Annotated in this window: 42 protein-coding genes (1 of these 42 only partly in view); 22 read left to right on the top strand and 20 right to left on the bottom strand. The window is 72.7% G+C overall.

The window, feature by feature from the left end; all coding sequences use genetic code 11:
* The 3 genes from ASG88_RS23980 to ASG88_RS21325 form a co-directional block, all read right to left on the bottom strand.
* Positions 1-835: carboxypeptidase-like regulatory domain-containing protein (locus ASG88_RS23980; RefSeq protein ID WP_235534950.1), on the bottom strand; the 835-nt coding region annotated here is incomplete at its 3' end.
* A 263-nt stretch (positions 836-1,098) separates the two neighbouring features.
* Positions 1,099-2,328, bottom strand: coding sequence for a fatty acid desaturase family protein (locus ASG88_RS21330; RefSeq protein WP_056889466.1), 1,230 nt, complete (start codon positions 2,326-2,328; stop codon positions 1,099-1,101).
* A gap of 73 nt (positions 2,329-2,401) precedes the next feature.
* Positions 2,402-3,535 carry a ferredoxin reductase gene (locus tag ASG88_RS21325; protein WP_056889465.1) on the bottom strand — a complete coding sequence of 378 codons (1,134 nt, stop codon included), beginning with the start codon at positions 3,533-3,535 and terminating at the stop codon, positions 2,402-2,404.
* A 102-nt stretch (positions 3,536-3,637) separates the two neighbouring features.
* Here ASG88_RS21325 and ASG88_RS21320 point away from each other — a divergent pair, with 102 nt between their 5' ends.
* Entirely contained in the window at positions 3,638-4,843 is a 1,206-nt protein-coding gene (locus tag ASG88_RS21320; RefSeq protein WP_082600855.1) for a helix-turn-helix domain-containing protein, read from the top strand.
* 75 nt (positions 4,844-4,918) lie between these two features.
* On the opposite strand, the gene ASG88_RS21315 is transcribed toward ASG88_RS21320, so the two are convergent.
* Positions 4,919-6,430, bottom strand: a complete 1,512-nt coding sequence (locus ASG88_RS21315) for an amidohydrolase (RefSeq protein WP_056889464.1) — start codon at positions 6,428-6,430, stop codon at positions 4,919-4,921.
* 31 nt (positions 6,431-6,461) lie between these two features.
* On the bottom strand, positions 6,462-8,132 hold the full coding sequence (gene paaN, locus ASG88_RS21310; protein WP_056889463.1) for a phenylacetic acid degradation protein PaaN: 1,671 nt from the start codon (positions 8,130-8,132) through the stop codon (positions 6,462-6,464).
* Positions 8,133-8,330: 198 nt separating this feature from the next.
* Here paaN and ASG88_RS21305 point away from each other — a divergent pair, with 198 nt between their 5' ends.
* Both ASG88_RS21305 and ASG88_RS21300 read left to right on the top strand, forming a co-directional pair.
* Positions 8,331-8,963, top strand: coding sequence for a hypothetical protein (locus ASG88_RS21305; RefSeq protein ID WP_157559876.1), 633 nt, complete (start codon positions 8,331-8,333; stop codon positions 8,961-8,963).
* Positions 8,960-10,507: a glycosyltransferase family 61 protein gene (locus ASG88_RS21300; protein ID WP_056889461.1), complete on the top strand. Its 1,548-nt coding sequence runs from the start codon at positions 8,960-8,962 to the stop codon at positions 10,505-10,507. The genes ASG88_RS21305 and ASG88_RS21300 overlap by 4 nt, the downstream gene beginning before the upstream one ends.
* Before the next feature lies 1 nt (position 10,508).
* On the opposite strand, the gene ASG88_RS21295 is transcribed toward ASG88_RS21300, so the two are convergent.
* On the bottom strand, positions 10,509-11,984 hold the full coding sequence (locus ASG88_RS21295) for a serine/threonine-protein kinase (RefSeq protein WP_082600854.1): 1,476 nt from the start codon (positions 11,982-11,984) through the stop codon (positions 10,509-10,511).
* 20 nt (positions 11,985-12,004) lie between these two features.
* Between ASG88_RS21295 and ASG88_RS21290 the strand changes: the two genes are divergently transcribed.
* From ASG88_RS21290 to ASG88_RS21280, 3 genes are all read left to right on the top strand, one after another.
* Positions 12,005-12,556: an RNA polymerase sigma factor gene (locus ASG88_RS21290; protein ID WP_200956539.1), complete on the top strand. Its 552-nt coding sequence runs from the start codon at positions 12,005-12,007 to the stop codon at positions 12,554-12,556.
* On the top strand, positions 12,553-14,043 hold the full coding sequence (locus tag ASG88_RS21285; protein ID WP_056889458.1) for a M1 family metallopeptidase: 1,491 nt from the start codon (positions 12,553-12,555) through the stop codon (positions 14,041-14,043). Before ASG88_RS21290 ends, ASG88_RS21285 begins: the two co-directional genes overlap by 4 nt.
* Before the next feature lie 168 nt (positions 14,044-14,211).
* The gene (locus tag ASG88_RS21280) at positions 14,212-15,162 is read left to right on the top strand and encodes an NAD-dependent epimerase/dehydratase family protein (RefSeq protein ID WP_056889457.1); all 951 of its coding nucleotides are present in this window, start codon (positions 14,212-14,214) and stop codon (positions 15,160-15,162) included.
* Between the two features lie 143 nt (positions 15,163-15,305).
* Here the strand turns inward: ASG88_RS21280 and ASG88_RS21275 are convergent, their stop codons facing one another.
* Genes ASG88_RS21275 through pdhA form a run of 3 tightly spaced genes read right to left on the bottom strand, consistent with a single transcriptional unit; the run spans position 15,306 to position 18,987 of the window.
* On the bottom strand, positions 15,306-16,844 hold the full coding sequence (locus ASG88_RS21275) for a dihydrolipoamide acetyltransferase family protein (protein ID WP_056889456.1): 1,539 nt from the start codon (positions 16,842-16,844) through the stop codon (positions 15,306-15,308).
* Positions 16,844-17,830: an alpha-ketoacid dehydrogenase subunit beta gene (locus ASG88_RS21270; protein WP_056889455.1), complete on the bottom strand. Its 987-nt coding sequence runs from the start codon at positions 17,828-17,830 to the stop codon at positions 16,844-16,846. The genes ASG88_RS21275 and ASG88_RS21270 overlap by 1 nt, the downstream gene beginning before the upstream one ends.
* On the bottom strand, positions 17,830-18,987 hold the full coding sequence (gene pdhA, locus ASG88_RS21265) for a pyruvate dehydrogenase (acetyl-transferring) E1 component subunit alpha (RefSeq protein WP_056889454.1): 1,158 nt from the start codon (positions 18,985-18,987) through the stop codon (positions 17,830-17,832). The genes ASG88_RS21270 and pdhA overlap by 1 nt, the downstream gene beginning before the upstream one ends.
* 167 nt (positions 18,988-19,154) lie before the next feature.
* Between pdhA and ASG88_RS21260 the strand changes: the two genes are divergently transcribed.
* Entirely contained in the window at positions 19,155-20,225 is a 1,071-nt protein-coding gene (locus ASG88_RS21260) for a family 43 glycosylhydrolase (RefSeq protein WP_056889453.1), read from the top strand.
* A gap of 72 nt (positions 20,226-20,297) precedes the next feature.
* On the top strand, positions 20,298-21,551 hold the full coding sequence (locus ASG88_RS21255) for a family 43 glycosylhydrolase (protein WP_056889452.1): 1,254 nt from the start codon (positions 20,298-20,300) through the stop codon (positions 21,549-21,551).
* A gap of 36 nt (positions 21,552-21,587) precedes the next feature.
* On the opposite strand, the gene ASG88_RS21250 is transcribed toward ASG88_RS21255, so the two are convergent.
* The gene (locus tag ASG88_RS21250; RefSeq protein WP_056889451.1) at positions 21,588-22,562 is read right to left on the bottom strand and encodes a glutathione S-transferase C-terminal domain-containing protein; all 975 of its coding nucleotides are present in this window, start codon (positions 22,560-22,562) and stop codon (positions 21,588-21,590) included.
* Between the two features lie 200 nt (positions 22,563-22,762).
* Between ASG88_RS21250 and ASG88_RS21245 the strand changes: the two genes are divergently transcribed.
* Positions 22,763-23,353 carry an ArsR/SmtB family transcription factor gene (locus tag ASG88_RS21245; protein ID WP_056889450.1) on the top strand — a complete coding sequence of 197 codons (591 nt, stop codon included), beginning with the start codon at positions 22,763-22,765 and terminating at the stop codon, positions 23,351-23,353.
* Positions 23,350-24,675 (top strand): MFS transporter, encoded by a 1,326-nt coding sequence (locus ASG88_RS21240; protein ID WP_200956538.1) that lies wholly within the window; start codon positions 23,350-23,352, stop codon positions 24,673-24,675. Before ASG88_RS21245 ends, ASG88_RS21240 begins: the two co-directional genes overlap by 4 nt.
* Here ASG88_RS21240 and hisC read toward each other — a convergent pair.
* From hisC to ASG88_RS21225, 4 genes are all read right to left on the bottom strand, one after another.
* The gene (gene hisC, locus ASG88_RS21235) at positions 24,611-25,684 is read right to left on the bottom strand and encodes a histidinol-phosphate transaminase (RefSeq protein WP_056889449.1); all 1,074 of its coding nucleotides are present in this window, start codon (positions 25,682-25,684) and stop codon (positions 24,611-24,613) included. The genes ASG88_RS21240 and hisC overlap by 65 nt on opposite strands.
* Positions 25,685-25,753: 69 nt before the next feature.
* Entirely contained in the window at positions 25,754-25,888 is a 135-nt protein-coding gene (locus ASG88_RS24130) for a hypothetical protein (protein ID WP_267895273.1), read from the bottom strand.
* Entirely contained in the window at positions 25,885-26,451 is a 567-nt protein-coding gene (locus ASG88_RS21230) for a VanZ family protein (RefSeq protein WP_056889448.1), read from the bottom strand. Before ASG88_RS21230 ends, ASG88_RS24130 begins: the two co-directional genes overlap by 4 nt.
* Positions 26,452-26,460: 9 nt before the next feature.
* The gene (locus tag ASG88_RS21225) at positions 26,461-27,069 is read right to left on the bottom strand and encodes a TetR/AcrR family transcriptional regulator (RefSeq protein WP_162259882.1); all 609 of its coding nucleotides are present in this window, start codon (positions 27,067-27,069) and stop codon (positions 26,461-26,463) included.
* Positions 27,070-27,144: 75 nt separating this feature from the next.
* Between ASG88_RS21225 and ASG88_RS21220 the strand changes: the two genes are divergently transcribed.
* The 7 genes from ASG88_RS21220 (at position 27,145) to ASG88_RS21190 (ending at position 33,250) form a co-directional block, all read left to right on the top strand.
* Positions 27,145-28,617 carry a carotenoid oxygenase family protein gene (locus ASG88_RS21220; protein WP_056889446.1) on the top strand — a complete coding sequence of 491 codons (1,473 nt, stop codon included), beginning with the start codon at positions 27,145-27,147 and terminating at the stop codon, positions 28,615-28,617.
* A 65-nt stretch (positions 28,618-28,682) separates the two neighbouring features.
* The gene (locus ASG88_RS21215) at positions 28,683-29,054 is read left to right on the top strand and encodes a phage holin family protein (protein ID WP_056889445.1); all 372 of its coding nucleotides are present in this window, start codon (positions 28,683-28,685) and stop codon (positions 29,052-29,054) included.
* Complete coding sequence (locus tag ASG88_RS21210; protein WP_056889444.1) at positions 29,054-29,557, top strand: low molecular weight protein-tyrosine-phosphatase; 504 nt, start codon at positions 29,054-29,056, stop codon at positions 29,555-29,557. Before ASG88_RS21215 ends, ASG88_RS21210 begins: the two co-directional genes overlap by 1 nt.
* The gene (locus ASG88_RS21205; RefSeq protein ID WP_056889443.1) at positions 29,557-30,417 is read left to right on the top strand and encodes a fructosamine kinase family protein; all 861 of its coding nucleotides are present in this window, start codon (positions 29,557-29,559) and stop codon (positions 30,415-30,417) included. Before ASG88_RS21210 ends, ASG88_RS21205 begins: the two co-directional genes overlap by 1 nt.
* A 100-nt stretch (positions 30,418-30,517) precedes the next feature.
* The gene (locus tag ASG88_RS21200; protein WP_157559875.1) at positions 30,518-31,159 is read left to right on the top strand and encodes a hypothetical protein; all 642 of its coding nucleotides are present in this window, start codon (positions 30,518-30,520) and stop codon (positions 31,157-31,159) included.
* A 4-nt stretch (positions 31,160-31,163) separates the two neighbouring features.
* Positions 31,164-31,862, top strand: a complete 699-nt coding sequence (locus ASG88_RS21195; RefSeq protein WP_056889441.1) for a response regulator transcription factor — start codon at positions 31,164-31,166, stop codon at positions 31,860-31,862.
* Positions 31,859-33,250: a sensor histidine kinase gene (locus tag ASG88_RS21190; RefSeq protein WP_056889440.1), complete on the top strand. Its 1,392-nt coding sequence runs from the start codon at positions 31,859-31,861 to the stop codon at positions 33,248-33,250. The genes ASG88_RS21195 and ASG88_RS21190 overlap by 4 nt, the downstream gene beginning before the upstream one ends.
* Positions 33,251-33,345: 95 nt before the next feature.
* On the opposite strand, the gene ASG88_RS21185 is transcribed toward ASG88_RS21190, so the two are convergent.
* The 6 genes from ASG88_RS21185 to ASG88_RS21160 all read right to left on the bottom strand — a co-directional run bounded on the left by ASG88_RS21185 (position 33,346) and on the right by ASG88_RS21160 (position 42,237).
* A complete protein-coding gene (locus tag ASG88_RS21185) occupies positions 33,346-34,620 on the bottom strand; it encodes an anthranilate synthase component I family protein (protein WP_056889439.1) in 1,275 nt (424 codons plus the stop codon).
* Complete coding sequence (locus tag ASG88_RS21180) at positions 34,617-35,192, bottom strand: anthranilate synthase component II (protein ID WP_056889438.1); 576 nt, start codon at positions 35,190-35,192, stop codon at positions 34,617-34,619. The genes ASG88_RS21185 and ASG88_RS21180 overlap by 4 nt, the downstream gene beginning before the upstream one ends.
* A 125-nt stretch (positions 35,193-35,317) precedes the next feature.
* Positions 35,318-37,117 (bottom strand): sulfatase-like hydrolase/transferase, encoded by a 1,800-nt coding sequence (locus tag ASG88_RS21175; protein WP_056889437.1) that lies wholly within the window; start codon positions 37,115-37,117, stop codon positions 35,318-35,320.
* Between the two features lie 126 nt (positions 37,118-37,243).
* Positions 37,244-39,145: an anthranilate synthase family protein gene (locus tag ASG88_RS21170; protein ID WP_056889436.1), complete on the bottom strand. Its 1,902-nt coding sequence runs from the start codon at positions 39,143-39,145 to the stop codon at positions 37,244-37,246.
* Positions 39,146-39,189: 44 nt separating this feature from the next.
* A complete protein-coding gene (locus ASG88_RS21165; protein WP_056889435.1) occupies positions 39,190-41,382 on the bottom strand; it encodes a HelD family protein in 2,193 nt (730 codons plus the stop codon).
* A gap of 108 nt (positions 41,383-41,490) precedes the next feature.
* Entirely contained in the window at positions 41,491-42,237 is a 747-nt protein-coding gene (locus ASG88_RS21160) for an enoyl-CoA hydratase-related protein (protein ID WP_321163840.1), read from the bottom strand.
* 53 nt (positions 42,238-42,290) lie between these two features.
* On the opposite strand from ASG88_RS21160, the gene ASG88_RS21155 reads away from it, so the two are divergent.
* The 5 genes from ASG88_RS21155 to ASG88_RS21135 form a co-directional block, all read left to right on the top strand.
* Positions 42,291-43,874: a molybdopterin-dependent oxidoreductase gene (locus ASG88_RS21155; protein WP_235534949.1), complete on the top strand. Its 1,584-nt coding sequence runs from the start codon at positions 42,291-42,293 to the stop codon at positions 43,872-43,874.
* Between the two features lie 233 nt (positions 43,875-44,107).
* Positions 44,108-44,776 carry a fasciclin domain-containing protein gene (locus ASG88_RS21150; protein WP_056889433.1) on the top strand — a complete coding sequence of 223 codons (669 nt, stop codon included), beginning with the start codon at positions 44,108-44,110 and terminating at the stop codon, positions 44,774-44,776.
* Positions 44,777-44,813: 37 nt separating this feature from the next.
* Complete coding sequence (gene sigK, locus ASG88_RS21145) at positions 44,814-45,437, top strand: ECF RNA polymerase sigma factor SigK (protein WP_056889432.1); 624 nt, start codon at positions 44,814-44,816, stop codon at positions 45,435-45,437.
* On the top strand, positions 45,434-46,138 hold the full coding sequence (locus ASG88_RS21140) for an anti-sigma factor domain-containing protein (protein ID WP_056889431.1): 705 nt from the start codon (positions 45,434-45,436) through the stop codon (positions 46,136-46,138). Before sigK ends, ASG88_RS21140 begins: the two co-directional genes overlap by 4 nt.
* On the top strand, positions 46,135-46,751 hold the beginning of the coding sequence (locus ASG88_RS21135) for an FAD-dependent oxidoreductase (protein ID WP_056889430.1). The gene runs 1,411 nt beyond the window's last position; only the first 617 of its 2,028 coding nucleotides appear in the window; it begins with the start codon at positions 46,135-46,137; its stop codon lies off the right edge, out of view. Before ASG88_RS21140 ends, ASG88_RS21135 begins: the two co-directional genes overlap by 4 nt.

Genomic DNA, 46,751 nt, shown 5'->3' with positions numbered 1-46,751 from the left:
TCGGGTCCGTCGGGTCCGTCGGGTCCGTCGGGTCCGTCGGGTCCGTCGGGTCCGTCGGGTCCGTCGGGTCCGTCGGGTCGCTCGGGTCGCTCGGGTCGCTCGGGTCCGTCGGGTCCGTCGGGTCCGTCGGGTTGGGCGTGAGGAGCTGGGCGTCGAGTCCAGTGCTCGCCCCCGAGTTGGCCAGCTGGATGCTCGCCGCATCGGTCAGGGCCGCGCGGTTGTTCCAGTACTCCGTCACGCCGGACGCAGGATCGACGAAACCCAACGTGTAACCCCCACCCGGAAGACCGCCGAGATCGTAGTAGCCCTCATCGTCCGCGGTCACTGACTGGAACACGATCCAGGCACCGTCCTGCTTCACGTAGGCAGTCACCACTGCAGCAATGCCGAGACCGTCCGTTCCGGTCACCTTGCCCGTCATGTGAGCGGCGCCGCCGAGGGCTGCCGGCTCCAGCACGAGGTTGCCCTTGCTGACGTCGATCGGCTCGGCCTCGGCCGCCCGAGTCTTGTCGTTGTAGAACTCCGTGGAATAGGTGCCGCTCGGGTCGTAGTAGCGAACCCGGTACGTGCCGCTCGACAACTTCCCGACGCTGTAGCTGCCGTCCGCCCCGGTGGAGTCGGAGTCGGCAGTGCTCCACAGGTCGAGGTTCTCGTTCCACTTGAGCGTCGCCACGTGAATGCCCGCCAACGGCGACCCGTCAGGAGTGGTCACGATCCCCTTGATCCTGGCCGGCTGCCCGATCGCGTCGGCCGGACTCGCGAACGCGACGAGGGACGAGAGCCCCACGGTGGCGGCGAGTGTCGCCCCTGCGACCTGACGGATGCGCTGGTTCATGCTGTCCCCTTTGGTGTCCGGTGCCTCGGTGCGGCGCCCTTCTCCTCGAAACTAGGTATGTCGCTGCACGGCGGGGCCCGTGAGGATGTCTGCTTGACGTGGCGTGGGAGAGCAGTGGGGATCCGGGCTAGTCCGCCCGTATGCGCTGTTGCCGAGTGCGACGCACAGCATCTGTGGGTGCGCGGACACCGGAAATGCGCAGTGGGAGCTGAGTCACCAGGTGACTCAGCTCCCACTGGAGATTTCGACGTCCAGCGAGCCGATCAGGCCGCCTTGGCCATGCGACGGGCCTGCTGCTCGAGACGGGCCTGGGCGGCGCGACGGATCTTGGGGCCACCGGTCGCCATCTTGTAGAGCAGCTTGAACTGCTCGGGCGCGTTCTTGGCGTTGGTGGTGGCCAGCCAGCCGTTGGGCAGCGACAGCCGCACGACCTTGTGCCAGGCCGAGTAGACCTGCGGCACGAACGGGCGCGTGTGGTAGTTGAGGTCGTACTTGTCGAAGAGGGCCTGCACCTTCGGCGCGATCTCGGCGTACCGGTTGGACGGCAGGTCCGGGAACAGGTGGTGCTCGATCTGGTGTGACAGGTTGCCGCTCATCAGGTGCAGCGCCTTGGAGCCGGAGATGTTGGCCGAGCCGAGCATCTGACGGACGTACCAGTCGCCCTTGGACTCACCCTCGATGGAGCGCTTCTCGAAGGTCTCGACGCCCTCGGGGAAGTGGCCGCACAGGATGATCGAGTTGGACCACAGGTTGCGCACGATGTTGGCGGTGAAGTTGGCCGCGAGCGTGGGCAGGAACGAGCCGGTCGGGATCGACAGCACCGGGTGGGCGACGTAGTCCTTGGTGACCTGACGGCGGATCTTGCCGAGGACCTGCTTGGCCCGGCGGCGGAACTCCGGGTCCTTGGTCTGCTTCTTCTTGATCACGGCGCCGAGGTCGAGGTCGTAGGCCGCGATGCCGTACTCGAAGAACACGGCGTTGATGAAGCACCAGATCGGCTGGCCGAGGTGGAACGGCGTCCAGCGCTGGCCCTCGTCGACGCGCATGATGCCGTAGCCGAGGTCGTTGTCCTTGCCGATGACGTTGGTGTAGGTGTGGTGCAGCTCGTTGTGGCTGTGCTTCCACTGCTCCGACGGCGAGGCCATGTCCCACTCCCAGGTGCTGGAGTGGATCTTGGGGTCGCGCATCCAGTCCCACTGGCCGTGGAGGATGTTGTGGCCGATCTCCATGTTGTCGAGGATCTTGGCGACGCTGAGGCCGGCGGTGCCGACGACCCAGGCGGGCGGGAACGCGCTGAAGAGCAGCACCGCGCGCGAGCCGAGCTCGAGCTTGCGCTGGCGGTCGATGAGCTTGCGGATGTACGCCGCGTCGTCGGCGCCGCGGTCGTCGAGGATGCTCTGGCGGATCGCGTCGAGCTCGACGCCGATGGCCTCGATGTCGGCCTCGGTGAGGTGGGCGATCGGGCTCTGGGCCTGCTTCTGGATCGTGGTCATGTCAGTCCTTCCGGTTCCTCGGTGGTTGAGGTGCGAGTGCAGCGAGCCTCGAAACCACGAGTGGGGCGAGGGGTCAGTGGTCGATGTGGCAGGGGCCGGCGGCGGCGTTGATGCAGGTCTGGACCTTGATGGCCCCGGACTCACCGGGGATCGCGGTGGTGATGGCGCCGTTGCGCAGATCGCGCACCGAGCCCTCCTTCAGCGGCAGCACGCAGCCCATGCAGATGCCCATCCGGCACCCGCTGGGCATCAGGACACCCGCCTCCTCGGCGGCGTCGAGGATCGGCGTGGCGCCGTCGAGCTCGAGCGTGGTGCCGGAGGAGAAGGCGACGGTGCCACCCTCCCCGGCCTCGACCCGGGTGGTGCGGAACTGCTCGGTGGTGAGCTCGAGGCCGGCGGCCTCGTGGTGCGCGGCGAGGGCGTCGAGCAGCCCAGCCGGTCCGCACGCCAGGGTGCGGCGCTCGTGCAGGTCGGGGACCAGCTCGGCGAGGTCGGCGACGTCCAGGACGCCGTGCTCGTCGTCGTACCGCGCGACCAGGCGGATCGCGCCGGCGTCGGCCAGGGCGTGCAGGTCGCGGCTGAAGATCGAGTGCGGCTCGCTGGGCGCGACGTGGACGACGACGATGTCGAGGTCGTTGCTGCGCGGCAGGCGCAGGACGCCGGAGTCGGTGCTCGGGAAGAGGTTGCGCAGCATCCCGATGACCGGGGTGATGCCGGAGCCGGCGGTGACGAACAGAAGCCGGTCGTGGTCGCTGCGGAGCACGAACTCGCCGTCGGCCTGCTCGAGGTGGACGATCGTGCCCGGTCGGGCCTCGTGGACGAGGTGGTTGCTGACCAGGCCGTCGGGCACGGCCTTGACGGTGATCGAGATCCGGCCGTCGGCGCGGGGGCCGTGGGTCAGCGAGTAGGCACGCCACTGGCGGACCCCGTCGACGTCGATGCCGATGCGGAGGTACTGGCCGGGCACGTGGCCGGCCCAGTCGGCGCCGGGGCGGATCACGATGGTGGCCGCGTCGGCGGTCTCCGGGTGGATCTCCTCGATGCGCCCGCGCAGGTCGGCGCCGGAGCGCAGCGGGGCGAAGAGGTCGAGGTAGTCGGCGGGGAGCAACGGCGTGGTCGCGGCCTCGGCGAGACGGACCGCGCGGTCGCGCAGGTCGCGGACCAGCGGTCGGTCGCGACCCGAGGCGGGGGACAGGAACGTCGTCATGGGACAACACTCCCTGTTCCGGCCCGCGAAGTCCTGCCCGGTGCACGTGAATCAGATCCGGGTTATTGTTCGAAACGAACAAACAATCGCCGAGGAGGGCCCATGGCCGACCGAGTTGTGCGACGCGCCACACAGATTCGCTCCGATCGTGCCACGCCGGTACCCACCGTCGTACGCCTCGACGAGGACGTCGTGCGCCTCATGCGCGACGAGCTGGCCGAGGTCGCGGACCGGGCGGTGGGGGCCATCACCGAGGAGGTGCCAAGCTACGCCGGGCAGTTCAGCGGCGCCATGGGCGACCGGATCCGCCAGGCCGTGCAGCTCGCGCTCGGCGGCTTCCTCACCCTCGCCACCCGCGAGGACGCCGGCACCCCGATGGCCCCGGCGCTCGAGGGCGCCTACCAGCTCGGCCGTGGCGAGGCCCGCAGCGGGCGGAGCATGGAGGCCCTGCTCGCGGCGTACCGGATCGGCGCGCGCGTCTCGTGGCGCGACCTGTCGCGGACCGCGGTGGACGCGGGGGTCGAGGCCGAGCAGCTGTCGCGCTTCGCCGAGCTGGTCTTCGCCTACATCGACGAGCTCTCCGCCTCCAGCGCCGCCGGTCACACCGACGAGCTGGAGAGCACCGGCCGGGTCCGGCAGCGCAACCTCGACCGGCTGGCCCGCGCCCTGGTCACCGGAGCCGCGGCCGATGCGGTGGTCGCGGCGGCCGAGCGGGCCGACTGGGAGCCGCCGACCGCGCTGAGCGCCGTGCTGCTCCCGGAGTCGCAGGTCTCGCACGCGGTGACCGCCCTCGACCCGCGCACCCTGCACCCCACCGAGGAGGTGCCCGGCGTCCCCGACGGGCTGGCCCTGCTGCTCGCCCCGTCGAAGGGCACCGACTCGGCCCGCGCCGGGCTGGTGCGGGCGCTGCGCGGCACGACCGCGGTGATCGGCCCGACGGTGCCGTGGCTGGAGGCCGCCCGGTCGCACGACCGCGCGGTCCGCGCCGCCACCCTCGGGATCGAGGGGGTCGTCGACACCGACGCCCACCTCGGCGCGCTGCTGCTCGCCGCCGACCCGGAGACCCGCGCCGACCTGCGCGCCCGCGTCCTCGCCCCGCTCGCCGACCAGCGGCCCTCGACCGCAGACAAGCTCGCCGAGACCCTGCGCGCCTGGGTGCTGCACCAGGGCCGCCGCGACGCGGTCGCCGAGGAGCTGTTCATCCACGCGCAGACCGTGCGCTACCGCGTCGGGCAGCTGCGCGACCTGTACGGCGACCGGCTGGAGGACCCGCAGTTCGTGCTCGAGGTGACGCTGGCGCTCGCGTGAGCTCGGGTAGTCCGTGACGAACGGACCCCGGGATCTCGATCTCAGGGGTCCGTTCGTCACGGACTACCCCAGAAATCAGCGCTGGTGGGCCACCCGGCCGTCGACCCAGGTGGCGACGACGTGGTCGGCGAAGCCGAGCAGCCGGGCCGCGTGGGCGGCGTCGCCGGCACCGTCGAGCGGGTCGGCCGCGAGCAGCAGGAGGTCGGCGCGGTGGCCGGGGGCCACGGTGCCGAGGCCGTCGGTCGAGGCGGCCAGCGCCTCCCGCGGGGTGAGCGACTGCTCGGGGTGCCACGGCTCGCGCTCGTCGCCCGAGCGGTGCACGGCGGCCGCGACGGCCAGCCACGGGTCGAGCACCGAGACCGGCGCGTCCGATCCGAGCACCACGTCGACGCCGTCGTCGAGCATCCAGCGCAGCGGGAAGCACCGCTCGGACCGACCGGGCCACAGCCGCTCGGTGACGTCGCGGTCGTCGATGAGGTGGGCGGGCTGCACGCTGGCGCGCACGCCGAGCCCGGCCATGCGGCGTACGTCGTCGCGCGTCGTGAGCTGGACGTGCTCGATGCCGCCCCTGGCCCCGGTCTCCTCGAAGGCGTCGAGCGCCTCGGTCACCGCCCGGTCGCCGATCGCGTGCACGGCGACGTGGATGTCGTGCTCGGCGGCCCGGCGCAGCAGCGTGCGCAGCTCCTCGGGCGTCTGGTTGGGCTGGCCCTCGGGGAACCCGTGGACGGCCTTCTCCGCGTAGGGGTCGCAGCACCAGGCGGTACGGGTGTTGAGCGAGCCGTCGCTGATGATCTTGAGCGGCCCCATCGTCAGCCGGCGGTCACCGTCGAGCGGGTCGCCCGAGCGCAGCCCGCGGGAGATGACGTCCTCGAGGCCGTCGGCGTAGCACGCGTGCCGCACCCGGATCAGGTCCGCGCCGCCCGCCCAGCGCTCGGCCCAGTCGGCGACCCCGCCGCTGAACTCGAAGTCCACGACACCGACGACGCCGAGCGCGGCGGCGTTCTCCATGGTCCGGCGGTAGGCCTCCGGGCCGGTGCCGTCGGTGCCCAGCACGGTCGAGAGCCGGCCGTAGGCCATGAACCACTCGGCCTCGCTCACCACGCTCTGCCGGGTGGGCAGCGCCAGCATCTGCAGGGCGACGGTGTTGAGCCAGCCGTGGTGACCGTCGCCGGCGATCAGCACGATCGGCTGCTCGGTCTCGATGGCGTCGAGGTGGGAGGTGATCGGGACCTCGTCCCACGCGGTCGGCCGGTGGCCCCAGCCGATGACGGGCAGGTCGGGCCACTCCTCCAGCCGCTCGCGGACCAGCGTGACGGCCTGCTCGGCGGAGCGGGCGGGCGCGAGGTCGAGGCGGGCGCTGGAGAGCGTCCACTGGGCCAGGTGCACGTGCTGGTCCCACAGGCCGGGCATCAGCCAGCCGCCCTCGGCGTCGACCACGCCGTCGTACGCCGCGGGCCCGCTCGCCGCGGTCTCGTCGCCGAGGCCCGCCCCGACCCGGGTCACGAACCCGTCCTCGACGAGGACGTCGACCAGCTCCTGCGGAGCAGGCTCGGTGAGGGGCACCAGGCGGGCGTTGCGGATCAGCATGAGCCCACCGTAGGACGGGCGAGCCGGCGACTCAGACGTGGCGTCGGGACTGGACCACCCGGAAGCGCGAGGCGACGTACGCGCCGTCGGTGTAGGACGCGTTGGCGGCGGGGTTGGCGCCGGTGCCGTGGAAGTCGCTGAAGGCCGCCGACTGGTTGACGAAGACCCCGCCGAGGAGGTTCTCGCTGAGCGCGACCCCGGCGTCGAGGGCCGCGTCGCGCATCTGCTCGACGACCTCGTCGGAGGTGGAGTAGACGGCGGCGGTCATCGCTCCGTGGCGCTGCACGGTGTCGCGGAAGAGGTCGATGGACTCGTCGGTGCCCGCGGTCTCGATGAGGTAGGCCACCGGCCCGAAGCACTCCGACTCGTAGACGTCGGAGTCGGCCGCGGTCAGCCCCACGAGGGTGGGCGTGCGCACGGTGGCGTCGGCGTACGACGGGTGCGTGACGTCGCGCCCGGCGACCAGCACGCCCGCGCGGGAGCGGGCGGCCTCGACGCGCTCGACGACGGCCGGGGACACCATCCCGCCGAGCAGCTCGACGGCCTTGGCGTCCTCGCCGAGGAGCCCGTCGAGGGCCTTCTCGATGCCCTGGGCCACCTCGGCCGGGGACACGGTGCCGTCCGGGGTGCCGATGCCGGCGGCCGGGAGGTAGAGGTTCTGCGGGGCGGTGCACATCTGGCCGGAGTAGAGGGCCAGCGAAAAGGCGAGGTTGCGGCACATCGCCGGCAGGTCGCTCGTCGAGTCGATCACGACGGTGTTGACGCCGGCCTTCTCGGTGAAGACCGTCGCCTGGCGGGCGTGGGCCTCGAGCCAGTCGCCGAAGGCGTTGCCGCCGGTGAAGTCGACCAGCCGGACCTCGGGGCGGGTGGCCAGCGTCGCGGCCAGCTTGTCGTCGGGCGCCTCGGTCGCCAGCGTGACCAGGTTGCGGTCGAAGCCGGCGTCGGCCAGCACCTCCTGGCAGGCCTGGACCGTGATCGCGAGCGGCAGCACGGCGCCCGGGTGCGGCTTGACCACGACCGGGTTGCCGGTGACCAGGCTGGCGAAGAGGCCGGGCCACGAGTTCCACGTCGGGAAGGTGTTGCAGCCGATCACCAGCGCCACGCCGCGCGGGACGACGGTGAAGGTCTTCTCCATGGTGAGCGGGTACTTGCCGGGCTTCTCCCACACGGCCGTCGCCGGCGTGCGGGTCATCTCGGTGTGCGCGTAGGCGATCGCCTCCAGGGCCCGGTCCAGCGCGTGCGCGCCCCCGGCCTGGAAGGCCATCACGAAAGCCTGCCCGCTGGTGTGCTGGACCGCGTTGGCCAGCTCGAAGATGCGCCCGTGCAGGCGGTCGAGGATCTCCAGGCAGACGGCGGTGCGCCCGTCGGGGCCGGCGTCGCGCCAGGCCTTCATGCCCGCCTGAGCGGCCGCCATCAGGGCGTCCACGTCGCTCGCCCGCGGGTAGGTGATGCCGAGGTCGATGCCGTACGGCGACCGCTCGGTCGCCACGGTGCCGTCACTGCCCGGCGTCTCGAGCGGGAACGGCCGGTCCAGCAGCGCCTCGAACGCCGCCTTGCCCTCGGCGGCCGCGGACTCGCCGTACACGCGGGGCGACGGGGACTCGTCGAAGGCCGAGTAGTAGGTGCGGGCGGCGCTGGCGGCGACCGCGGCGTCGAGGCGGGCGCGGTGACGGTCGAGGCTGACGAGCGGGCTGGAGGTCATGGGGACACTGTCTCGCGATGTGACGCCTCCGCGCAATCTCGACCGGCGCGTGTCATACGACCTGCGGCGGCTCTGGGGTAGTACCGGACCTTCGGGTGGGAGTCGTCGGCGCGTCGCCACCCGAACGTCCGGTACTACCCCGCGAGGGAGGGACGACGCCTGCCGAGGCCGGGCCACCCCACCGCTTATGGTCTCCCCATGGGTTGGCGGGGGTCAGCGGCAGCGGTGGCGCTGCTCGTGGTGGGGATCGTGGGCGGGTACGCCGCGTCGTACGCGCTCGAGCCCGACCCCGCGACCGAGAGTGCGCCCGCCCCCGTGATGGCCCAGTCCCCCAGCGTGCCGGTCGACCCCCTTCCGCCCGGCGACGCGCAGCCGTCGGTGCCCCGGCTGGAGACCGACCTGCCGATGCGCGAGGGACGGATGGGGAGCCAGCGGTTCCGGCTCGTCCACCCCGTCCCGCGCGGCTGGGCGCGGATCTACAACGCCCCCAACGAGGCGAAGTGGAAGAAGGCCGGCAACCCGGACAACACCTACCTGCTGCGCATCGAGCAGGTGCAGTCGGCCAACGACAGCATCGAGGAGACCCTCACCGACCGCATCCAGGACCTGCAGGAGGAGGAGGAGCGCTTCAGGGTCGAGAAGCGCACCGCCAACACCCTGGAGTTCACCTACGCGTCCGACGGCTTCCTCCGCCACGGCTTCCTGACCTGGCTGGACCTGCGCGGCACCGGCTTCGCCGAGGTCGAGATCGCGGTCACCGGCCGTGAGGTCGACGCCCGTGGCGCCCGACAGCTGATCGCCCGGGTCGCCGCCGGGATGCGGCAGGCGTGACACCGCTGCTCGCACGCTGGGAGGAGCGCCGCACCCGGCGCCGTCTCGACCGCTTCGTGCGGGATGCCGTCCGGCCCTGCGTCGTCCTCCGCGGCGGCGACACGGTGCCGGCGGGCCGGCCGCCGGCGACCCTCGTCGACGACACCGCGCCACCGCCCGCGCGGGCGATGCGGCGGGCCGCCCGGCTGATCTGGCACGTCACCCCGGGCGGGCAGTACGTCGTGGTGGCTGCCGACGAGCCTGCAGCCATCCGGATCGAGGCCCAGTGGCGCGCCCTGGAGGCGGGTGAGCGCCCGACCGTGCGGATCCGCCCACGGCTGCGGCGGGAGCTGCGGCGGACCATCGGCGGCGTACGACGCGACGGCCGCCTCGTGGTCGTCGACAAGGTGGGCGCCAGCCTGCTCAAGGTCGGCGAGACAAGCGCACCGACCGTGACCCGCCGCGCCGACGTCGCCCTGCAGGTGCTGGCCCGTCACGAGGAGTCCGTCTTCACCCCGGCCCGCACCGTGACCTCGCGCGGCACCGGCGGCGGCGAGGCCCTGACCTCCTGGCGGGTGCCGCCGTCGGAGGTGCGGCGGTGGACCGGCGACGTCACCCTCCACGAGGGGATGGTCGTCGCCGCCGGCGCGACCCTGCTGCCCGAGACGTTCAAGTGGTTCGAGCACGAGCCGCTCGCCAACGAGCGCCTGCGGGACATCACGCCGCGGTTCGCCCGGCTGCGCAACGAGCCGACTGCACCGGTCCGGCGCCTCGAGGGCAGCCACTACTTCTTCGAGTACAAGAACTCCGGGCACTACGGACACCTGATGACCGAGGGCCTGGCCAAGCTCTGGGGCTGGGAGGAGGCGAGGCGCCACGACCCCGACGTCCGCCTGGTGGTGCGGCGGCACCGCCGCGACCGCGGTCGTCCCACCGTCCGGCCGGACGTCGCGGTGCTGGCGGCGTACGGCATCTCCCTCGACGACGTGGTCTGGCTCGAGGAGCCGGTCGTGGTCGACACCCTCTTCACGGCGACCCCCCAGCTCCACAACAAGGAGCCCTACTCGATCGACCCGCGCATCACCGAGGTCTGGGACCGCGTGCTGCACGGCCTGCTCCGCAACGCGCCCGAGCCGTCGGGTCGCGAGCGCATCTTCGTGACCCGACGCGCCGGTCACCGGTTGTGCCACAACTGGGCCGAGGTGGAGGCGGAGTTCACCGACGCCGGCTTCGGCGTGGTGGACCCGTCCCGACACGCGCTGCCGGAGCAGGCCCGCCTCTTCCACGACGCCCGGGCCGTCGGCGGCTTCGGCGGCACCGGGATGTTCAACCTGGTCTTCGCCGACCAGGCACCGCCGGTCGTCGTGCTCAACCACGCGGCGTACGACGCGCGCAACGAGGAGCTGATCACGGCCGCCCGCGGCAGCGACCTGCACTACCTGTGGAGCGCCCCGGACCGGGACCACCCGGCCGGCGGCTTCGACTACCGGGCGTTCCAGTCACCCTGGCGCTTCGACGTCGAGCAGCACGGGCAGGCGCTGCGCGCCCTCCTGCGCGACCTCTGACCTAGCCCATGCCGTAGAGCTCGACCGAGTCGAGCACCCGGTAGGCGGTGGGGCGGTCCGCGGCGCGCACCTGCACCCACAGCAGCTGGTTGGCGGTCGCGTGCACGACCCGCTCCACGGTGACCCCGTCGTCGCGGCCGGCGAGCGTGCACCCGGTGAACGTGGCGGTGAGGGCGTCGTCGCCGTCGCGATCGTGCTCGATCGGCGGGTCCGTCGGATCGTCGCACTCGGGGTGCTGCGGCATCCGGGTCGGCAGGTCGTTGCCCCGCATCAGGCCCGCGAAGACGCCGTGGCCCGGGTCCTCGTCCTCGTTCCACCCCTCCCCGGTGCCGGCCGAGAGCGCCGCCAGCTCGCCCGACGAGTCGGGCGGCACCCACGCGCGGGTGTTGACGGCGGCCGTCCACCGCTCCGGCACCGTGACCCCGATCCTGGCCTGCGAGTCCATGATCTGGCGCTCGGTCGCGTTGACCCGCTCGAGGGCGTAGCCGCCGAGCAGGCCGACCACCAGGGCGGCCGCCCCGACGAGGGCCCACCGCCGGCGCGTGGAGGGGCGCTTGTCCTCCGCCGGTTCCTCGGCGGACGCGAGCGGGTCCCGGGCGAGCTGGGTGAGGCTGGGGTCGGGCGGGATCCACGCGGTCGGCGCCTCGTCGGCACCGGCGAAGGATTCGTCGAGGGCGGCCGTCAGCGCGGCGACGAAGGCCGGGACGTCGGGGAAGCGGTCGGCGCGGTCCGCCGCCAGGCCCCGGCGCACGACCTCCTCGACCGCCTCGGGCAGGCCGTCCCCCATCGGTGCCGGGGGCGGCGGGTCGGCGGCAGCGGTCAGGGAGGCGTGCTCGTACGGAGCGCGGCCGGCGAGCAGGAGGTAGGCCAGGGCGGCCAGCGAGAACTGGTCGGCCCGGGCGTCGAGTGCCTCGCCCTGCGCCTGCTCGGGGGCGACGAACTGCGGCGTGCCGCCGATCATGGTCAGCCGCGACGACATGTCCATCGCCTTGCCCAGCCCGAGGTCGCCGAGCATCGTGCTGACCCGGCTGTGGCCGTCGGGCTCGACGGTGCGGAACAGGACGTTGGCCGGCTTGACGTCGCGGTGCAGCACCCCGCGCTGGTGCAGCGCGTGCAGGCCGGCGCCGACCTGGCCGATCACGTGGACCGCCTGGGCGCGGGTGAGCGGGGACAGCGCGAGCCGGTCCGCGAGGGTGCCCTGGTCGGCGTACGACATGACGAGGAAGGGGCGCCCGTCGGGCAGCTCGCCCGCGTCGTACACGCTCACGACGTGCGGCGACTCGACCCGGCGCAGGAACCGCCCCTCCTCGAGGAAGCGCTGGCGGACGTGGAGGTCCTCGGTCCAGTTGTCGGCCAGCACCTTGATGGCGACCGGGGAGTCGAGCTGCTCGTCGTGGGCCAGCCACACGGTGGCGAACGCACCTGCCCCGATGCGTCGCCGCACCGGGTAACGACCGAGGGACGAGGGAGCGGACACACCTGCATTATGTTGCAGGTGTGACGCCTGACGACATCGATGACCTCGCGCGGCGCGCCCGCGACGGGGATCGCGACGCCCTCGAGGCGCTGCTGGGGGAGGTCCGCCCGCGGGCGCTCAACGTGTGCCGGGGGGTGCTGCCCTACTCCGGCGACGCCGAGGACGCCTGCCAGGAGGCGCTGCTCAACATCGCCACCAAGATCGGGTCGTGGCACGGCAACGGCCGCTTCACCACCTGGATGCACGTCGTCGCGCTCAACAGCGCCCGCTCGACCTACCGCCGGCTCAAGAACCAGGCCGTGCCCACCGACTTCGACGGCGCCCACCACCACGAGCGTCCCGACCCGCGCACCACGTCGGTCATCGCCGGCACCCGCCTCGACCTGCTCGAGGCGATGGAGACCATCGAGCGCGACCACCCGCAGTACGTCGAGCCGCTGATGCTGCGCGACGTCTACGGGCTGCCCTACGACGAGATCGCCCGGCTCGTGGGCGCCCCGCTCGGCACCGTCAAGGCGCAGATCCACCACGGCCGCAAGCTGGCCCGGCCGCTGCTGCGGGGCGAGGCGTGAGACACCTGCGGCAGGGTACGACGGCGCTCGCCGTCGCCGCCCTCCTCGCGCTGGGTGGATGCACCGGCTCGACCGAGTCGTCCGAGCCCTCCTCGTCCCCCTCTGCCGCCTCGGACGCCCCGACCGCGGAGGCGGTCGAGCCCGACCTGGCGCTCGCCGAGAGCTCCCCCGTCGAGGACTCCGTCTACCCCGGCGTCGGCCACCCCGACGTCGACGCGCTGCTCTACGACCTCGACCTCGCCTGGGCCCCTGACCAGCGCACGCTGACCGGCACGGCGACGCTCACCTTCCGCGCCGCCCGCGACACCCCCACCTTCCGCCTGGACCTGGCCCGGCCCCTCGAGGTCGCGAGCGTGACGCTCGACGGCGACGAGGCGGCGTACCGGCACCGCGGCAAGGACCTCGTCGTCCGCTCGCCGATCAGCGAGGGCGACCAGCACGAGCTCGTCGTGGAGTACGCCGGGCAGCCGCGCCCGGTCCCCGCCCCGACGACGCGCGGCGACTTCTCCACCGTCGGCTTCACCGTGACCGACCGTGCCGAGGTCTGGACGATGCAGGAGCCGTACGGCGCCTACTCCTGGTATCCCGTCAACGACCAGCCCTCCGACAAGGCGCTCTACGACATCTCCGTGTCGGTGCCGTCCCCGTGGACCGGGATCGCCAACGGGCGGCTGGTCTCGACGTCGTCCTCCGACGGTCCGTCCGGCGAGGAGCTCACCACCACGCGCTGGCAGCTCGACGAGCCGGCGGCGTCGTACCTCGTCACCCTCGCCATCGGCGACTACACGCACCGCTCCAACACCGCCACCAGCGGGCTGACCGTCGACTACTGGATCCCGCGCGGCCTGCCCGGGGCGTACGACGACCTCAAGGTCGCCGCCAAGGCGGTCGACTGGATCGAGCAGCGGCTGGGGCCCTACCCGTTCAGCTCGCTCGGCCTCGTGCTCACCGACTCGCAGAGCGCGATGGAGACCCAGACGATGATCACGATGGGCAACACCGAGTACGTCCGCTCGGCGCCCGTGGTCGTGCACGAGATCGTGCACCAGTGGTACGGCGACCAGGTGTCGCCCGCCGACTGGAGCGACGTGTGGCTCAACGAGGGCATGACCATGCTGATGCAGGCGCTCTACGAGGCCGACCGCGGCGGCTACGACGTCGGGGTGCAGATCGCCGAGTGGCGCGGGGTCGACCAGCAGCTGCGCGACGAGTACGGCCCGCCCGGCGCCTACGACCGCCAGCAGTTCGGCGGGTCCAACATCTACTACTCGCCGGCCGTCATGTGGGACGAGCTGCGGCGCGAGGTCGGCGACGAGAAGTTCTTCGAGGTCGCCCGGTCCTGGCTCACCGACCAGGACAACCGGTCGGTGACCCGCCAGCAGGTCTACGACCACTGGGAGGGGGAGACCGGGCTGGAGCTCACCCGCTTCTTCGACGCCTGGATCACCGGGCGGACCACGCCGCCCGAGGGGCTCATCGGCGCCTGAGTCGGGCGCCCTTTTCGGGGTAGTCCCGTGCGTAGTTTGGGACGAAATCGACGGATTCCGGCCGTCCCGCCCACCAGATCGTCCCAAACTACCCCGGAGGGAGCGGCCGGGTTTTCGCCCACCGCGAACCCCCTTGCGACTGCCCGCCGACGCGGGTGAGGTGGGGTCATGCGACTCCTCGTCCTCGGCGGCACCCGGTTCCTCTCCCGCGAGATCGCGACCCGGGCGGTGGCCCGGGGCTGGGAGGTGACGTGCGCCTGCCGCGGCGAGTCCGGCACGGTCCCCGACGGCGCCACCCACCTGCGCTGGGACCGCGCCGACGACGCCCCGGACGAGCTGAGCGACGGCGGGTGGGACGCGGTCGTCGACGTCGCCCGGCTGCCCTCGCACGTACGCCGCGCGGTCGCGGCCGTCCCGGACGCCCACTGGATCTTCGTCTCGACCGTCAACGTCTACGCCGACAACAGCTCGCCCGCCACGGAGCCGCTCGTCGAGCCGGTCACCGACGACGTCGACCTCGCGACCGACCCCGAGGCGTACGGCGCGATGAAGGTCGCCTGCGAGTCGATCGTCCGCGAGGGGGCCGTCTCGTCGATGGTGGTGCGCCCCGGGCTCATCGCCGGCCCCGGGGATGGGACGGGCCGCTTCGGCTACTGGCCGGCCCGGCTGGCCCGCGGCGGCGAGGTGCTCGCGCCCGGCACCCCGGACGACGTCGTGCAGGTGATCGACGTACGCGACCTGGCCGAGTGGGTCCTCGACGCCTGCGAGGCACGGACGACCGGGGCGTACGACGCCGTGGGAACGCCGACGGCGATCGGCGACCTGCTCGCGGAGGTCGCTGCGGGGGTGGGCGCCCCTGCACCGCTGCTCACCTGGGTGGACGGGTCGTTCCTCGAGGAGCAGGGCGTCGAGCACTGGGCCGGAGACGGGTCGGTGCCGCTGTGGCTGCCACGACCCGACTACGACGGGATGATGTCGCACGACCCCGGGCCGGCCGTCGCGGCCGGGCTGCGGCTCCGGCCGGTCGGCGACACCGCGCGCGACAGCCTCGGCGGTGAGGTGCACGGGATCTCCGCCGAGCGCGAGGCCGAGGTGCTCGCCGCCTGGTCCTCCCGCTGACGCGCCGACCGGGGACCCGCATCGGCCCGACGCCGCGGCACCGGGCCGCTCTCGTTCCCCACGACGCGGGCCGGGGAACGGGATCGGCCCCGGGTCGCCCCGAGAACCCGATCCGGTTCCCCGGCCCGGCGTGCGGTGTCGCGTCAGAAGAGCAGCGCGCTGCCCGGGTCGCCAAGGATCCCGGCCACGTCTGCGAGGAAGCGTGAGCCCTTCTCCCCATCGATGTGCCGGTGGTCGAAGGACAGCGCCAGCGTGGTCACGTCGCGCACCACGATCTCGCCCTCCTCGGACACCCACGGCCGCTTGTTGATCGCACCGAAGCACAGGATCGCGGACTCCCCGGGGTTGATGATCGGGGTGCCGGCGTCCACGCCGAAGACGCCCACGTTGGTGATCGTGAACGTCCCGCCCGCCATCTCGGCCGGCTGCGTCTTGCCGTCGCGGGCCGTCGCGGTCAGCTCACCGAGCGCACCGGCCAGCTCGACCATCGACATCGCGTCGGCGTCCTTGACGTTGGGCACGACCAGCCCGCGCGGGGTGGCCGCGGCGATGCCGAGGTTGACGTAGCTCTTGTAGACGACCTCCTGCGCGGCGTCGTCCCAGTAGGAGTTGATCTCCGGGGTGCGCTTCATCGCCAGCAGGACCGCACGGGCCAGCACCAGCAGCGGGCTGATCCGCACGTCCTTGAGCTCGCGCCGCGCCTTGAGCCGCTCGACGAGCTGCATCGTCGCGGTCACGTCGACGGTGACCCACTCGGTCACGTGCGGGCTGGTGAAGGCCGAGTGGCTCATCGCCTGGGCCATCATCTTGCGCACGCCCTTGATCGGCTCGCGGGTCTCGCGCGGTGCCTCGTCCGTACGACGCGGGGTCGGCGTCTCGGTCGCGGGCGACCAGCCGTTGTCGGTCCCGCCACCGGCGGCGGCCGCCTCGACGTCGGTGCGCGTGACGACGCCACCGGCCCCGGAGCCGAGGAGCATCGACAGGTCGACGCCGAGGTCCTTGGCCAGCTTGCGCACCGGCGGCTTGGCCAGCGCACGGACGTCGGCGTGCGGCGTCTGCGCGGCGGCGGGCACGAGCGCCTCCGCCGGCTCAGCGGCCGGACGGGGAGCCGCCGAGACGGCCGGCACGGCCGGCTCGTCGACGGGCGCGACCTCGTCGGTCCGGGCTCCACCGGGCGCGAACGCACCCTGGAGCTGCAGCTGGGTCTGGGCGCCGGCGGCGGTCCGCGGCGTGGCCGATCCCTTGCGGGCCCGGCGCTGCGGGCCGCGCTCGGCCTTGTTGCGACCGACCAGCGACTCGCCCTCGCCACCGCCGGACGCGGCCGGGTTGGAGAGGTCCATGTCGGAGAGGTCGACCTGCGTCTCGCCGGCCTTCTGGGCCATGCCGAGGTAGGGGTCGGACTCGGTCTGCGGCGCCGCGGGTGCGGCCGCCGCGGCGGCGGCCTCGTCGGCCGAGCCGATGGAGATGATCGGCGTGCCGACGTCGACCATCTGGCCCTCGTCGACCATCAGCGCGAGCACCGTGCCGGCGTAGGGCGACGGCAGCTCCACGATGGACTTGGCGGTCTCGATCTCCACGATGATGTCGTTGATCTCGACCGAGTCGCCGGCCTTGACCTTCCACGACACGATCTCGGCCTCGGTGAGGCCCTCACCCACGTCGGGCAGCTTGAACTCGCTCATCAGAACTCCATGCTCCGGTCGACGGCGTCGAGGACCCGGTCGAGGTCCGGCAGCCACTCCTCCTCGATCCGCGACGGCGGGTAGGGGGTGTCGAAGCCGCCGACGCGCAGCACCGGGGCCTCGAGGGAGTAGAAGCACTCCTCGGTGATCCGGGCCGACAGCTCGGCGCCCATGCCCAGGTTGACGTGGGCCTCGTGGACGACGACGGCGCGGCCGGTGCGGCGTACGGACTCGAAGACCGGCGCCATGTCGAGCGGCGAGAGGGTGCGCAGGTCGATGACCTCGAGGTTCTTGCCCTCGGTCGCGGCGGCCTCGGCCGCCTTGAGCGCGGTCTTGACCGTCGGGCCGTAGGCCAGCAGCGTGGCGTCGGAGCCGGCGCGGACGGTGCGCGAGGTGAAGAGCGGGTCGGGGGTGGCCGACTCGTCGAGCTCGGCCTTGTCGGCGTGGTACTGCCGCTTGGGCTCGAGGAAGATCACCGGGTCGTCGCACGCGATGGCCTGCTGGATCATCCAGTAGCCGTCGATCGGGTTGGAGCAGGCCACGACCTTGAGGCCGGGCGTGTGCGCGAACTGCGCCTCCGGGGACTCCGAGTGGTGCTCGACCGCGCCGATGCCGCCGCCGAACGGGATGCGGATGACCATCGGCATCTTCGACCTGCCCTGCGAACGGAAGGTCATCTTGGCGACCTGGCACACGATCTGGTCGTAGGCCGGGTAGACGAAGCCGTCGAACTGGATCTCGACCACGGGACGGTAGCCGCGCAGCGCCATGCCGACCGCGGTGCCGACGATGCCGGACTCGGCCAGCGGGGAGTCGATGACGCGGTCCTCGCCGAAGTCCTTCTGCAGGCCGTCGGTGATCCGGAAGACGCCGCCGAGCTTGCCGACGTCCTCGCCCATGATGAGGACCTTGGGGTCGTCCTCCATCGCCTTGCGCAGGCCCATGTTGAGGCCCTTGGCGAGGGTGATCTTCTGCGTCGTGCTCATCAGTGGCCCGCCCCTTCGAAGGAGTCGAGGTATGCCCGGTAGCCGTCGCGCTGGGCGGCGAGCTCGTCGGTCATCTCGGTGTAGACGTGGTCGAAGACGCTCATCGGCTGCGGGTCGGGCAGCGCCTTGCAGCCCTCGCGCAGGTGGTGGCCGAGCTCATCGGCCTCGGCCTTGAGGTCCGCGAAGTACTGGTCGTCGACGAGGCCGTTGCGGCGCATGTAGACCTCGAGGCGGGCGATCGGGTCCTTGAGCTTCCAGTGCTCGAGGTCGTCGCTCATCCGGTAGCGGGTCGGGTCGTCGGTCGTGGTGTGCGCACCCATCCGGTAGGTGTACGCCTCGACGAGGGTCGGGCCCTGCCCGTCGCGGGCACGCTGCAGCGCGGCCTGCGTCACGGCGTACGTCGCGAGGACGTCGTTGCCGTCGACGCGAACGCCGGGGAAGCCGAAGCCGAGCGCGCGCTGGTAGAGCGGGATTCGGGTCTGGCGCTCGATGGGCTCGGAGATGGCCCACTGGTTGTTCTGGCAGAAGAACACCACGGGAGCGTTGTACGACGCCGCGAAGATGAAGCCCTCGTTGACGTCGCCCTGCGAGGACGCACCGTCACCGAAGTGCGCGATGACCGCGGAGTCGCGGTCGGGGTCGCCGGTGCCGACGACGCCGTCGCGCTGCATGCCCATCGCGTAACCGGTGGCGTGCAGCACCTGGGCGCCGATGACGATCGTGTAGAGCCCGAAGTTGTTGTCCTTGGGGTCCCACGCGCCCTGGTCGACGCCACGGAAGAGGCCGAGCAGGTCGAGCGGGTCGATGCCGCGGCAGTAGGCGACGCCGTGCTCGCGGTAGGTCGGGAACACGTAGTCCTGCGGGCGCAGCGCGCGGCCCGCGCCGATCTGGGCCGCCTCCTGGCCGAGCAGCTGGGCCCAGATGCCGAGCTCGCCGTGGCGCTGGAGCGCGGTGGCCTCGGTGTCGATGCGCCGCGTGAGGACCATGTCGCGGTGGAAGCCGCGCAGCTCCTCGGCGGAGAAGTCGTGGTCGAACTCGTCGTGGTGGACGCGCTCACCCTCCGGCGTCAACAGCTGGACGAGCTCGGGCCCGCCGTCCTGCTGGCTGGGTCCGAAGACCTCCACCAGGTCGGGGCCAAATCCTCCGGGGTCGCTCATGGCACTCCTTCGTGCGGCTAGCAGCGTCTCGGGGTCACCGGGATCGCCGACGGCTCTGGTGCGGTCGCGGGCGTGTGTGACCCCGACCACATGGTGCCCGCACGGTATCGAGCAGGCCAGCACGGGCGCCAATCGGGCCCACGATCAAGGCGTGCTTGGATCTCCCGGTGCTCCGACCCCCGGCCGTCCTGGTCGCCCTCCTCCTGGCCCTGACCTCCGCCCTCGGCTCCGCCTCGACCTCCACTGCGACCGTCTCAGTGGCCTCCTCCGCCGCCTCCTCCGCCGCGCCGGACCGGCCGCGTCCCGTCCTCACCGGCGACTTCGCCGACCCGGCGGTGGCGGTGCTGGGATCGGGGTACGTCGGGTTCTCGACCGGCAGCCTCGTCCCGCGGGCCGTCTCGGACCGTCCCCGCGGCGCGTGGCGGGCGGCGGGGCGCGGGCTCGTCCGGCTCCCCTCCTGGTCGCACGCGGACGGCGACGTGTGGGCCTCCGACGTCGCCCGCGTCGACGGCTGGTGGCTGCTCTACTTCGCCGCCCCGGTGCGCGGGATCGGCAAGTACGGCCGCTGCATCGGCGTCGCCCGCTCCCGCACGGCGCTGGGCGGCTTCGTGCCCGTGGGTGGCCGACCGCTGGTCTGCCCGTCGTACGCGAAGGCCCCGGCCGCCGGCGACGACGTGCCCCAGCCCGACCGCTCCCTGCCGCGCGCCGGGGTGATCGACCCGTCGCTGTTCGTCGAGGACGGGCGCCCGCACCTGCTCTACAAGACCGACCGCATCCCGTCGTCGATCCGGGTGGTGCCGCTGACCCGGTCGGGCATCCGGGTGGCCGGGCCGTCGGTGGAGCTGCTCCGCCGCGACGGCGTGCTGGAGAACCCGGTGGTCGTGAAGCGGCCCGAGGGCTACGTGATGCTGCTGTCGCAGGGCGACTTCGGGCGCTGCTCCTACCGGACCGTCTGGCGTCGGTCGGCCTTCCTGCTCGACTGGTCGGCGGCCGAGGAGGGCGTCCTGCTCGACCGGGCGAGGACCGGTCTGTGCGGCCCGGGCGGCGCCGACGTGAGCGCAGTGCCGCGAGGCTCGCGGCTGCGGCTCTTCCTGCACGCGTGGACGTGCGAGCGACGGCAGTGCCCGGCCGGGGTCGACCTGGTGAAGAAGCGCTCGAAGCTCGGGTCGCGGCGCCCGATGTACGCCGCGGAGCTGGCGTGGCCGGGCGGCGTGCCGACCGTCTCGACCTGGCGCTGACCGCGCGGTGACTTGCCCTCCCCCGGGGGCGTCGGGGTATCAAGGGTCAGCCTGCAAGGGGGGACCCTCCACATGTCACGTCACCTGACCCGCTGGACCGGCGCGCTCGCCGCGCTGGTGGCGCTGCCCGCACTGCTCGCCGTACCCGGCTCGACGACCGCCTCGGCGGACGGGTCCCGTGACGCCAGCGCGGGCACGTCGGACCGGGCCGCGACCGCCCCGCGGCCGCTCATCTGGGACCGCGACTTCGGCGACCCGAGCGTCGTGCGCGACGGCGAGCGCTGGTACGGCGCAGCGACCGGCTTCCGCGGACGGGCGGCGCGCGCCGAGGTGGACTGGGGCGACTGGTCCCGCGGGGGCGACGTCCTCAACGGCCGGCCGACGTGGGCCAAGTACGCCGGCGTCTGGGGCCCGGAGGTCGAGCAGACGCCGAACGGCTACGTCGCCTACTTCACCATGCCCTCGCGCGGCCTCCCCCACGACCAGGACCGCTGCATCGGGGTGGCCACCGCCCCCGACCTGTCGTCCACGTTCACCGTGCTCGGCAACAAGCCGCTCGTGTGCCCCGACTACTCGACGACGATCCCGGCCTTCGACCAGGTCACGGGCCGCGTCGGGCTCCCGCGGCGCGGCGTCATCGACCCCTCGTCGTACGTCGCCCCCGACGGCCGCCGCTTCCTGCTCTACCGCACCCAGGGCACGCCCTCGACGATCCGGCTGATCAGGCTCAACGCCGCCGGCACCGCGACCTTCGGTCGCAGCCGCGAGCTGATCCGCGACAGCGGCGTGATCGAGAACCCGGTGATGGTCAGACGCGGCGACTGGCACTACCTGATCACCTCGCGCGGCGACTACGGCGACTGCCGCTACCGCACGATCTGGCGCCGGTCGCACTCCCTCAAGCGGGACTGGCAGGGCACCCGCGGCCACGCGCTGCTCAACCGCCGCAACACCGGGGTCTGCGGACCGGGCGGCGCCGACTACCTGCCCGAGACCGACACGGCGGCCAACCGGATGTTCTTCCACGGCTGGGTCTGCAAGGGGACCAACCTGCCCTGCTACCAGTCCTACCAGGGCCACCAGGACTACGAGGACGTGGGCAAGCGCGCCCTGTACGCCGTCCGGCTGGCGTGGACGAAGGACGGCCCGTCGATCTCGGCGTTCGTCCAGGGGCTGATCCCGCCGCCCCCGGTGACCGAGACGCCGACGCCCACGCCCACGCCGACGCCGACGCCGACGCCCACCGAGACCCCGACGCCGACGCCGACGCCGACCGACACGGTCACCCCGACGCCGACCGAGCCGACGACCACCGCCACTCCCTGAGCCGGGCTGGCCCGGGCCCGGGAGTGCGGGCGTACGTCAGCCGCGTCCGTGCGGCTCGAGCCAGACGTCCGGGTCGGGACCCTGCGGGACGATGCCGGTGGGGTTCACGTCGGTGTGCACGACGTAGTAGTGCTGCTTGATCTGGTCGAAGTCGATCGTCTCGCCGAAGCCGGGCGTCTGAAAGAGGTCCCGCGCGTAGCCCCACAGCGCCGGCATCTCGGCGAGCTTGACCCGGTTGCACTTGAAGTGGCCGTGGTAGACCGCGTCGAAGCGGGCCAACGTCGTGAAGAGCCGGACGTCGGCCTCGGTGATCGCGTCGCCCATCAGGTAGCGACGGTCGGTCAGGCGCTCCTCGAGCCAGTCCATCGCGACCCAGAGACGGTCGTACGCGTCGTCGTACGCCTCCTGCGACCCGGCGAAGCCGCACCGGTAGACGCCGTTGTTGACCTCGGTGAAGACCCGCTTCATCACGGTCTCCATCTCCTCGCGGAGGTCGGCCGGCCACAGGTCGGGGGCGTCGGGGCGGTGGTGCTCGCGCCACTCGAAGAACAGGTCGTGGGTGATCTGCGGGAAGTCGTTGGTGACCACCGCGCGTGACGCGACGTCGACGATCGCCGGCACCGTGATGCCCTTGGGGTAGTCGGGCACCCGGTTGAAGTAGGCCTCCTGCAGGTGCGTCATGTCGAGCACCGGGTCACGGCCGTCGAGGTCGAGGTCGAAGGTCCAGCTGCGCTGATCGTGGGTCGGGCCGGGCGCTCCCCACGAGATCACGTCCTCGAGGCCCAGGAGGTTGCGCACGATGATCGCCCGGTTGGCCCACGGGCACGCCTTGGCGGCGACGAGGCGGTAGCGACCGGGCTCGACCGGCCAGACCTGCACGTCCTGCGGGCCGCGGTCGTCCGGGTCGGCCGACCGCTCGCCGGCCAGGATCCGGTCGCTGATGTAGTCCATGTCCCGCTCGAAGGGCTTGCCCTTGGCGGTGTACGTCGTGCTGGTCCCGGTGTCGCCCATCGCAGTTCTCCCCGATCGTTGCCGTCTCAACCATCCTGTCACGCCACCCCCTGAGCGCCACGCCACAAGTAACGCGGTGTTGATCACGCGAGACGTGGCGTCGACGCCTAGTCCCGTCCGACCAACACCGCGTTACTTGTCCCGGGGCAGATAGCAAAGAAGTATTTGCAAATGACTCTTGGCGGTTTTAGCCTGCCTCCATGCCCTCCTCCATCTCCCCCGACATCGCCGGCCTGCGCGCGCTGAGCCACCCGGTCCGCCTGCGGATGCTCGGCCTGCTGCGCACCGAGGGACCGGCGACCGCCACGTCGCTGGCCCAGCGCCTGGGCCTCAACACCGGCGCGACGTCGTACCACCTGCGCCAGCTCGCCCAGCACGGCTTCATCGAGGAGGACCCCGAGCGGGGCACCGGGCGCGACCGGTGGTGGCGGGCCGCGCACGACGCCACCCGCACCGACTTCCGCCGGGAGGGCACGAGCAACGAGGACGTCGAGGCCTACCTGACCACCGTCGCCCTGCTGTACGGCGACCGGTTGCGGTCGGCGGTCGCGGAGCTGCGGTTCCTCCCCCAGGAGTGGCGGTCGGTCGGCACCCTGAGCGACTGGGAGATCCCCCTCACCCCCGCCGGCGCCGACGAGCTCGTCCAGGCCCTGGTCCGCGTCATCGAGGAGACGGAGAGCAGCGAGGCGGAGGACGCGGCGCCCTTCTCGGTCAACCTCAATGCCTTCCCCCGCCCCGGCGCCCTCGGGACGGACCCCGCGGGGACGGACCCCGCGGGGACCGACGGGTGAGCGACCCGGCCACCGGCACGACGACGACCGCCCCCCGCCGGACGCCGCTCGTCGGTGGCCTCACGGCCGAGGGCATCTCCTTCATCGGCACCCGGGTCTCGATGATCGCGATCCCGTGGTTCGTGCTGTCCACCACCGGCTCGGCCACCCAGACCGGCCTCGTCGCGGCCGCGGAGATCGCCCCGCTCGTGCTCTTCAAGGCGCTCGGCGGACCGCTGCTCGACCGCGTCGGACCACGCCGGGTCACCCTGGTCTGCGACCTCGGGTCCGCCCTCGTCGTGGGCTCGATCCCGCTGCTCCACCAGCTCGGAGCACTGACCTTCCCCCTGCTGCTCGTGATCGTCGCGGTCGCCGGCGCCCTGCGAGGCCCGGGCGACGCGGGCAAGTCGGCGATGACGCCCGAGATCGCGCGGGTCGCCGGGGTCTCCCTGGAGCGGGTGACCGGGCTGGGCAGCGCCGTCGAGCGCACCTCGACGATGGCCGGGGCCGCGCTGGCCGGGCTGCTCGTCGCCGCGTTCGGGGCCGCCAACGCCTTGTACGTCGATGCGGCGTCGTTCCTGCTGTCCTTCGCGGTCTTCGCGCTGTCGACCACGGGGATGGGCCGCCCCGTGCCGAGCGCGGGGACGGCCACCGGGGTCCGCGCGACGTCGTACCTCACCGAGCTCCGGGAGGGTTGGGACTTCCTGCGCACGGAGCCGGTGCTGGTCGCGATCTGCCTGATGGTCGCGGTGACCAACCTCGTCGACCAGGCGTACGTCGCGGTGCTCGCGCCGGTCTGGGCGAAGGAGTCCGGCGCCGGGGTGGAGGTGCTCGGCGCGATGTTCGCCGCCTTCAGCGGTGCCTCGGTCCTCGGCGCGCTGGCCGCGGCCCGGTGGGGTGAGACGCTGCCGCGGTACCGGACCTACGTGGTCGCGTTCCTCGTCGCCGGGGCGCCGCGCTTCGTCGTGATGGCCCTGGAGTCACCGCTGTGGGCGGTCTTGGCCGTCACCGTGGTCGCCGGGGCGGCGTCGGGCTTCCTCAACCCGATCCTCGGCGCGGTGATCCTGGAGCGGATCCCGGCGCCGCTGATGGGACGGGTCTCGTCGCTCAACACCGCGATCTGCTGGTCGCTGATGCCGCTCGGTGGCGTGCTCGGCGGCCTGGCCGTGACCGCCGTCGGCGTCTCGCCGGCCCTGCTGATCGCCGGCGCGGCGTACCTCGTCACGACGATGGCGCCGACGCGGGTGCCGTCGTTCCGGGCGATGGACCGGGCCCCGGTCAGCGCGGGAACGTCCGCGCCAGCTCCAGCACCCGGTCGTTGGCCTCGGTCTCCCCGATCGTGACGCGCGCCCCCTCGCCGGCGAACGGTCGCACCACGATGCCCAGCTCGTCGGCGGCGGCCGCGAAGTCGGACGTCCGCTCGCCGAGGCCGAACCACACGAAGTTGCCCTGCGCGTCCGGCACGTCCCAGCCGGCCGCCCGGATCCCGTCGACCACCCGGGTCCGCTCGGCGACCAGCGCGTCGACCCGCTCCAGCAGCTCGGCCTCCGCCTCCAGCGAGGCGATGGCGGCGGCGTGCGCGACCGACGAGACGCCGAAGGGCAGCGACACCGAGCGCAGCGCCCCGGCCAGCGGGGCCTGCGCGATGGCGTAGCCGACCCGGAAGCCCGCGAGCCCGTAGGCCTTGGAGAAGGTGCGGGTCACGATGACGTTGGGGTGGGCGCGGTACGTCGCGACGCCGTCGACCGCGTCGTCCATCCGCACGAACTCGAGGTAGGCCTCGTCGACCACCACGACGACGTGGGAGGGGACCTCGGCGAGGAACGCGTCGAGCTCGGCCTGCGACACGGCAGGGCCGGTCGGGTTGTTGGGCGTGCAGACGATGACGACCTTGGTGCGCCCGGTGACGGCCGCGGCCATCGCGTCGAGGTCGTGGCGCCCGTCGGCCAGCACCGGCACCCGGACGCTGGTCGCGTCCGCGACGGTGGCCGCGATCGGATAGGCCTCGAACGAGCGCCAGGCGTAGACGACCTCGTCACCGGGGTCGCAGAGGGCGTTGAGGAGCTGGTAGATCAGCGCGACGCTGCCGGTGGCCGCCGCGAGGTCGGACGTCGGGACGCCCAGCTTGGCCGACAGCGCGTCGTACAGGGCGCTGTTGCCCATGTCGGGGTAGCGGTTCATCGCCTCCGCGGCGCGGGTCGCGGCCTCGACCACGCCGGGGAGCGGCGGGTAGGGGTTCTCGTTGGACGACAGCTTGTACGTCGTGAGGCCGGGGCGGGGCGTCGGCGGCTTGCCGGGCACGTACGTCGGGATCTGGCCGACGTTGCGGCGGGGCTGGGGGTTCTGCGACATGGGCCTCACCCTAGGACGTGGTCGAGCGCCCGGGGGGCACACCCGGGGAGTGCAGTGCGGGTCCGGTGGCTAGCGCTTGGGGCCGTTGATGCGCCGCTCGATGCGCGACTCGGGCTGCCCGAGGATCTTCGCGAGCAGGCTGACACGGTTGCGGTAGGCGTAGACCGCGCCGACCACGAGGACCAGCAGGATGAGGAATGTCATGACCCCAGCGTAGGTCGGGGGCGGTGGTCCCACGGGCGCAGCAGCAGCGCGAGCACGACTCCGAGGAGCCCTCCGAGGAGCACGCCGACGATGTTGTCGACCATGTCGGTGACGTCGCAGGCCCGGCCGATCCGCGACGCGGCGAGCTGCATCGTCTCGATGGCCAGGGAGTAGAGCGCCAGCGCGGCGATGCCGAGCGGAGCCAGCACCCAGCGCGTGCGCCAGCGGGCGACGGCCAGCACCCACAGCGCGCCGGCGGGCACGAAGACGGCGATGTTGAGCAGCCGCTGGCTGCCCGGGAGGATCCAGAACCCGTCCGGGGCGGGGCCGCCGTAGTCGAGCGAGCAGGTCGTCTGCGCCTCGTCGGCCGGCACCACGCCGATCCCCCACTGCGCCGGGATGAGGGTCAGGATCCCGATGCAGACGACCGTCCAGCAGAAGCCGGCGATGGCCACCGACGTCACCGGCCCCAGACGCGGCCGCAGCAGACGGGCCAGGCCGACGAAGACGACCAGCGCGAGCAGGCAGCCCAGGAGCATCACGCCCGTCCCGCCGATGGTCACGCAGCGAGGCTAGCGAGGCGTGGGCGAGAGAGCCTCCAGCAGGTGCGCCAGCATGGGCCACAGGACGGTCCGCTCCGAGTCGTCGACCACCCGGTCCATCCCGGCGAGCTCGAGCATGACGTAGCCGTGGAGGGCGCTCCAGAACTGCGCGGCGACGGCGCGGGCGTCGCCCTCCCGCAGCACGCCGGCCGCCATGGCGCGCTCGATGCCGGACACGATCTGGTCGAAGGCCGCCGCCGACACCTCCGGGTCCGCGCCCCGGCCGTGGAAGCCGCCCAGGCTGATCGCCCCGAACATCACGCCGAACAGGTGTCGGTTCTCCAGCGCGTTGTCGCGGTAGCCCCCGGCCATCCGGCGCAGGTCGTCGAGCGGGTCGTCGGTGGTGCCGACCGCGTCGACGTGCTCGACGAGGCGGCGGAAGCCCTCGGTCGCGACCTCGTCGACGACCCCGGCCATCGAGCCGAAGTGCGTGTAGACGGCCATCGTGGACGTGCCGGCCGCCGTCGCGAGCCGGCGTGCGGAGAGGGCCGAGGGGCCCTCCTCGCCCAGGATGCGCGCGGCCTGCTCGATGAGGCGAGCGCGCAGCTCGGCGGGACTCCCGGCGGATTCGGTGCTCACCGTGGACATGGTGCCATCACAGCGTTATGGTCGGTCGATAACAGCGTTATCTACCTCTCCCGAACCGAGTCCGCCATGACCCTGACCCATCCTGCACCGACCACCAGCCGCTTCCTCCGGGACAACTTCGCTCCCGTCACCGAGGAGCTCACCGCCGTCGACCTCACCGTGACCGGCTCGCTCCCCGACCACCTCGACGGTCGCTACCTGCGCATCGGCCCCAACCCGATCCACGAGCAGGGTGAGCACTTCCACTGGTTCCTCGGCGAGGGCATGGTGCACGGCGTGCACCTGCGCGACGGGCAGGCGCAGTGGTACCGCAACCGCTGGGTCCGCTCGGCCGACGTCGCCGCCACGCTCGGGGAGCCGGTCCGCGGCACACCGGGCGGGTCGGACTTCGCGGCCAACACCAACGTGCTCGAGCACGCCGGGCGCACGCTGGCGCTCGTCGAGGGCGGCTCCCCGCCGTACGAGCTCACCCACGACCTCGACACCGTCGGGCCCTGCGACTTCGGCGGCACCCTGCCCAGCCGGCCGGGCCGCCCGGGCTACAGCGCCCATCCGCACGAGGACCCGGAGACCGGCGAGCTGCACGCGATCTCCTACAGCTGGATGCGCGGCAACCGGGTCGACTACTCCGTGCTCGACCCGTCGGGCCGGATCCGGCGCAGCGTCGACATCACCGTGCACGGCAGCCCGATGATCCACGACTTCGCCCTGACCGAGCGCCACGTCGTGGTGCTCGACCTGCCGGTCACCTTCGACCTCGCCGCCGCCACCGCCGACGTCCCCCGTGTCGCCCGGCCGCTCGTGCGCGGCCTGTTCGGCCGGATCGTCGGACGCAACCCCGTGCCCGAGCCGATGATCGCCCGGGTCGCGCGCGGCGGCTCCGACGGCCCGCCGTCCCTGCCCTACCGCTGGAACCCCGACTACCCCGCCCGCATCGGCGTCCTGCCCCGCGACGCCGAGGGCGACGCGATCCGCTGGTTCGACATCGACCCCTGCTTCGTCTTCCACACGCTCAACGCGTACGACGACGGCGACACCGTCGTCGTCGACGTGGTGAAGCACCCCCGGATGTTCGACACCGTCCTCGACGGGCCGGACGAGGGGCCCACCGTCCTCTCCCGCTTCACCCTCGACCTGGCCACCGGCCGGGCGCGCGAGGACGGCTTCGACCAGCGCTCGCAGGAGTTCCCCCGCCACGACGAGAGGCTGACCGGGCGGCGGCACCGCTACGGCTGGGCCGTCGGGTTCGAGGGCGGCCGGACGGGGGACGCCGTGCTGCGCCACGACCTGGACGCCGGACGCACCGACGTACGACGCCTGGGCGACGGCCTGGAGGCCAGCGAGTTCTGCTTCGTGCCGACCCCGGGCGGCACGGCCGAGGACGACGGCGTGCTCCTGGGCTACGTCTTCGACCACGCCGAGGGGCGCTCGCACCTGCGGGTGCTTGACGCCGCCTCGCTGGAGGACGTGGCGGCCGTGCACCTGCCCGGCCGGGTGCCGGCCGGCTTCCACGGCAACTGGGCGCCGACGGAGTCCTGAGGGGGTCCCGACGGCCCTCGACCGGCGACCCGGTCAGGTTCACCCCGCCCCCTACGCTGGCCCGCATGAGGTACGTGATCTGGCTGCTGACCACCGCGGGCGGGGTGGCCGTCGCCGCGTGGCTGCTCGACGGCATCTCCTTCGACGGCGCCGACTGGCAGGACAAGGTGCTCCCGCTGCTCGGCGTCTCGCTGATCCTCGGCCTGGTCTCCACCTTCATCAAGCCGGTGGTCCAGCTGCTCTCCCTCCCCTTCATCATCCTGACCCTCGGCCTGCTGCTGCTGGTCATCAACGCCCTGATGCTGATGCTGACCGCGTGGCTCGCTGACGTCCTCGACCTCGGCTTCACCGTCGACGGCTTCTGGACCGCGATGCTCGGCTCGGTGGTCATCACCCTGGCGACCTGGGCCATCGACGCGGTGGTGGGCGACGCGTGATGGAGCGGCTGCCCGCCCAGCAGACCGACGGTCCCTACCGGATCGCGCTGGTCTGCCTGGGCAACATCTGCCGCTCCCCGATGGCCCACGTGGTGCTCGCCGACCACCTCGACCGGGCCGGGCTGGCCGCGAAGGTCGAGGTCAGCAGCGCCGGCACCGGCGGCTGGCACGTCGGCAAGCCGATGGACCCGCGCGCCGCGACGGCGCTGGTCGGCGAGGGCTACGACCCCACGGCCCACCGCGCGCGGCAGTACGACGCCGGCTGGCTGGAGACCCACGACGTGGTCCTCGTGATGGACCGGGCCAACCTGGCCGACGTCGGCACGCACGAGCGCGTGGCCCTCTTCCGGGACTTCGATCCGGTCGATCGTGGTGGGGAGGTGCCCGACCCGTACTACGGTGGTGACGACGGGTTCGGGGAGGTGCTGTCGATGGTGGAGCGCACGAGTGCCGCGATCGTCGACGCCCTGCAGCGCCGGGACCGGACGGGCACGACCGCCTGATGGCCCGCCAGCCCCTCATCGCCCGCCGCGCCGAGGAGCTCCTCGGCGCCGCCGTGGTGGCCACGGCACCGGTCGCCGGCGGCGACATCGCCACCGCGACGAGGCTGCGCCTGTCCAACGGCACCACGGCGCTGATGAAGACGCTCCCCCACGCCCCGCCCGGCTTCTTCGAGGCGGAGGCCGCCGGCCTGCGCTGGCTCGCCGAGGTCGAGGGCGGGGTCCCCGTCCCGCCGGTGCTCGCCGTCGACCCCGAGTGCGTGATCCTCACGTGGGTGGAGCCGTCGGCCAAGCAAGGGCTCGAGTCCGCGCTCGCCTTCGGCCACGCCCTCGCCACCACGCACGCCGCGGGCGCGGCGTCGTACGGCGCGGAGCAGGACGGCTTCATCGGCCGCCTGCCGATGCCCAACCGCACCAGCCCGACGTGGGCCGAGTTCTACGCCGTGCGCCGGGTGCTGCCCTACCTCAAGCTCGCCCGCGACCGCGACGCGATCACGCCGGAGGACGCGGCGACGGTCGAGTCCGTCGTCGGACGGCTGCGCGACCTCGTCCCCGAGGAGCCGCCGGCACGCCTGCACGGCGACCTCTGGAACGGCAACTGCCTGTGGAGCGCCGACGCCGTCCACGTCATCGACCCCGCGGCCTACGGCGGGCACCGCGAGGTCGACATCGCGATGCTGCACCTCTTCGGCCTGCCGCACCTCCAGCGGGTGGTGCAGGCGTACGACGAGACCACGCCGCTCGCGGACGGCTGGGAGGACCGGCTCGCGCTGCACCAGGTCTTCCCCCTGCTCGTGCACGCCTGCATGTTCGGCGGAGGGTACGGCGCCCGGGCCGCCACCGCCGCCGGGCGCTACGCCTGACGCGCCCTTCGGCCGAACCCGGTCCACCGGGCCGGGCGGCACGTCGGGTGGTGACCAACGACCCGGTGCGCCGGGGGCGCCGCGTCCCTACGCTGGGAGCATGAGGAGTGGTGCGCCCCGCCCGCCCGTCGTGTCGCCGGCCGTGGCGGCACTGGACGTGCTGGCCAAGGGCACGCTCCTGGCCTGCCTCGTGCTGGTCCTCCTCGACCCGGCGTGGGGCAACCTGGAGGGCAAGGCCCCCACGGCGCGGGCGCTGACCTACCCGCTGCTCGCGTTCGCCGTGCCGCTGTGGTGGCAGGTCAGGCGGCCCGCGGGGAGCTATCCCTGGCTCGCGGACCTGCTGCTGACGTTCGCCGCGTTCAGCGACATCCTCGGCAACCGGCTCGACCTCTACGACCGGGTCGCGTGGTTCGACGACGCCATGCACGTCGCCGTGGTCACCTGCATCTCGGCCGCGCTGGTGCTGCTCACCATGACCCGCACGTCGAGCACCCTGGCCGTCCTGGAGCGCTCGGTCGCGCTCGGGATGACCGCCGCCCTGGCGTGGGAGCTCTTCGAGCTGGTCAGCTTCGTCACCCGCTCGGCCGAGCTGCCGTCGGCGTACGTCGACACCCTCGGCGACCTCCTCGCCGGCTGGATCGGGACGGTCCTGGCCGCGCTCCTCGTGCACCACGCGTGGCGACACCACCTCCCCCCACCCGACGAGATCTCAGCGGAGGCTCAGGCTCGACTGGCAAGGTAGGCCTGTGCCGGACCTTCCCAAGCCCCGCGTGCTCGTCGTCGACGACGACCGCGCCGTGCGCGACTCGCTGCGCCGCTCGCTGGAGTTCAACGGGTACGACGTCGCGCTCGCCGCCGACGGCGCCGAGGCGCTGGCGGTCCTCGGGTCGAGCCATCCGGACGTGGTCGTGATGGACGTGATGATGCCGCGCCTCGACGGGATCGAGACGACGCGGGCGCTGCGGGCCGCCGGGCACGACGTACCCATCCTCGTGCTCACCGCGCGCGACGCGGTCGGTGACCGGGTCGAGGGCCTCGACGCCGGGGCCGACGACTACCTCACCAAGCCGTTCGCCCTCCAGGAGCTGCTGGCGCGCCTGCGCGCCCTGCTGCGCCGCGTCGTACCCGCGGACGACGCCGCCGAGGAGACGCTGTCCTTCGCCGACCTGACCATGGAGGTCGGGTCTCGTGACGTCCGCCGCGGCGCGCGCTCGATCGAGCTCACCCGCACCGAGTTCACCCTGCTGGAGATGTTCCTGCGCCGGCCGCGCCGGGTGCTCGAGCGGTCCTTCATCCTCGAGGAGGTGTGGGGCTACGACTTCCCGACCAGTGCCAACTCGCTGGAGGTCTACGTCGGCTACCTGCGCCGCAAGACCGAGGCCGAGGGCGAGCCGCGGCTGATCCAGACGGTGCGCGGGGTGGGCTACGTGCTGAAGGAAGCATGAGCAGCCTCGCCGGCTGGGACGACAAGCGCTGGCACTACCGGCGGTCGCTGGCCTCCCGGGTCGCGGTCCTCACCACCCTCGCCGTCGCCGTGTCGATCGCGGTGATGTCGCTGGGCGCCTTCATGGTGATGCGGATGCAGCTCCAGGACAGCCTCGACGAGTCCCTGCTCGACCGGGCCGAGAAGGCCGCCAAGTACACCGCCCTGTCGGAGATGACCCGCCGCGACGTGCCGTCGTGGATGCTCGGCGCCGCCGACGTGCGCATCATCTTCATCACCTCCGACCGCGGCGTGCTGACCGCGGACGACGGCCCCGAGATCACCCTCGGGCGTCCCGAGCTCGACGTCGCCGAGGGGCGCGAGGCCGACTCGGTGCGCACGATCGTCGCGGCCGGTGACGTGGAGTACCGCGTCGCCACCGTGCCCGCCGGCAACGGTGCGGCCCTGGTGCTCGCCCAGCCCCTCTCCTCGCAGCACCGCACCCTGGCCAAGCTCGGCACGGTGATGCTCGTCGCCGGGGGGCTCGGCGTGCTCGCGGCCGCGCTGGCCGGGTGGGCGGTCGCCGCCAACGGCCTGCGCCCCGTACGCCGCCTCACCCGCTCCGTCGAGCGGATCGCCATCACCGAGGACCTCGCCCCGCTGGCCGTCGAGGGCGACGACGAGATCGCCCGGCTGGCGGCGGCCTTCAACCAGATGCTGACCTCGCTGGCGGCCTCCCGCGACCGGCAGCGCCGGCTCGTCGCCGACGCCGGCCACGAGCTGCGTACGCCGCTCACGTCGCTGCGCACCAACCTCGACCTGCTCGCCCAGGCCGACACCGACGGCGGCCTGCCCGAGGAGGCCCGCCGCGAGCTGCTCGACGACGTGCGCGCCCAGATCGAGGAGCTCACCACCCTCGTCGGCGACCTCGTCGTCCTGGCTCGTGAGGACCAGCCGGCCGCTGTCATCGAGTCCATCGACCTCGCCGACGTCACCGAGCGGGCGCTGGCCCGGGTACGCCGCCGCGCGCCCGGCGTCGACTTCGACGTGCGCCTCGACCACTGGCGGGTCACCGGCGATGCCACCGGGCTGGAGCGGGCGGTGCTCAACCTCCTCGACAACGCCGCCAAGTGGAGCCCGGCGGGCGGCACCATCACGGTGCGGCTGGCCTCGGGCGTGCTGACCATCGACGACGAGGGCCCGGGCATCCCGGCCGAGGACCAGCCCCACGTCTTCGAGCGCTTCTGGCGCGCCGAGGAGTCGCGGTCGATGCCCGGCTCCGGTCTCGGGCTGGCGATCGTGCGGCAGGTCGTCGACCGCCACGGTGGTCGCGTGGCCGTCTCCGACGCCCCCGGCGGCGGCACCCGGCTCAGCCTGTCGCTGCCCGGCGAGCAGCCGGTCCCCGCCTGACCGGGACCCGGACCCTTTCGGGGTAGTCCGTGACGATCGGACCCCTGACCGACCGTTCCCGGGGTCCCTTCGTCACGGACTACCCCGGCGACGCATCAGGGCTCGAGGGCCCGCAGCAGCCGCTCGGCCTTCCAGCGCGACTCCTGCCACTCGTCCTCGACGTCCGACCGGACGGTGATCCCGCCACCGGTGCCGAGGGTCCAGCGGCCGTCGCCGTTGGTCATGAGCGACCGGATGACGACGCCGAGGTCCGCCGGACCGTCGCCGCTGATCCACCCGAACGCCCCGGCGTACACGCCCCGCGGCGTCTCCTCGACCTCCTCGATGATCTCCATCGTCCGCCGCTTGGGTGCCCCCGTCATCGAGCCGGGCGGGAAGAGCGCCCGCAGCGCCCCGACCGTCGTGACGTCGTCGCGGAGCCGGCCGCGGACGGTCGAGACGAGCTGGTGCACGGTCTCGTAGGACTCGACGTCCATCAGCACCGGCACCTCGACCGAGCCGACCTCGCTGACCATCCCGATGTCGTTGCGGAGGAGGTCGACGATCATCAGGTTCTCGGCGCGGTTCTTGGGGTCGCGGGCGAGCCCGACCCGCAGCGCCTCGTCCTCCTCGTCGGTGGCCCCGCGGGGCGCGGTGCCCTTGATCGGCTTGGTCTCGATGGTGCGGTCCGCGGTCACGAGGGCGTAGCGCTCCGGGCTCGAGCTCAGCAGCCACGCCCGGGCTCCCTCGACGTCGTGCTGGAGGCACCCGGCGTACGGCGCGGGGTTGAGGTCGCGGAGCCGGAGGTAGGTCGCGACCGGGTCGAGGTCGGCCTCGGCGCGGAGCCGGTAGGTCAGGTTGACCTCGTAGGAGTTGCCCGCCCGCAGGTGCTCCTGGACGCCGGCGAACGCGGCGGCGTACGCCTCAGGAGCCCCACCGGCTGGCCGATCCTGTCGGTTGCTGGCCGATGCATCGGCCGGCATGCGCCGAGGTCCCCGGTGGAGCGGGGACTCCGACACGGGCCCCGCGGCGTGCTCGAACGACCGCACCGACGACGGCCGCATCCACACCGCGTCCGGGAGGTCGGGGTCCGGCCGGGCGGGCAGGTCGGGGCGGCATGCCGCGCCGAGGTAGCCGAACCACTGGTCCCCCGGCGACATCGACGACTCGAGCACCGACCAGATGTCGTCGCCGACGACCTCCGACGTGCCGCCCGCGTGCCGGCGGACCTCGCGCCGCGCGGCGTCGTACGTCAGGGACACGTCGTCGTCCTCGAGCCAGCCGACGATCGAGCGACGGCCTGACCACTCGCGGGCGCCCCCGCCGTCGAGCCAGAAGCAGCGCCGGTGGGCGGCGGCGACGGCGGCGAAGGAGGCGGCCGGGTCCGTCACGGCCCCTCCAGGAAGTTCCACACCATGCCGTAGCCGTACTCCGACAGGATCGACTCCGGGTGGAACTGCACGCCCTCGAGCGGCAGCGTGTGGTGCCGCACCCCCATCACCGTGCCGTCCTCGCTCCAGGCCGTCGCCGTCAGTACGTCCGTGGGCAGGGCGGTCACGGCGAGCGAGTGGTAGCGGACCGCGGCGAAACCCTGCCGCATGCTGCGGAACACGCCCTGCTCGTCGTGGTCGATGTGGGCCAAGTCGCCGTGCGCCGGCGCGACCCGCTCGACCGTCCCGCCGTACGCCGTGACGAGTCCCTGCATGCCGAGGCAGACGCCCAGCACCGGACGGGTGCCGGCGAGCAGCACCTCGCGACCGACCGCGAAGTCGACCGGGTCGGCCGGGTGGCCGGGTCCCGGTGAGAGCACGACGTACGCGTGCGACAGGACCTCGGCCGCACTCACCTCGTCGTGCTGCACGACCCGCGGGAGGACACCGGTCACCGAGGCGACCAGGTGGACGAGGTTCCACGTGTAGGAGTCGTGGTGGTCGACCACGACGACGTCCGCGGGAGGGGGCACGGATGCACGGTAGTGGGCGGGAGGCGGCCGGGTCGCGGGGTAGTACCGGACGTTCGGGTGGCTGAGATCGGCGTGTCGCCACCCGAAGGTCCGGTACTACCCCAGGAGACCCGACAGCTATCGGCTTACTGGGTCAGCGAGCGGCACCCCGGCGGCACGCCCTGGCCCCCGGTGGCGCCCGCGCACTGGTCCCACTGCGCGAGCTTGGCCATCAGGGCCTGCACCTCGGGGGCGTGCCGCGGCTGTGCGAAGGCGTTCTTCTTCTCCCAGACCCGGTTCTTGTAGCTGTAGAACTCGTAGGCCCACGCGTTGCGGCGTACGTCGGTGTCCATGTCGTAGCGGATGAGCAGCCCGGTGCGGCTGCGCACGGCGACGTACGACGGGATCCGGTCGAGCTCGTCGCCGTTGAGCGCCGAGTCGGGGTCGAGCTTCGTCAGCGCCTGGGCGGTGTGCTCGAAGAACACGTGGTTGCGCCGCACCAGGGCGGGGTCGCCGAAGGTGGGCACCAGCGACTGCCCCGAGCGGTACGCCGGCGACGTGACGCCGGCGAGGTCCTCGAAGGTCGACCCGAGGTCGATGTTGGACGTCAGCTCGGCCCGCTTGCCGGGCACGACGCCCGGCCCCACGACGTACAGCGGGACGTGCACGTCGGTGTCGTAGGCCGTCCCCTTGCCGCGGCCGAGGCCGTTCTGCCCGAGGTGGAAGCCGTTGTCCGAGGTGAGGACGACGTAGGTGTTGTCGTCGACGAGGCGCAGGATCTTGCGCACGGTGCGGTCCACCGACTGCGCCATCATCGCGCGGTTGCGCAGGTCGGCGACGCTCTGCGCCGGGCGGAACGGGTTGGCCCGGGTGTTCCACGCCCGGGCGCGCTTGCCGTTGGCCTTGCGCGGCCGGTTGTCGCGGCGGTCGTCGCCGAAGCCGGGCAGGTCGCGCGTGGTCAACGACGTGCAGGCCACCGGCCCGCAGTTGCCCTTGCGGCCGGCCGCCGGACGGTCGCGGAACGCCGGCGGGAAGACGGGGTCGCCCGGGTAGTAGGGCTGCGGCTGGGTGCGGTTGTGCGGGGCGTACGGCGCCACCTCGAGGAAGTACGGCGCGTCGCCGTCGCGGTGGGCCTTGATGAACTTCGTGGCGTAGCGGTCGATGACGCTGCCGGCGTAGGCCTTGTCACGCTCCTTCTGCGGGGCCGAGAGCGGCGGCGCGGCGTGGTGCCGGGTGCGCAGCCGGCCCTGACGGACGTAGGTGCTGTCGAAGTCCCACCCGTCGTACGCCGAGCCGAAGACGACGTTGAACTGCGACCAGCCCGGCGGCACGGGCGGGAGGGTGCGGCCCTTCACGTACTCGTACTCGTTGAGGTACTTGCCGACGAATCCGGTGGTGTAGCCCGACCCCTGCAGGGTGACGTTGAAGGCCCGCTCCCGGTTGCCGTAGCCCGCGAACGCGGCGTAGCCGCCCAGCGGCATCGCGTCACGCGCACCGGAGGTGTTGGTGCGGACGCCGGTCTGGTGGGGGTACTGCCCGGTGAAGAGGCTCGAGCGCGAGACGCAGCACAGCGAGTCGACGACGAAGGCGTGGGAGTACGACGCCCCGGCGCGCTTCATCTGACGCATCGAGCGCATCGTCTGCACCAGGTCCATCGAGAAGTCGTCCATCAGGACCATCACGATGTTGGGCCGGTCGGCCCGCTGCGCCGAGCCCCGCTGGGACGAGCCCTGCTGGCCCGATCCCTGCTGGGCCGAGCCCCGCTGGGCCGATCCCGCCTGCGCAGTGCTCCGCTGGGCGCTGCCCCGGTCGGCGGTCGCCAGGTCGGCGCCCTGCACGGCCGGCACGGACAGCCGCGGTGCCGGTGCCGGGCCCCGGTTGATGGCACCGGTGATGCCGCTGGCGGCCCCTCCGGCGGTCAGGGCCGCGACCGCGGCCAGGCTCACGGCCGCAGCAAGGCGACGTCGTACGAACAACTTGGACTCCCCCGTCCGTTGATGGTCACTGATGGTGACGCGTCCGGGGGTGGATCGGTTGCCTGCCACGCCCGAGAGATGCAATGTCTACCAGACTTATCGACTATCGGCGAGGAGGTCGCGCACGAGCTCGTGGATGAGGTCGTAGCCGTTCTCGGTGAGGATCGACTCCGCGTGGAACTGGATGCCGCGGAAGTGCGGCCCGGTGACCTGGTGCACGTCGCCGGTCGCCTCGTCGCGCTCGACCGTGACACCCTCCGGCAGCGCGTCGCCGTCCTGCACCCGACCCACGAACGTGTTGTAGAAGCCGACCCGCTCGGTGCGCCCGGCCAGCTGGATCGGCGACTGGGTGCCCTGGAAGACGATGTCCTTGAAGTCCAGCGGGATGCCGAGCCGCTCGCACAGCGTCTGGTGGCCCAGGCACACCGCGAGGAAGGACTGCCCCGAGGCGAGCACGTCGTCGACCGCGTGCCGGAAGGCCGCGATCTTGGGGTGGTCGCCGTCGCGGGGGTCGCCGGGTCCCGGGCCGATGACGACGAGGTCCGCGCCGTCGAAGGCCCCGGTCGCGTAGTCCTCGTGGCGCACCACGGTCGACGTCATCCCGAAGACGCCGAGCACGTGACGCAGCATGTTCACGAAGTCGTCCTCGCCGTGCAGGATCACCGCCGTCTGGCCGGCCAGCGACGGGTCCGGCGGCGCCCCCTCCTGGTCGGTGAGCCAGAAGCGGCTGAGCCGCTGGTTGCGGGTGCCGAGCGCGAGCAGGACGTCCTCGTCGCGGGTCAGCGCGGCGATCTCCTCCGCGGGCGCCGTGGCCTGCGGGACGAGCCCGAAGACGCCGAGGATGCCGGCCGCCTTGGCGTGCGTCTCCGCCACCTCGTACGCCGCGTCGGAGTCGCGCACGAGCGTGGCGCCGGCCGTGACCTTGAGGCGGCCGTCGGGGGCGACGTCGGCGGTGCGGATCAGGATCGGGCTGTCCATCGTGTGGTGGCCCTCGGCGTCGCGGCCGAAGAGCGCGAGCGCGGCGGCGTAGTAGCCGCGCCCCTCGGACTCGTACTCGGCGATCAGCCGGCAGGCGTTCTCGACGGGCGCGCCGGTGACCGTGGCGGCGTACATCGTGTCCCGCAGGATCTCGCGCGGGTCTCGCTCGCTGCGGCCGGCGAGGAGGTACTCGGTGTGCACGAGGTGGGTCATCGGCTTGAGGAACGGGCCGAGCACCTGCCCTCCCTCGTGGCAGATGTCGCACATCATCTTGAGCTCCTCGTCGACCACCATGAAGAGCTCGAAGACCTCCTTCTCGTCGGCGAGGAAGTCGAGGAGGCGGGGCTTGAGGGTCTCGAGGTCGCCGCCGACGCGGAAGGTGCCGGAGATCGGGTTCATCCGGACGTCCTGGTCGCGGACGCTGACGTGGCGCTCCGGGGAGGCACCGATCAGGAAGCGGTCACCGGTGAAGAAGCAGAAGGTCCAGTAGGCCCCGCGCTCGCGCTCGAGCAGGCGGCGGAAGACGCTGAGCGCCCGCTCGGCGCTCCAGTCGGCGACCACGGCGCGGTAGTGCCGGCCGATGACGAGGTTGGCGCCCTCGCCCTGGCCGATCTCGTCGCGGATGATCGACTCGACGACCGTCGCGTAGTCGTCGTCGGACGTCTCGAAGCCGCCGCGGTCGGCGATCTCGATCTCCAGCGCCGGCAGTGCCGCGAGCAGGTCCTCGACGCTCACCTCGTGCTCGACGTCGATGTCGACGACCACCAGCGGGGTGCCGTCGTCGATGACGTCGAAGCCGCGCTCGCGAACCTGCCGGAACGGGACGGCGACCAGCCGGTCGGCGACCTTGCCGTGCTCGGGGACGCCGGTCTCGAGGGGGATGTCGAGGATGGACTCGACCTCCGTACGCCGCCCGGCCACCAGCCCGGCGGTCCGCTCGGCCTTGCGGCGGATCACCGCCCACGCCTCGTGCCCCTGGATGTCGTCCAGGAGGGCGCGTACGGCGGGGGCGTCGGTCATGGCCGAAACCCTACGGTCCGGGGTCCGCGTGGATCCCGGGTGTCTCAGCCGACCGTGGTGAGGAGCTGGGTGGCACGGGTGAGCACGACGTAGAGCGTCGCGCGGCCGGTCGCCGACTCGTCCTCGATCTCCTGCGGGCGCACCACCACGATGCCGTCGAACTCGAGCCCCTTGGTGTCGAGGCCGGTCAGCACGACCACCCGGTCCTCGCCGCTGGGCGCCACCGACGAGTCCACGGCCGCGCGGGCGCCCCGGGCGTCGTCGGCGAGCTCGGGCCACGACGCCAGCCAGGCGTTGACCTCCGAGCGCCGGGCCACCGGCACCACGACGCCGACGGTGCCCGCGACGCTGGCGGCGATCTCGGTGACGGCCTCGCGGGTGGCGGCCTCGAGGTCGGGGGTGTCCGGCAGCTCGCGGGGCGCCGCGCCGGTGCGGCGCACGGCGTCGGGCAGGTCTGCGTCGAGGCCGACCCGACCGGCGTACGCCGCGGCGAACTCGTAGATCTCGGCCGAGTTGCGGTAGTTGGTCGAGAGGTGGAACTCGTGGAGCTGCTTGCCCTGGAGGGCCTCGGCGCGGGCCTCGGCGCTCTCGGCGGGCACCGGCCACGATGACTGCGCGGGGTCGCCGACGATCGTCCAGCTGGCGGTGCGGCCACGACGACCGACCATCCGCCACTGCATCGGGGTGAGGTCCTGCGCCTCGTCGATGAGCACGTGCGCGAAGCCGTCGTCCTCGATGCGGTGGGTCGGCGGGGCCCAGGCCCGACCGGTGGGGGCGTACTCACGCTCCGAGGCGGTGGTGAGCTCCTGGAGGTCGACCCCACCCTCGGTGGCGGTCACCGTGTCGTCGCGGTCGTGGTCGGCGTCGGTGCGCAGCGGCACGTCGCCGAGCAGGTAGCGCAGCTCGTCGAGCAGCGCGACGTCCTCGACCGAGAGCCCGCCGCCGGTCCACGACTTGCTGAGCAGGCGCTGCTCCTCGGGGGTCACGACGTTCTCGCCGACCCGGGCCAGCACCTCGGGGTCGGCCAGCCAGCCCAGCACGGTGGGCGCGTCGAGCGGCGGCCACCACGAGGCGGCGAACTCGACGAACGCCGGGTTGGACAGCATGTCGTCGTTGAAGGCCTCCCGGCCCCGCTCGCGACCGCGCTCGCCGCGCACCTGGCGCCACATGGCGTCGAGGAGGGCGTGGGCGACGCGCGGCAGCTGCCGGTTGCGGCGGCCCTGCGACATGAGGGTGCGCCGGACGCGTCCGAGGACGCCCCGGTCGAGCACGATCCGGTCGTCGCGCCAGAAGACGCTGAAGTCGGTCGGGCTGCCGGGCGCCTGCTGGCGCGCGACGCGGCGCATCAGCTCGGCCATCCGGGCGGCGCCCTTGACGTCGGCGACCGCCGGCTCGTCGTGGCGGGTCGCGCGGACGCCGTCGACGACCTCGCCGAGGCTGCGCAGCGCCACGGCCGTCTCGCCGAGGCTGGGCAGCACCCGCTCGATGTAGCGCATGAACACGCCGCTGGGGCCGACGACGAGCACGCCGCCGGTCTCGTAGCGACGGCGGTCGGAGTAGAGGAGGTACGCCGCGCGGTGCAGCGCGACGACCGTCTTGCCGGTGCCGGGGCCGCCGGAGATCGACACGACACCCTTGCCGGGGGCGCGGATCGCCTTGTCCTGCTCGGCCTGGATGGTGGCGACGATGGAGTGCATGCTCCGGTCGCGGGCCCGGCTGAGCTGGGCCATCAGGGCGCCCTCGCCGATGATCGGCAGGTCGGCCTCCGACGACTCGAGCGCCTCGGCGTCGAGGAGCTCGTCCTCGACCCCGACGACCGTGCGGTGGTCCGCGCGGAGCACCCGGCGGCGGATCACGCCCTGCGGCTCGGCGGCGGTGGCCTGGTAGAACACGGCGGCCGCGGGGGCCCGCCAGTCGATCAGCAGGGTGTCGCGCTCGGCGTCGCGCAGGCCGATGCGCCCGATGTAGCGGGGCACCGTGTCGATGGACGCGTCGAGGTCGAGTCGGCCGAAGACCAGCCCCTCGTGGGCGGCGTCGAGCTGGGCGATCCGCTTGGCGGCCTGGAAGACCATCGCGTCGCGCTCGACGAGCCCGCCCTCGTGCCCGAGCTTGCCGCGTCCGTGCCCCTCGGCGGCCAGCTGCTGGGCGCTGCGGGCGCTCGCCTCGAGCTGGACGTAGACGCGGTCGACGTACTCCTGCTCGGTGGCGATCTCACGTCCCTCGAGATCTTCGCTCACTCCGACTTCCCCCTGTGCACGTGCGTCCGTCCCCACCTGCCGTCCGGGGGACGACAGACCTTCAAGACTACTAGCCCGGTGCCCGAGACGAAGAAGTGACGAGGGACGTCACCTGCCCCGGCTGAGGAACGCCGTCATGGCCTCGCGCGCCTCGTCGCTGGCGAAGAGCCGCGCACTGAGGGCGGCCATCTCGGCGCCGCGCTCGTCGATGCGGCGGACGAGGTCGGCGTTGAGGATCCGCTTGGACTCGCGCAGCCCCTGCGCGGCGCCGGTCGCGAGGCTCGCGCAGACCTCCGCGACGCGCGCGTCGAGGTCGGCCGCGGGGACGCTCTGCGTCACCAGCCCGTACGCCGCCGCCTCGGCGCCGGTGAAGACCTCACCGCCGAGCGTGGTGAGGGCCGCGGCGCGCGGGTTCATCCGGTGGTGGACGGTGAGGCTGATGATCGCGGCGGCCAGGCCGAGCTTGACCTCGGTGAGCGCGAAGGTCGCCTCATCGGCGCTGATCGCGATGTCCGCGGCGGCGATGATGCCGATGCCGCCGGCCCGGACCGCGCCGAGGTTCTTGGTCACGACCGGCTTGTCCAGGGTCACCACCAGGCGCTGGAGGTCGACGATCCGGCGGGCGCCCACCTCCATCCCCTCGGTGGTGGCCTCGCCCAGGTCGGCGCCCGAGCAGAAGACCTTGCCCGAGCTCTCGACCAGGACGAGCCGGACCTCGTCGTCAGCTCCCGCGCGCTCCAGGTGGGCGAACAGCTCGGTCACGAGCTGCCGGCTGAGGGCGTTGCGGTTGTGGGGCGAGTCGAGGGTGATGGTCGCGACGGCGTCGGTGACGGCGTAGTGGACGAGCTCGGTCATGCGCGACATCCTGCCGCACCCATCCGCGGGGGCGCCCGCACCGAACACCGATCGTGCTCATCCGACTGCTCCAAGCCCTGTACGGCGTCCTCGCCACCCTCGTGGGGATGGCCGCCGCCCACCTCGTGGCCGCCCTCACCGTGCCGGCCGCCTCCCCGGTCCTGGCCGTGGGGTCCACCGTCATCGACCTCACCCCGACCCCGGTCAAGGAGTGGGCGATCCGCACCTTCGGCACCGCCGACAAGCCGATCCTGATCGGCTCGGTGCTCGTCGTCGTGCTCATCCTGGCCGGCATCGCCGGGATCGTCGCCGCGCGTCGGCTCACCCTCGGCATCACCATGATCGTCGGGCTCGCCGCGATCGCGGGCGTGCTGGCGCTGCTGCGCCCCAGTGCCGGGGTCCTCGACCTGGTCCCCAGCGCGGTGGCCGCCCTCGTCGGCGCCCTCACCCTGGCGGGCCTGTACCGGTTCGCGGACCCGGCGCCCGCACACGCGGTCGGCCCGTCCGACGCCATGGCCGCCCGGACCGAGGGCGACCACGGCCACGACGTCGACCACGCCGAGCCGACGACGACGTCCGCGTCGCGGCGTACGGTCCTGATCGCCACCGGCGGCGCCACCCTGGCCGCGGCCGCCATCGCCGGCGCCGGCCGCTGGGTGACCCAGGTTCGCCTCGGCGGCACCGACATCGCCCTGCCCGCGGCCGCCGACAAGGCCGCCGCGCTGCCCACCGGCCTCGAGGAGCGGATCCCTGGGATCTCGGCGTTCCGCACCCCCAATGACGACTTCTACCGCGTCGACACCGCGCTCACCGTCCCGACCATCGACGTCGACTCGTGGTCGCTGACCATCGACGGCGACGTCGACCAGGAGGTCGAGCTGTCCTTCGACGACCTCGCCGGGATGCGGCTCGTGGAGCGCGACATCACCCTGACCTGCGTGTCCAACGACGTCGGCGGCCCCTACATCGGCGCCGCCCGCTGGCTCGGCGTACCCCTCCGGGACGTCCTCGACCAGGCCGGCATCGACACGACCGGCGCCGACCAGATCCTGTGCACCGACGTCGACGGCATGACCATCTCCGTGCCGCTCAAGGTCGCCCTCGACGGCCGCGACGCCCTCATCGCCATCGGCATGAACGGCGAGGCGCTGCCCCGCGAGCACGGCTTCCCGGTGCGGATGGTGGTCCCCGGCCTCTACGGCTTCGTCAGCGCCTGCAAGTGGATGGTCAAGATGACGCTCACGACGTACGACGAGCAGGAGGCCTACTGGACCGAGCGCGACTGGGCCATCGACGCGCCCATCAAGCTCTCCAGCCGCATCGACACCCCGAAGCCGCTGTCCAACGGCGACACGGGCAAGACCTTCATCGGCGGCGTCGCCTGGGCCCAGGGCTCCGGCATCAAGGGCGTCGAGGTCCGCATCGACGGCGGTCCGTGGCAGGCCGCCGAGCTCGGCCCCGACGCCGGCGACGACTACTGGCGCCAGTGGTTCTACGAGTGGGACGCCGAGCCCGGCCAGCACTTCATCGCCAGCCGCGCCACCAACAAGGACGGGGACGTCCAGACAGCCGTCCGCGCACGGCCCTTCCCGGAGGGCTCGAGCGGCATCCAGGAGATCGCGGTCAACGTCGGCTGACACCAGCCTGACGACGCCGCGCCTGCGCGCCGGCGTCGTCACTCCGCGGTCTCGTCTGGGACCTGGGCCTCAGGGGAGCCCAGGTCCCAGCACTGATTTCAGGACGTACCCAATTTCTTCGTTGATTCGGCAATCAGGACCAATCCGGCCCGACCACGGTGCCGAACCACTCCCGGAAACCCGCCCGGGGCGCACACAGCCCCGGAGTCACCCTCACGAAAGGCAGTTCCCTCATGAACCGCATTGCTCGCAAGTCCGGTCTCGCCGCCCTCGCCCTGACGATGTCCCTCGGCATGGCCGCCTGCGGTGGTTCTGACGAGGCCGACACCGCCTCCGACGAGACCACCAGCTCCCCCTCGGAGACCATGACCGAGGAGGAGACCCCCATGGAGGAGGAGTCCTCCGACGCCATGGGTGCCGCTGACGGCACCTTCGGTGAGGGCTGCGCCGCCATCCCCGCGGACGGTGCCGGCTCCTTCGACGGCATGGCCACCGAGCCGGTCGCCACCGCCGCCTCCGCCAACCCGCTCCTCAAGACGCTGGTCGCCGCTGTCGGCGAGGCCGGCCTGGGCGACACCCTCAACTCGGCCGAGAACATCACGGTCTTCGCGCCGACCGACGACGCGTTCGCCAAGCTCCCGAAGAAGACCCTCGACGCGGTCCTCGCGGACAAGGAGCAGCTGACGGCGATCCTGACCCACCACGTCGTGGGCGAGACCCTGACCCAGGACAACCTGGCCGGCACGTTCGAGACCCTGAACGGCGACGAGCTCGTCGTCGAGGGCGAGGGCGAGATGTTCACCGCCGACGCCGAGGAGCAGGCCAAGATCATCTGCGGTGGCATCCAGACCGCCAACGCGACGGTGTACGTCATCGACACCGTCATGATGCCCCAGATGTGATTGTCGGATAAACGACGGCTAGGCAAGGATCACTCACGTGGACCACATCAGAGCCGTACCTGACGGGGCGCCCTCACCGGGCGCCCCGTCGGGGGCCGTCCCCGCTGACACCAGCGCCGCCGAGCTCGCCGAGCTCCTGCAGCGCAGCAGCCGCGGGGACGAGGCAGCGTTCGCGCAGGTGTACGACGCGACCTCGTCGCGTGCCTACGGGCTCGCGCTGCGCGTCGTACGCAACCCGGCGCAGGCCGAAGAGGTCGTCCAGGAGGCCTACCTCGACGCCTGGCGCAGCAGCAGCCGTTACGAACCCTCCCGCGGCAGTGCCCTGGGCTGGCTCCTGACGATCGTGCACCGCAAGGCCGTGGACCGGGTCCGTTCGGCCGAGGCGGCGACCCAGCGGGACGCGGTCTACCACCGTGAGACCCAGCAGGTCGAGCACGACCAGACGGCCGAGAGCGCCCACGCCTCCCTGGAGGCCCAGCGGGTGCGCGGTGCCGTCGCCACCCTGACCGCCGTGCAACGCGAAGCGGTCGAGCTCGCCTTCTTCGGCGGGTACACACACACAGAAGTGGCCACCATGCTCGACGTACCGGTCGGCACGGCCAAGACCCGCATCCGGGATGGACTCATCCGGCTGCGCGATGCGATGGGAGTTGGGTCATGAGCGACATCCACCACCTGACCGGCGCCTATGCGCTGGACGCGGTCGACGACATCGAGCGGGCACGCTTCGAGCAGCACCTCGCCGAGTGCGAGGACTGCCGCCTCGAGGTCGCCTCGCTCCGCGAGGCCGCCGGACTCCTCTCCGAGACGACCGCGGTCACCCCGCCGCCCGCCCTGCGCGAGTCGGTGCTGGCCGGCATCTCCCAGATCCGTCCCCTGCCGCCCATCGTCCACCGGACGCCGGTGGTGCAGCGCCGATGGTTTCCACTCCTCGTCGCCGCTGCGGTGGTGGCGATCCTCGGTGTCGGTGCGGCCCTCTGGCAGCCCTGGGCCCCCTCGCAGGACTCCTCGCTGACCGCGGCCGAGCAGGTCATCGGGGCCAGTGACGCCCGCTCCGTCGCCGTCGACCTCGGCGACGCGGGCAACGCCACCGTGACCCGCTCGGAGTCCCTGGGCAAGGCCGTCATCACGACCGACGGCATGGCGCCCGCCCCGTCCGGCAAGGTCTTCGAGCTCTGGCTCCAGGTGGACGGCGAGATGGTCCCCGCCGGCCTGATGCCGCCGGGTGAGGACACCCAGATGGTGCTGGAGGGTGACGCCACCACGGCCACCGCCGTGGGGATCACCGTCGAGCCCGAGGGCGGGTCCGACCAGCCGACCACGGAGCCGATCGCGCTCTTCGACTTCTCGCAGGCCGTATGAGCTCCACCGCTCCGCGACGCATCGCCGTCGTCGGCTCCGGCGTGGCCGGGCTGACGGCGGCGTACGTCGCGTCCCGCACCGCGCACGTCACCCTGTTCGAGGCGGACGACCGCCTCGGAGGGCACGCGGACACCCACGTGGTGCCCACCCCCGAGGGCGACCTGCGCATCGACACCGGTTTCATCGTCCACAACCGGCGCACCTACCCGACCCTGCTGCGGCTCTTCGCCGAGCTCGACATCGCGACCCAGCCGTCGGAGATGTCGCTCTCGGTCTCCGACCGGGCCACCGGGGTCGAGTACGCCGGGGCGCTCGGCGCCCGCGGCCTCTTCCCGACCCGCGCGGCCGTCACCTCCCCCACCCACTGGCGGATGCTGGCCGAGATCCCGCGCTTCCACCGCCGCGCCAGGGCCGTCCTGACCGCCTCGTCGGCGACCGGTGACACCTACGACGTCGCCCGCGACCAGACCCTGCGCGACTTCCTCGACGAGGGCGGCTTCAGCGCCCACTTCGTGCGCCACTTCATGGAGCCCCTGGTGGCGGCCGTCTGGTCCTGCGACCCGGCGACGTCCCTCGACTACCCGGCCCGCTACCTGTTCACGTTCCTCGAGCA

Origin of the sequence: Nocardioides sp. Soil777, assembly GCF_001428425.1 — a bacterium.
Classification (GTDB): Bacteria; Actinomycetota; Actinomycetes; order Propionibacteriales; family Nocardioidaceae; genus Nocardioides; species Nocardioides terrigena.
The sequence above is the reverse complement of the archived record's forward strand: the minus strand, read 5'-3'. Positions and strand labels throughout refer to the sequence as shown.

Excerpts from the sequence above, each read along its gene's own strand:
- ASG88_RS21190 (WP_056889440.1), top strand. The coding sequence starts at position 31,859 with ATGAGCAGCCTCGCCGGCTGGGACGACAAGCGCTGGCACTACCGGCGG.
- ASG88_RS21275 (WP_056889456.1), bottom strand. The coding sequence starts at position 16,844 with ATGAGCGAGTTCAAGCTGCCCGACGTGGGTGAGGGCCTCACCGAGGCC.
- ASG88_RS21270 (WP_056889455.1), bottom strand. The coding sequence starts at position 17,830 with ATGAGCACGACGCAGAAGATCACCCTCGCCAAGGGCCTCAACATGGGC.
- ASG88_RS21205 (WP_056889443.1), top strand. The coding sequence starts at position 29,557 with ATGGCCCGCCAGCCCCTCATCGCCCGCCGCGCCGAGGAGCTCCTCGGC.
- ASG88_RS21255 (WP_056889452.1), top strand. The coding sequence starts at position 20,298 with ATGTCACGTCACCTGACCCGCTGGACCGGCGCGCTCGCCGCGCTGGTG.
- ASG88_RS21315 (WP_056889464.1), bottom strand. The coding sequence starts at position 6,430 with ATGCTGATCCGCAACGCCCGCCTGGTGCCCCTCACCGAGCCTGCTCCG.
- ASG88_RS21200 (WP_157559875.1), top strand. The coding sequence starts at position 30,518 with ATGAGGAGTGGTGCGCCCCGCCCGCCCGTCGTGTCGCCGGCCGTGGCG.
- ASG88_RS21220 (WP_056889446.1), top strand. The coding sequence starts at position 27,145 with ATGACCCTGACCCATCCTGCACCGACCACCAGCCGCTTCCTCCGGGAC.
- ASG88_RS21210 (WP_056889444.1), top strand. The coding sequence starts at position 29,054 with ATGGAGCGGCTGCCCGCCCAGCAGACCGACGGTCCCTACCGGATCGCG.
- ASG88_RS21320 (WP_082600855.1), top strand. The coding sequence starts at position 3,638 with ATGGCCGACCGAGTTGTGCGACGCGCCACACAGATTCGCTCCGATCGT.
- ASG88_RS21140 (WP_056889431.1), top strand. The coding sequence starts at position 45,434 with ATGAGCGACATCCACCACCTGACCGGCGCCTATGCGCTGGACGCGGTC.
- ASG88_RS21280 (WP_056889457.1), top strand. The coding sequence starts at position 14,212 with ATGCGACTCCTCGTCCTCGGCGGCACCCGGTTCCTCTCCCGCGAGATC.
- ASG88_RS21305 (WP_157559876.1), top strand. The coding sequence starts at position 8,331 with ATGGGTTGGCGGGGGTCAGCGGCAGCGGTGGCGCTGCTCGTGGTGGGG.
- paaN (WP_056889463.1), bottom strand. The coding sequence starts at position 8,132 with ATGACCTCCAGCCCGCTCGTCAGCCTCGACCGTCACCGCGCCCGCCTC.
- ASG88_RS21215 (WP_056889445.1), top strand. The coding sequence starts at position 28,683 with ATGAGGTACGTGATCTGGCTGCTGACCACCGCGGGCGGGGTGGCCGTC.
- pdhA (WP_056889454.1), bottom strand. The coding sequence starts at position 18,987 with ATGAGCGACCCCGGAGGATTTGGCCCCGACCTGGTGGAGGTCTTCGGA.
- ASG88_RS21245 (WP_056889450.1), top strand. The coding sequence starts at position 22,763 with ATGCCCTCCTCCATCTCCCCCGACATCGCCGGCCTGCGCGCGCTGAGC.
- hisC (WP_056889449.1), bottom strand. The coding sequence starts at position 25,684 with ATGTCGCAGAACCCCCAGCCCCGCCGCAACGTCGGCCAGATCCCGACG.
- ASG88_RS21150 (WP_056889433.1), top strand. The coding sequence starts at position 44,108 with ATGAACCGCATTGCTCGCAAGTCCGGTCTCGCCGCCCTCGCCCTGACG.
- ASG88_RS21330 (WP_056889466.1), bottom strand. The coding sequence starts at position 2,328 with ATGACCACGATCCAGAAGCAGGCCCAGAGCCCGATCGCCCACCTCACC.
- ASG88_RS21250 (WP_056889451.1), bottom strand. The coding sequence starts at position 22,562 with ATGGGCGACACCGGGACCAGCACGACGTACACCGCCAAGGGCAAGCCC.
- ASG88_RS24130 (WP_267895273.1), bottom strand. The coding sequence starts at position 25,888 with ATGACATTCCTCATCCTGCTGGTCCTCGTGGTCGGCGCGGTCTACGCC.
- ASG88_RS21325 (WP_056889465.1), bottom strand. The coding sequence starts at position 3,535 with ATGACGACGTTCCTGTCCCCCGCCTCGGGTCGCGACCGACCGCTGGTC.
- ASG88_RS21160 (WP_321163840.1), bottom strand. The coding sequence starts at position 42,237 with ATGACCGAGCTCGTCCACTACGCCGTCACCGACGCCGTCGCGACCATC.
- ASG88_RS21170 (WP_056889436.1), bottom strand. The coding sequence starts at position 39,145 with ATGACCGACGCCCCCGCCGTACGCGCCCTCCTGGACGACATCCAGGGG.